Annotated in this window: 52 protein-coding genes and 1 pseudogene (1 of these 53 cut by a window edge); 30 read left to right on the top strand and 23 right to left on the bottom strand. The window is 71.8% G+C overall.

What is annotated here, in order from left to right; translation table 11 throughout:
• Positions 1-58, top strand: partial view of a cold-shock protein gene (locus tag BIU90_RS12765; protein ID WP_071301012.1) — the final stretch only. The gene continues 161 nt to the left of window position 1, outside the view; the window shows 58 of its 219 coding nt (coding positions 162-219); its start codon lies beyond the left edge, outside the window; it ends in the stop codon at positions 56-58.
• 395 nt (positions 59-453) lie between these two features.
• Here BIU90_RS12765 and BIU90_RS12760 read toward each other — a convergent pair whose 3' ends face one another.
• Together BIU90_RS12760 and BIU90_RS12755 are read right to left on the bottom strand one after the other, a co-directional pair.
• Positions 454-726, bottom strand: a complete 273-nt coding sequence (locus BIU90_RS12760; protein WP_071300592.1) for a hypothetical protein — start codon at positions 724-726, stop codon at positions 454-456.
• Positions 727-851: 125 nt separating this feature from the next.
• Entirely contained in the window at positions 852-1,574 is a 723-nt protein-coding gene (locus BIU90_RS12755) for a hypothetical protein (RefSeq protein WP_071300591.1), read from the bottom strand.
• A 179-nt stretch (positions 1,575-1,753) separates the two neighbouring features.
• On the opposite strand from BIU90_RS12755, the gene BIU90_RS19040 reads away from it, so the two are divergent.
• Together BIU90_RS19040 and BIU90_RS19035 are read left to right on the top strand one after the other, a co-directional pair.
• Positions 1,754-2,920, top strand: coding sequence for an MFS transporter (locus BIU90_RS19040; RefSeq protein ID WP_254787046.1), 1,167 nt, complete (start codon positions 1,754-1,756; stop codon positions 2,918-2,920).
• A pseudogene (locus tag BIU90_RS19035) lies at positions 2,901-2,972 on the top strand (hypothetical protein); the annotation flags it as partial. The gene BIU90_RS19040 and the pseudogene BIU90_RS19035, both read left to right, overlap by 20 nt.
• Positions 2,973-3,191: 219 nt before the next feature.
• On the opposite strand, the gene BIU90_RS12745 reads toward BIU90_RS19035, so the two are convergent.
• Both BIU90_RS12745 and BIU90_RS12740 read right to left on the bottom strand, forming a co-directional pair.
• Entirely contained in the window at positions 3,192-3,803 is a 612-nt protein-coding gene (locus BIU90_RS12745; RefSeq protein WP_139195267.1) for a hypothetical protein, read from the bottom strand.
• A 69-nt stretch (positions 3,804-3,872) separates the two neighbouring features.
• Positions 3,873-4,442 (bottom strand): GrpB family protein, encoded by a 570-nt coding sequence (locus tag BIU90_RS12740; RefSeq protein WP_071300588.1) that lies wholly within the window; start codon positions 4,440-4,442, stop codon positions 3,873-3,875.
• A 74-nt stretch (positions 4,443-4,516) separates the two neighbouring features.
• Here BIU90_RS12740 and BIU90_RS12735 point away from each other — a divergent pair, with 74 nt between their 5' ends.
• Positions 4,517-4,702 carry a zinc transporter permease gene (locus tag BIU90_RS12735; RefSeq protein WP_071300587.1) on the top strand — a complete coding sequence of 62 codons (186 nt, stop codon included), beginning with the start codon at positions 4,517-4,519 and terminating at the stop codon, positions 4,700-4,702.
• Between the two features lie 116 nt (positions 4,703-4,818).
• On the opposite strand, the gene BIU90_RS12730 is transcribed toward BIU90_RS12735, so the two are convergent.
• Positions 4,819-5,556 carry a sulfite exporter TauE/SafE family protein gene (locus BIU90_RS12730; RefSeq protein WP_071300586.1) on the bottom strand — a complete coding sequence of 246 codons (738 nt, stop codon included), beginning with the start codon at positions 5,554-5,556 and terminating at the stop codon, positions 4,819-4,821.
• 98 nt (positions 5,557-5,654) lie between these two features.
• Here BIU90_RS12730 and BIU90_RS12725 point away from each other — a divergent pair, with 98 nt between their 5' ends.
• The 3 genes from BIU90_RS12725 to BIU90_RS12715 all read left to right on the top strand — a co-directional run bounded on the left by BIU90_RS12725 (position 5,655) and on the right by BIU90_RS12715 (position 9,278).
• Positions 5,655-7,367, top strand: coding sequence for an ABC-F family ATP-binding cassette domain-containing protein (locus BIU90_RS12725; protein WP_071300585.1), 1,713 nt, complete (start codon positions 5,655-5,657; stop codon positions 7,365-7,367).
• 150 nt (positions 7,368-7,517) lie between these two features.
• A complete protein-coding gene (locus BIU90_RS12720; protein ID WP_071300584.1) occupies positions 7,518-8,285 on the top strand; it encodes an SDR family NAD(P)-dependent oxidoreductase in 768 nt (255 codons plus the stop codon).
• Between the two features lie 81 nt (positions 8,286-8,366).
• Complete coding sequence (locus tag BIU90_RS12715; RefSeq protein WP_071300583.1) at positions 8,367-9,278, top strand: L,D-transpeptidase; 912 nt, start codon at positions 8,367-8,369, stop codon at positions 9,276-9,278.
• On the opposite strand, the gene BIU90_RS12710 is transcribed toward BIU90_RS12715, so the two are convergent.
• Both BIU90_RS12710 and BIU90_RS12705 read right to left on the bottom strand, forming a co-directional pair.
• Positions 9,271-9,804 (bottom strand): gluconokinase, encoded by a 534-nt coding sequence (locus tag BIU90_RS12710; protein WP_217640925.1) that lies wholly within the window; start codon positions 9,802-9,804, stop codon positions 9,271-9,273. The two genes, BIU90_RS12715 and BIU90_RS12710, sit on opposite strands and share 8 nt — an antisense overlap.
• A gap of 11 nt (positions 9,805-9,815) precedes the next feature.
• Complete coding sequence (locus BIU90_RS12705) at positions 9,816-11,372, bottom strand: GntP family permease (RefSeq protein WP_254787045.1); 1,557 nt, start codon at positions 11,370-11,372, stop codon at positions 9,816-9,818.
• Between the two features lie 193 nt (positions 11,373-11,565).
• On the opposite strand from BIU90_RS12705, the gene BIU90_RS12700 reads away from it, so the two are divergent.
• Complete coding sequence (locus tag BIU90_RS12700) at positions 11,566-12,321, top strand: FadR/GntR family transcriptional regulator (RefSeq protein WP_071301010.1); 756 nt, start codon at positions 11,566-11,568, stop codon at positions 12,319-12,321.
• 6 nt (positions 12,322-12,327) lie between these two features.
• Here BIU90_RS12700 and BIU90_RS12695 read toward each other — a convergent pair whose 3' ends face one another.
• The 5 genes from BIU90_RS12695 to BIU90_RS12675 form a co-directional block, all read right to left on the bottom strand.
• The gene (locus BIU90_RS12695; RefSeq protein ID WP_071300581.1) at positions 12,328-12,939 is read right to left on the bottom strand and encodes a GNAT family N-acetyltransferase; all 612 of its coding nucleotides are present in this window, start codon (positions 12,937-12,939) and stop codon (positions 12,328-12,330) included.
• A 23-nt stretch (positions 12,940-12,962) separates the two neighbouring features.
• Complete coding sequence (locus BIU90_RS12690) at positions 12,963-13,649, bottom strand: uracil-DNA glycosylase (protein ID WP_071300580.1); 687 nt, start codon at positions 13,647-13,649, stop codon at positions 12,963-12,965.
• 7 nt (positions 13,650-13,656) lie between these two features.
• Entirely contained in the window at positions 13,657-14,370 is a 714-nt protein-coding gene (locus BIU90_RS12685; RefSeq protein ID WP_071300579.1) for a Type 1 glutamine amidotransferase-like domain-containing protein, read from the bottom strand.
• A complete protein-coding gene (locus BIU90_RS12680) occupies positions 14,367-14,897 on the bottom strand; it encodes a phosphoribosyltransferase (RefSeq protein WP_175470212.1) in 531 nt (176 codons plus the stop codon). The genes BIU90_RS12685 and BIU90_RS12680 overlap by 4 nt, the downstream gene beginning before the upstream one ends.
• A 109-nt stretch (positions 14,898-15,006) precedes the next feature.
• On the bottom strand, positions 15,007-15,780 hold the full coding sequence (locus tag BIU90_RS12675; RefSeq protein WP_071300578.1) for an SDR family oxidoreductase: 774 nt from the start codon (positions 15,778-15,780) through the stop codon (positions 15,007-15,009).
• A gap of 93 nt (positions 15,781-15,873) precedes the next feature.
• Here BIU90_RS12675 and BIU90_RS12670 point away from each other — a divergent pair, with 93 nt between their 5' ends.
• The 7 genes from BIU90_RS12670 to BIU90_RS12640 all read left to right on the top strand — a co-directional run bounded on the left by BIU90_RS12670 (position 15,874) and on the right by BIU90_RS12640 (position 24,402).
• On the top strand, positions 15,874-16,965 hold the full coding sequence (locus BIU90_RS12670) for an acyltransferase family protein (RefSeq protein ID WP_071301008.1): 1,092 nt from the start codon (positions 15,874-15,876) through the stop codon (positions 16,963-16,965).
• A 167-nt stretch (positions 16,966-17,132) separates the two neighbouring features.
• On the top strand, positions 17,133-18,461 hold the full coding sequence (locus BIU90_RS12665) for a bifunctional o-acetylhomoserine/o-acetylserine sulfhydrylase (protein ID WP_071300577.1): 1,329 nt from the start codon (positions 17,133-17,135) through the stop codon (positions 18,459-18,461).
• Between the two features lie 523 nt (positions 18,462-18,984).
• The gene (locus tag BIU90_RS12660; RefSeq protein WP_071300576.1) at positions 18,985-20,184 is read left to right on the top strand and encodes a homoserine O-acetyltransferase; all 1,200 of its coding nucleotides are present in this window, start codon (positions 18,985-18,987) and stop codon (positions 20,182-20,184) included.
• A 255-nt stretch (positions 20,185-20,439) separates the two neighbouring features.
• Entirely contained in the window at positions 20,440-21,597 is a 1,158-nt protein-coding gene (locus BIU90_RS12655; RefSeq protein WP_071300575.1) for a sensor histidine kinase, read from the top strand.
• Positions 21,594-22,916, top strand: coding sequence for a hypothetical protein (locus BIU90_RS12650; protein WP_083403942.1), 1,323 nt, complete (start codon positions 21,594-21,596; stop codon positions 22,914-22,916). Before BIU90_RS12655 ends, BIU90_RS12650 begins: the two co-directional genes overlap by 4 nt.
• 101 nt (positions 22,917-23,017) lie before the next feature.
• Positions 23,018-23,689: a response regulator transcription factor gene (locus BIU90_RS12645; RefSeq protein ID WP_071300574.1), complete on the top strand. Its 672-nt coding sequence runs from the start codon at positions 23,018-23,020 to the stop codon at positions 23,687-23,689.
• Positions 23,690-23,802: 113 nt separating this feature from the next.
• Positions 23,803-24,402 (top strand): hypothetical protein, encoded by a 600-nt coding sequence (locus tag BIU90_RS12640; RefSeq protein WP_217640924.1) that lies wholly within the window; start codon positions 23,803-23,805, stop codon positions 24,400-24,402.
• On the opposite strand, the gene BIU90_RS12635 is transcribed toward BIU90_RS12640, so the two are convergent.
• The 6 genes from BIU90_RS12635 to BIU90_RS12610 all read right to left on the bottom strand — a co-directional run bounded on the left by BIU90_RS12635 (position 24,377) and on the right by BIU90_RS12610 (position 29,825).
• A complete protein-coding gene (locus tag BIU90_RS12635) occupies positions 24,377-25,642 on the bottom strand; it encodes an MFS transporter (RefSeq protein WP_071300572.1) in 1,266 nt (421 codons plus the stop codon). The genes BIU90_RS12640 and BIU90_RS12635 overlap by 26 nt on opposite strands.
• 150 nt (positions 25,643-25,792) lie before the next feature.
• Positions 25,793-25,996 carry a hypothetical protein gene (locus BIU90_RS12630; protein ID WP_139195264.1) on the bottom strand — a complete coding sequence of 68 codons (204 nt, stop codon included), beginning with the start codon at positions 25,994-25,996 and terminating at the stop codon, positions 25,793-25,795.
• Positions 25,997-26,100: 104 nt separating this feature from the next.
• Positions 26,101-26,415, bottom strand: coding sequence for a thiamine-binding protein (locus tag BIU90_RS12625; protein ID WP_071300570.1), 315 nt, complete (start codon positions 26,413-26,415; stop codon positions 26,101-26,103).
• Positions 26,412-27,722, bottom strand: a complete 1,311-nt coding sequence (locus BIU90_RS12620; protein WP_175470211.1) for a glycosyltransferase 87 family protein — start codon at positions 27,720-27,722, stop codon at positions 26,412-26,414. Before BIU90_RS12620 ends, BIU90_RS12625 begins: the two co-directional genes overlap by 4 nt.
• An 86-nt stretch (positions 27,723-27,808) precedes the next feature.
• Positions 27,809-28,681, bottom strand: coding sequence for a glycoside hydrolase family 16 protein (locus tag BIU90_RS12615; RefSeq protein ID WP_071300568.1), 873 nt, complete (start codon positions 28,679-28,681; stop codon positions 27,809-27,811).
• Between the two features lie 298 nt (positions 28,682-28,979).
• Positions 28,980-29,825, bottom strand: a complete 846-nt coding sequence (locus tag BIU90_RS12610; protein WP_071300567.1) for an ADP/ATP-dependent (S)-NAD(P)H-hydrate dehydratase — start codon at positions 29,823-29,825, stop codon at positions 28,980-28,982.
• 24 nt (positions 29,826-29,849) lie between these two features.
• On the opposite strand from BIU90_RS12610, the gene BIU90_RS12605 reads away from it, so the two are divergent.
• The 4 genes from BIU90_RS12605 (at position 29,850) to BIU90_RS12590 (ending at position 34,200) form a co-directional block, all read left to right on the top strand.
• Positions 29,850-30,491, top strand: a complete 642-nt coding sequence (locus BIU90_RS12605) for an HAD family phosphatase (RefSeq protein WP_071301006.1) — start codon at positions 29,850-29,852, stop codon at positions 30,489-30,491.
• Positions 30,488-31,570 (top strand): NADH:flavin oxidoreductase/NADH oxidase, encoded by a 1,083-nt coding sequence (locus BIU90_RS12600; RefSeq protein ID WP_071300566.1) that lies wholly within the window; start codon positions 30,488-30,490, stop codon positions 31,568-31,570. Before BIU90_RS12605 ends, BIU90_RS12600 begins: the two co-directional genes overlap by 4 nt.
• Before the next feature lie 184 nt (positions 31,571-31,754).
• A complete protein-coding gene (locus BIU90_RS12595; RefSeq protein WP_139195295.1) occupies positions 31,755-33,104 on the top strand; it encodes a hemolysin family protein in 1,350 nt (449 codons plus the stop codon).
• Positions 33,105-33,159: 55 nt separating this feature from the next.
• Complete coding sequence (locus BIU90_RS12590) at positions 33,160-34,200, top strand: hemolysin family protein (RefSeq protein WP_071300565.1); 1,041 nt, start codon at positions 33,160-33,162, stop codon at positions 34,198-34,200.
• Between the two features lie 137 nt (positions 34,201-34,337).
• Here BIU90_RS12590 and BIU90_RS12585 read toward each other — a convergent pair whose 3' ends face one another.
• Positions 34,338-35,777: a GuaB1 family IMP dehydrogenase-related protein gene (locus tag BIU90_RS12585; RefSeq protein ID WP_071301004.1), complete on the bottom strand. Its 1,440-nt coding sequence runs from the start codon at positions 35,775-35,777 to the stop codon at positions 34,338-34,340.
• Positions 35,778-35,921: 144 nt separating this feature from the next.
• On the opposite strand from BIU90_RS12585, the gene BIU90_RS12580 reads away from it, so the two are divergent.
• On the top strand, positions 35,922-39,695 hold the full coding sequence (locus BIU90_RS12580; RefSeq protein ID WP_175470210.1) for a multifunctional oxoglutarate decarboxylase/oxoglutarate dehydrogenase thiamine pyrophosphate-binding subunit/dihydrolipoyllysine-residue succinyltransferase subunit: 3,774 nt from the start codon (positions 35,922-35,924) through the stop codon (positions 39,693-39,695).
• Positions 39,696-39,820: 125 nt separating this feature from the next.
• Here the strand turns inward: BIU90_RS12580 and BIU90_RS12575 are convergent, their stop codons facing one another.
• Genes BIU90_RS12575 through BIU90_RS12565 form a run of 3 tightly spaced genes read right to left on the bottom strand, consistent with a single transcriptional unit; the run spans position 39,821 to position 41,370 of the window.
• Positions 39,821-40,261 (bottom strand): GNAT family N-acetyltransferase, encoded by a 441-nt coding sequence (locus BIU90_RS12575; protein WP_071300563.1) that lies wholly within the window; start codon positions 40,259-40,261, stop codon positions 39,821-39,823.
• Between the two features lie 39 nt (positions 40,262-40,300).
• Positions 40,301-40,543: an alpha-ketoglutarate decarboxylase gene (locus tag BIU90_RS12570; RefSeq protein WP_071300562.1), complete on the bottom strand. Its 243-nt coding sequence runs from the start codon at positions 40,541-40,543 to the stop codon at positions 40,301-40,303.
• Positions 40,540-41,370 (bottom strand): sigma-70 family RNA polymerase sigma factor, encoded by an 831-nt coding sequence (locus BIU90_RS12565; RefSeq protein WP_083403940.1) that lies wholly within the window; start codon positions 41,368-41,370, stop codon positions 40,540-40,542. The genes BIU90_RS12570 and BIU90_RS12565 overlap by 4 nt, the downstream gene beginning before the upstream one ends.
• A gap of 120 nt (positions 41,371-41,490) precedes the next feature.
• On the opposite strand from BIU90_RS12565, the gene aroA reads away from it, so the two are divergent.
• From aroA to BIU90_RS12525, 8 genes are all read left to right on the top strand, one after another.
• Complete coding sequence (aroA, locus tag BIU90_RS12560; RefSeq protein ID WP_071300561.1) at positions 41,491-42,852, top strand: 3-phosphoshikimate 1-carboxyvinyltransferase; 1,362 nt, start codon at positions 41,491-41,493, stop codon at positions 42,850-42,852.
• 4 nt (positions 42,853-42,856) lie between these two features.
• A complete protein-coding gene (gene rsgA, locus BIU90_RS12555) occupies positions 42,857-43,915 on the top strand; it encodes a ribosome small subunit-dependent GTPase A (RefSeq protein WP_071300560.1) in 1,059 nt (352 codons plus the stop codon).
• A 291-nt stretch (positions 43,916-44,206) separates the two neighbouring features.
• On the top strand, positions 44,207-45,370 hold the full coding sequence (locus BIU90_RS12550; RefSeq protein ID WP_083403939.1) for a hypothetical protein: 1,164 nt from the start codon (positions 44,207-44,209) through the stop codon (positions 45,368-45,370).
• A 15-nt stretch (positions 45,371-45,385) separates the two neighbouring features.
• Complete coding sequence (locus BIU90_RS12545; protein ID WP_071300559.1) at positions 45,386-46,168, top strand: inositol monophosphatase family protein; 783 nt, start codon at positions 45,386-45,388, stop codon at positions 46,166-46,168.
• 527 nt (positions 46,169-46,695) lie between these two features.
• The gene (locus BIU90_RS12540; RefSeq protein WP_071300558.1) at positions 46,696-49,404 is read left to right on the top strand and encodes a LuxR family transcriptional regulator; all 2,709 of its coding nucleotides are present in this window, start codon (positions 46,696-46,698) and stop codon (positions 49,402-49,404) included.
• 381 nt (positions 49,405-49,785) lie between these two features.
• The gene (gene glmS, locus BIU90_RS12535) at positions 49,786-51,567 is read left to right on the top strand and encodes a glutamine--fructose-6-phosphate transaminase (isomerizing) (protein WP_071301001.1); all 1,782 of its coding nucleotides are present in this window, start codon (positions 49,786-49,788) and stop codon (positions 51,565-51,567) included.
• A 134-nt stretch (positions 51,568-51,701) separates the two neighbouring features.
• Positions 51,702-52,427: a M50 family metallopeptidase gene (locus BIU90_RS12530; RefSeq protein WP_071300557.1), complete on the top strand. Its 726-nt coding sequence runs from the start codon at positions 51,702-51,704 to the stop codon at positions 52,425-52,427.
• A gap of 128 nt (positions 52,428-52,555) precedes the next feature.
• The gene (locus BIU90_RS12525; protein ID WP_071300556.1) at positions 52,556-53,098 is read left to right on the top strand and encodes an NUDIX hydrolase; all 543 of its coding nucleotides are present in this window, start codon (positions 52,556-52,558) and stop codon (positions 53,096-53,098) included.
• 50 nt (positions 53,099-53,148) lie between these two features.
• Here BIU90_RS12525 and BIU90_RS12520 read toward each other — a convergent pair whose 3' ends face one another.
• Positions 53,149-53,715, bottom strand: coding sequence for a uridine kinase (locus BIU90_RS12520; protein ID WP_071300555.1), 567 nt, complete (start codon positions 53,713-53,715; stop codon positions 53,149-53,151).
• A 101-nt stretch (positions 53,716-53,816) separates the two neighbouring features.
• Between BIU90_RS12520 and BIU90_RS12515 the strand changes: the two genes are divergently transcribed.
• On the top strand, positions 53,817-55,199 hold the full coding sequence (locus BIU90_RS12515) for an O-acetylhomoserine aminocarboxypropyltransferase/cysteine synthase family protein (RefSeq protein WP_071300554.1): 1,383 nt from the start codon (positions 53,817-53,819) through the stop codon (positions 55,197-55,199).
• Positions 55,200-55,201: 2 nt separating this feature from the next.
• The gene (locus BIU90_RS12510) at positions 55,202-56,509 is read left to right on the top strand and encodes an LLM class flavin-dependent oxidoreductase (protein ID WP_071300553.1); all 1,308 of its coding nucleotides are present in this window, start codon (positions 55,202-55,204) and stop codon (positions 56,507-56,509) included.
• Positions 56,510-56,536: the final 27 nt, after the last annotated feature.

Here is a 56,536-nt window from a genome sequence, read left to right as displayed (position 1 = left end):
GTATCCGCGGGGGCAGGATGGCTACTTCTTCCGTGCCCACAATGTCGTGATGATCTGACCTCTGACTGATCCGCCAACGGACCGTGGACCTCCCGAGCCGGCTCAGTGCCCCGTGAGCTGACGATCGACGCGGCCGCGAAGAACGCGAAGACCACCACGACGACGATGGAGAAGCCGCGAGTCGGCTCGGGCGCTTCCCCTCTTCTTCGCCTGTCGATGCCACGTGAGATGCGGAGCGTGAAGGAGACGATCGCCCCGAGGAGGGCAACTCCTGCGGCGACTGTCAGTGCGGTCGTCACGTCATCTCCGATGCAGCTCAAGGCGGGTGAGGCGAAGCCTGCCAGCCTGAGAGTGGATCGGTGCGTCACCCGTGAGACGTCTCATGAGCCGATCGGTCCGCGAGGCGGACCCGCAAGGACTGTGGGCGGTCCGGGGTCCCCGGAACCGCCGACATCACTGACCCAGCTGGAAGCCGACCGCTGGACTCAAGATGCCATCGATGAGTGCGACGGCCAAGGACGCGACGCTGAGGACAGCTCCGATGACGAGCACGATTCGATCAGCACGTCCACCGAACCACGCTGAGACGAGAAGGAGGCCAAGGAACACGAGCCCGAGCCCCGGGAGCAGGAGGTTGCTCGCCAGCTGCGCGAGGAGCACGACCCCGAGGAGCAGCGCATGCTTCCCTGTGGATTGGTCGCCGTTACCGGGGAGCCCCAGTTCCATCAAAACCGGACGCCTTCGTCAGCAGATAGGGTGCCTCTCTTCGCGATGGTTGCGTGCATGCTGCCACCGTAGCGCGGTATGTATCGACCGATTCCGTACTGGATCCCTGAACGGGACACCATCAGTCAGCAGTGCTGCACCCAGATGTTCGGCTCCACGTAGATCCCCTCGTCCGCGCCGCGGTCGACGCGTAACGTCGACAGGCCTCCCGGGATCACGTACTCCCCCGACGCCGGCAGGACCATCCCGGTCCACTCCTCCCACTGGGCGACGGTGCCGGTCATCACCTGCGACCGCGGGGCGACGTCAAGGACGCGCGCGCCCATCCGCACGCGCGTGCGCAGCCACGGGTCCAGCGGCATCCCGTCCTCCCGGGTCCAAGCGGCGTAGACGTCAATCGGCGTCAGCGGGTAGCGCGGCTTCATCGTCGGGCGCAGTGGCACGATCACGTGCTCGTAACCGCTCGAGACGCTGAGGTCGCGGAACGCGGTGAGCAGCGTCCCGGCGAGCCCGGCGCCGGTGCGGTCGGGATGCACCTGCGCGGCGCAGACGACGAGCGTCGTAGCCTCGTCCTCCTCCTCGAGCGCGCGGCGGAGGGAGTCGCCGTACCCGGCAGGCAGACCCTCGCGAGTACCGTCCCAACGAATCGGCACCGCCCAGCCCGCAGCGACCGGCACGTCCTCGTCAAGGACCACCAGCTCGAATCGGGTGAACCGCTCGCGGACCTGGGGCAGGTGGTCCTCCGCGAGGCGGTCGGCAGAGATGAACACCGGCCACCCCGAGCTGAACAACGCTTCCATCTGCGCGCCGTCGCGCAGTCGAGCGTTGAGTACTTCTACCGACGTCATGGTCCCAGTCTGCGCGGAGGACGGCCGCCAGGCGATCGGCTGTCGAGACCTCGACACGAGCGGCCCGGTGTGCCTACGATCGGCGCTGTCGGCACGTTCGTCGGCAGATGGGGAGTGTGTCTCCCGGGTGGGTGGGCTCCGTTCATGGAGCCCACATGACTGTCGTCTACCGACGTCTCTTGGCCGATCGGCCCTTCGTTGCCGGCATCGGATCGGTTGCCCTCTCGGCTGTGGCGCTCGGGATGATCCCCCTGTCGCTGATCCTCGCCTCTGGCGGGTCCTTCGTTGATGGGGCCTTCGCCGCGGGTGCGTTCGGCCTGGCAAATGCGGTGGGCGTCCCGGTCCAGGGGGCGCTGATGGCGCGCATCGCTGCGCGTTGGGTCGTGGGCGTCAGCGCATGTGTGAGCTGCGGCTTCATGCTCGCGGTCGCTGCAGCGCCGGGTTCGGCGGCGCAGCCGGTCCTCCTGGCTGGGGCTGGGGTGTCGTTCCCGGCCCTGGCTGCAGCACTTCGCGCGTCGATCCCGCGCTCGTTCTCGGAATCGGGGGAACGTGCCGGCGCCTCCGCGTTGCTCTCGGTCGCGTTCCAAGCGGGACTCGCGGTCGGGCCGGTGGCGGCGAGCCTGCTTGCGACGTCGGTCGGTGGACGTCTGAGTTCCGTGGTCGTCGCGGCGGTGATCGTGACTGCGGGGTTCCTGCTGGCGTTCTCGGTGGGGGATGCCGCGCCCTCGCGTCGTTCCGGCTCACCTCTCGGCATGGCCGGCGTGGCGTCGTTCGGTCGGGTCCTCGCGATCGGCGGGCTGGTGAGCATGGCGACGGGATCGTTGACCGTCATCGTTCCGGCGGTCGCGCAGGCGGTCGGGAGCCGAGGACTGGCAGGACCGGTGCTGGCGGCGCTGGCGCTCGGTGAAGCGGTCGGTGCGCTGCTCTTCGGCGCCCGCCCGTGGCCGGGCAGTCGGCGGTCGCACCTGGTCACCGCTCTGGCACTGACCGCCAGTGGGTACGCGGCACTGGCGCTCGTTGCTGACCAGCTCGTGCTCGTTGCGGGCTTGGTGTTCATCGCCGGGGCGCTGTCGAGCCCGGTGGCGATCCTCCTGTCCGCCTCGCTCGACGACGTCGTGCAGCCAGGAATGCTCGCCAGCGCCTACGGCCTGGTCGTCGTGGCTGCTGTCGGAGGCGCTGCGCTGGGAACGAGCGTGGCAGGCCTGATCGTCGGCGGCCCGACTGGCATCGCCGGCGCAGCGGTCATGTCATCCACGGCCGTCGCATCCGCAGTGGCCTGGCGATTCCCCACATTTAACGTCCAACGACGTCGCACTGAGGGATCGATTGCAGGGACGCAGCGCTGACTCCAGCGCGGCGAAGCGTGGCAATTCAGACGACCTAGCGAAGATCCGCGAGTGGGCCAACGCCGAAGGGCACGAGGTCTCGAGCCGCGGACGCATCAGCCAGGCCATCGCGACGCGTACGACGCCGCGAACTGACGCTGCCCAACTGCGACGACAGCCGACGGCTCCTGGGACACCGACCGTGGCCGTTCGCGCTGACCGTGGGCTCCCGTGTCAGTTCAACGCGATGGACCTCACTGCCCCGCTGGACGCGGACAGCCCACACGGGGCGTCACCAGCCGTGCAGCTTGGTGATCTCCAGCTTCGTCGGCCACAGTTCACGGCGCGTGTCCGGAAGCCCCACCGCGTTTCGTTCGAACAGGCCGTGCTCGTCGCCGTAGATGCTCATCGCGATGAGGGTGCAGATCGACACCAGCTGGAAGCGCGGATCCCATACGTCGTCTTCCTCGACCTTGCGGACGCCGTCTCGTCCTCGCACCAGCGGCGGCTCTTCGGTGCTCTTCACCGCGATCACGCCATGGCTGCAGACGGTGATCCAGTCAGGATCCCAGAGGAAGTCGACAACTCCCTTCAGCTCCTGGTCCCACCGGCCGAGGGACTGCTCGATGGAGTCGATCGCCGCGCCTGGGAACTGTCCGTCCCCGACGCCGCCGTTGGGCCACTGCCAGAGCCGAACGATCTCCTCCGGCACGACCACACCGCGTTCGGCCCACGGGTCGAGGATCTCCGCTCTGCTCAGTCCTGGCCGGAGACGCTCGTCGGGGTCGAAGCCCGCGGCACGCTGCTGGGCCCCGTATTGGACGAGGAGTTCGTCGAGCAGCTCAGGGCTCGCCCCACGAACCATCAGACCGCGATCCGTCTGGACGAAGTCATCGAGTTCCATGCCGGTCACTCCTTGGACTGGTTGCACCACGTTCTCGTGTGCGCGGTCGGGGTTGGAAGGACACGCCGGTCAGCCCTGCGCTCCCCTGGCTGCGATCGCCCGGTTGGCCTCGGCGATCGCAGCCCGGTCCTCGCGGGACAGTCCGGCACGCAGCAACACCCGATCGAGGACCGCGCTCTTCAGCGCCAGGTACGCGTCGATGTCCGCGGCCGAGGCTGCCGCGCGTCGCTTCACCGCGCCGTACTCGTCGCGCAGGGCAGCGTCTGCGCGCAGCACGTCACGGACGCCCACGTGGTTCCGGAGCGTGAGCGAGCCCGCGGTCACGACGTAGGTGTTGCTCGGACGGAACCGCTCTGGGGTGAGGAACGCCACGCGCTCGGGCACCCCTGACGCGGCGGAGCGCTGGAACCCGATCCGCTCGAGGGCGCGGACCGCGGCCTCCACGGCATCCGCCTCGATGACGACGTCCACGTCGATGACCGGCTTCGCCGCGAGCCCCGGCACGGCGGTGCTGCCGACGTGCTCGATCGCGGTGACCGGCACCGCAGCGCGATCGAGCGCGGCAGCGTAGGCGTCCCGCAGCTCGACGAACCGTGCCGGCCAGCCGGGCTGGTACTCGACCACCTCGGCGCGCCCCATGCCGATCGACGGTACCGGACACGGAGCCTGATCGGTCGTAGGCTTGGTGAGAACCAATCTCAGGAAGGGACACCATGACCGACTCGAACGACACCCCCACCCCGGACCAGGAACACCGCGTGGCCGAACACGACGTGCAGGAGCACGACCACGACGCAGCCGGGGACGAGCACGAGACCGTGCAGCACGGCGACCACGTCGACCACGTGCACGACGGGCACAAGCACGCACGCCACGGCGACCACTACGACGAGCACTAGACACCGGCGCCGCGACGAGCACCAGACACCGGCGCCGCGACGAGCACCAGACACCGGCGCCGCGACGCGTGCTCAGCACGCCGACCGCGCCCCGGGTCCGCCCCGGGGCGCGGTCCTCACGCCGCGATGAGCAGGTACCCGGCCAGGACGAACCCGCACACCGCGATGCCGATCCGCAGCGGCGTCTGCGGCACACGACGCGCGACCGAGGGCCCGATCAGTCCACCGACCACGGCCCCCACGCCGAGCGGCCACGCGAATGCCCAGACCACGGCCCCGGACACCGCGAAGAGCACGGCGGGCACGACGTCAGCGGCCAGCAGCAGCACGTTCTTGAGCGCGTTGGCACGGTGCAGCACCGGCTCCCCGTCGAGCAGCATCACCGCGATCATCAGCACGCCGGCCCCGGCGCCGAAGTACCCGTTGTAGAGCGACACGGCCGACACGCTCGCGGCAGCCGACGCCCGTCCCATCCGCGCTGCCCCACGGCGGCGGTCGATCCACGGCTGCACGAGCAGCAGCACCGAGCCGGTCGCGACCAGGAACGGCACGACGTCGTCGAACACGTGTGCCGGGGTGACGAGCAGCAGCAGGGCGCCCGCGGTCGAGACCCCCACCGTCAGCGGCGCCCATCGGCGCAGGGTCGGACCGTGCCCGACCAGGTCGCGCCGTCCACGCAGCGCGGAGCTCGCGCCGCTGCCGAGGAGCGCAACCGAGTTCGTCACGTTCGCGGCGAGCGGCGGCACTCCGACGGCGAGCAGCGCGGGGTAGGCCACGAGCGACGTGATGCCACCGGCGGTGCCGATGACCCCGGCGAGGGCGCCCGCCGCCAGCAGGAACAGGGCCGTCAGCACAGAGGCGATCCTGTCACGCCGCTGCGTCGAGCACACGAGCACGAGCGTCGGGAGACGAGCGGGCCGATCGCACCTGTCGCAGATGGGACGATGGACCCATGACCGCCACGCTCGTCGCCAAGGGCCTCGCCGGCGGCCACGCCGCACGCACGCTGTTCGACTCCCTCGACCTGACCGTCGCGCCCGGGGACGTGATCGGCGTCGTCGGGGTGAACGGCGCCGGCAAGTCCACGCTGCTGCGCCTGCTCGCCGGGGTCGACGAGCCGCTGGCGGGCACGGTGTCGCTCGCGCCGGCGGATGCCTTCGTGGGGTGGCTGCCGCAGGAGCACGAGCGCGTCGCGGGCGAGACCGTCGCCGGGTACCTGGCGCGCCGGACGGGCTGTGCCGACGCGACCGCCGAGATGGACACCGCCGCGGCCGCACTGGGCGACCCCGATGCCGGCGACGACGCTGCGGACCGCTACTCGACCGCGCTCGACCGATGGCTGGCCTCGGGTGCGGCCGACCTCGACGAGCGTGCGCCCGCGGTGCTCGCCGACCTGGGCCTGACCCTCGGGTCCGGCGCCGAGACGACCGGCACCGAGACGACCGGCACCGACACGACCGGCGCGGACGCCTCGGTCACCGCCGAGTCCCTGATGACCTCGCTCTCCGGCGGGCAGGCGGCACGCGTGGGCCTGGCGGCGCTCTTGCTGTCCCGCTTCGACATCGTCCTGCTCGACGAGCCCACGAACGACCTCGACCTGGACGGCCTGGCACGGCTCGAGACCTTCGTGCACGGGCTGCGTGGCGGTGCCGTGCTCGTCAGCCACGACCGGGAGTTCCTGGCACGGTCGGTCACCGCCGTCCTCGAGCTCGACCTGGCGCAGTCGTCGAACCGCTTGTTCGGCGGCGGCTACGAGGCGTACCTCGAGGAACGCGCGATCGCCCGGCAGCACAAGCGCGACGCGTACGACGAGTACGCGTCGACCAAGGCCGACCTGGTGTCGCGGGCACGGACCCAGCGCGATTGGTCGAGCCAGGGCGTGCGCAACGCGATGAAGAAGGCGCCCGACAACGACAAGATCCGCCGCAAGGCCGCGTCCGAGTCGAGCGAGAAGCAGGCGCAGAAGGTGCGGCAGATGGAGTCGCGCATCGCCCGGTTGGACGAGGTCGAGGAGCCCCGCAAGGAGTGGCAGCTCGAGTTCACCATCGGGCAGGCGCCGCGGTCCTCCGCCGTGGTCGCCACACTGTCCGACGCCACGTTCACACAGGGCGCCTTCACGCTCGGTCCGGTGTCCCTGCAGGTCGACGGCGGGGACCGGATCGGCATCACCGGCCCGAACGGCGCGGGCAAGTCGACGTTGCTGCGCGCCCTGCTCGGCACGCAGGCGCCGACCACCGGCACGGCAAGCCAGGGCTCGAGCGTCGCGGTCGGCGAGATCGACCAGGCCCGCGGCCGGTTCATCGGCACCGAGCCCCTCGCCGCGGTGTTCGAAGGTCTGGTCCCCGAGATGGCGACCGCCGAGGTCCGCACCCTGCTCGCGAAGTTCGGGCTCAAGGCGGACCACGTCGGCCGTCCCGCCGGCGAGCTCTCCCCCGGCGAACGCACCCGCGCCGGCCTGGCGTTGCTGCAGGCGCGCGGGGTCAACGTACTGGTCCTCGACGAGCCGACGAACCACCTCGACCTGGCCGCGATCGAGCAGCTCGAACAGGCGCTCGACTCGTACGACGGCACCCTGCTGCTCGTCACCCACGACCGCCGGATGCTCGAGACGGTCCGTCTGGACCGCCAGTGGCTGGTGCAGGCGGGGCGCGTCACCGAACGCTAGGACCACCGGACAGGAGGCCCGGGGCGGGCCCGCCCCGTGCCTCCCGTCCGGTCCTGCCTGCGTGAGGCCTCAGCGGACCGCGCCGATCCGGCGGCGGCCGTCAGGCGCGGCGGAGCAGCGTGGGAGCCTCCGACACACACAGGAGGCACCATGCTGCTCGAGGGCAAGACCATCGTCGTCACCGGCGGGAACAGCGGGATCGGGGAGCAGATCTGCCTCGCCGCCGCCGCGGAGGGCGCGAACATCGTCATCGACTACGTCGCCCACCCCGAGGCCACCGACGCGCTGATCGACCGCATCGAACAGGCCGGCGGGCACGCGGTCGGCGTGGACGCGGACATCACGAGCTCGGACGACCTGCACCGCATGGTGCAGAAGGCCGTGGACGCGTTCGGGTCGCTCGACGTCCTGGTGAACAACGCCGGCATCGAGGACCGCAAGTCCCTGCTCGAGGAGACCGAGGAGGGCTACGAGAAGGTCATGGCCGTCAACATGAAGAGCGCGTTCTTCGGCACCCAGGCGGCCGCCAAGCAGTTCATCGCGCAGGGGCACGGCGGGCTGGTGCTCAACATCTCGAGCGTGCACGAGGACTGGCCGATGCCGGGCAACCTGGCCTACTGCGTGTCGAAGGGCGGCATGCGGATGCTCGCACGCAGCGGCGGGGTCGAACTCGGGCCGCACGGGGTCCGCATCGTGAACATCGCCCCTGGTGCCGTCGACACGCCGATCAACACCGCGACGACGTCCGACCCCGAGAAGCTCAAGCAGCTCGATGCCGCGATCCCGCTCGGACGGCCGGCGAAGCCGCACGAGATCGCCGAGGTCGTCGTGTTCCTGGCCTCGGGCAAGGCGGCTTACATGACGAGCACCACCGTCACGATCGACGGCGGGATCTCCCAGGGCAGCGTCGGTCTCTGACGCCGTCCGCGCCGACGGATCGACACCGGACGGCGCGTCGAGCGTCTCGATCTGGTGGACTGGACGCGGAGAGGGGGCGACATGCGACGCACCACCTGGATCGTGGCCGGGGCAGCCGGACTCGTCGTGGCCGGCGTCGTCGGGGCGGTCGTCGCCGGGACCGCTGCGGGCCCGTCATCGACCGAGGCGGCCCCGACACGCTCGGCCAGCGCGCGACCGACGTCGACGCCGACCCCGAGCCTGGCAGCGGTGCCGCCCGCGCCGTCCGCCGATGCCCTCGCCGCGCTGCCGTTGGCCTACCACGACGGCGTCGTCCCGCAGCTGCTCGACGGCACGACGGTCCAGCCCGCGACGACGTGGGAGATCGCCACGCCGACCGCCCCGCTCGTGGCGCTCTACGCCAGCCCCGACGCCGCTGCGCCACCGGTCGCGACGCTGGCGAGCACCGTCTCGACCATCGACACGCCGGCGGCGACCGCGGTGTGGGGTCGCTCGGCCGGTGCCGACGGCGGGATGCTGCTCGTGTCGACGCCCGCGCGGAACCGCACGCCCGGCGACGGCGGCGATCCGACGGCACCGAGCGCCACGTTCGCCTGGGCCCGGGCGGCCGACTTCACGATCGCCCCGGCTGACCGGATGATCCGGGTCGACGTCGCCGCCGGCACGGTCTCCGTCGTCGGGCGCGACGGCTCGGTGTCCGCGACCGAGACGGCCCGGCTCGGCACGCCGGAGGACCCCACCCCCACTGCGACGGCGACGTACGTCGAGGCAGCCTACGTCGACACCCGGGTCGCGTACACGCAGGGCAACCCGATCATCCTGACGGGAGCGCACTCGTCGCGGATCCCGTCCTACGGCGGGAACGCGGCGCTCACCGCGCTGCACTACTACCCGGACCCGAACGGGAGCTCGCACGGCTGCGTCCGGATCTCCGCCGCGATGACGCAGACCCTGGCGACACTGCCGGTCGGGACCCCGATCCAGTTCACCTGACCGGGCGCAGCCCCAGCCGTTCGAGGACCTCGTCGGTCTCCTGCTCCGGCGTGCGGTCGGCGTCGACGGTGATGGACGCCTCGTCGGGCTGCGGCAGCTCGAGGGTCGTGAGCTGGGACGCCAGGAGCGACGTCGGCATGAAGTGTCCGGACCGGGCAGACATGCGCTCCTCGAGCAGCGCGGTGTCCCCGGCGACGTGCACGAAGACGACGCCCGGAGCACGCAGCACGTCGCGGTAGGACCGCTTCAGCGCCGAGCACGTCACGACACCGTTCGTGCCGTGCTGCAGGTGCTCGCGGATCCAGGTGGCGACGACGTCGAGCCACGGCCAGCGGTCGCCGTCGTCGAGCGGGGTGCCCGCCTGCATCTTGGCGACGTTGGCGGGCGGGTGCATCCCGTCGCCCTCGGCGAAGTCCCACCCCAGGCGTTCGGCGGTCATCGCGGCGACGGTGGACTTGCCCGAACCGGACACCCCCATCACGACGAGGACACGGGCGTCGAGGTCGCGTTCGTCAGGCCCGCTCATCGGTGCCGTGCTCATCGGATGAACACCCCCGCGAGCAGGACCCCGAGCAACCCGATAACCGAGATCAGGCACTCCAGCACCGTCCACGTCTTGAACGTCTGCCCGACGGTGGTGTTGAGGTAGCCCTTCACCAGCCAGAACCCGGCGTCGTTGACGTGCGACAGGAAGACCGACCCGGCACCGATCGCGAGCACGAGCAGCGACACCACCGGCGAGGACAGGTCCTGCGCGATCGGGGCCATGATGCCCGCGGCGGTGACCGTGGCGACCGTCGCGGACCCGGTGGCCACGCGCACGAGCGCCGAGACGACCCAGGCGACGAGCAGCACCGAGACGCCGGAGTCCTTCACGGCGTCGGCGATCACCCCGCCGATGCCGGTGTCGATGAGCACCTGCTTGAAGCCACCGCCGGCGCCGACGATGAGCAGCACGCCGGCCACCGGCGGCAGCGCGCTCTCGAGCGACTTGGCGACGGCCGATCGGTCCATGCCGCCGCCGATCGCGAAGAACACGATCGCGTACAGCGCGGCGATGCCGATCGCGATCATCGGCGTCCCGAGGAAGTCGAGCAGGCCGACCCAGGTGCCGGAGGCGTCGGGCACCGTGGCCTCGCGGATGGCCTGGGCGAGCATGAGCACCACGGGCAGCAGGATGCCGACCAGCGCGACCGTGAAGGACGGGCTGCGGGGTTCGCTGATGACGCGGGTGAAGTCGCTCTTGCCGTTGGGCAGGGACGCGGTGTCCTGCGTGGCGGGGCCGCGCCGGGCCTCCCGTCCGGCGTGCGCGGGGTCTGCCGGGCCGTCGTCGGCGGCCCGTCCGCGCGAGCCGAACAGGTCCGGTGCGGGGATGTCGACCCAGCGGGCCGCGAAGCGGGCGAAGACCGGGCCGGCCAGGATGATGACCGGGATCGCCAGCACGATGCCGAAGGCGAGCGTGGTGCCGAGGTTCGCGCCGACCGTGGCGATCGCGACGAGTGGTCCGGGGTGCGGCGGGACGAACGCGTGCATCGTGGACAGGCCGACCAGTGCGGGGACCGCGATCTTCATGATCGGGACGCTGCTGCGCTTGGCCACCAGCACGATGATCGGGATGAGCAGGACCAGGCCGACCTCGAAGAACATCGGCAGGCCGATCAGGGCGCCGATGAGCGCCATCGTCCAGGGCAGTGCAGCCGGGGACGACCGGCGGACCAGGGTGTCCACCACCCGGTCGGCCGCGCCGGAGTCGACGAGCATCTTGCCGAACATCGACCCGAGGCCGACCAGGATGCCGACGCTCGTCATTGTGGCGCCGAAGCCGTCCCCGAAGCTCGTCACCGCCTTCTCGGGTGCCAGACCCGCGCCGATGCCGACCCCGAGCGCACCGATCGTCAGCGCGATGAACGGGTGGATCTTCAGCCACGTGATCAGCACGATGATGACGACGACGCCGCTCAGCGCGGCGACCACCAGCTGTGGGACGGGACCGGCGGCCTTGACCGTCTCGGTCCCGGCGGCGAGGAGGGTGCCTCCGGCGTGCGGGATGCCGCTGGCGTTCGGGATGCCTCCGGCATCAGGGAGGTGAGGCATCGGTGCCCCTTCCTGGGACCGCTGCTCCGCGGTCCCCTCACGATCGTGCGCGGCGTCCGGACGACTCCGCAATAATCTGATTAATCAGACTACACGGCGGTGCGCCACCGGGTGCACCACGTGTCACGGCAGTCTGCCGCTGGAACGACTGACGCGTCACGCCGACGCCCGCCGGATGCTGCACGGAGGAACGATGCCCACGCCGACGACGCCCGTCCCGCCCGCTGCTCCCGACCGCGCGGCGCAGTCCGGGCTCCGAGGACTGCACGCGCACGTGCTGGACGTGCTCGGCGAGCGGATCGTCTCCGGCGCGGTGCCGCCCGGAGCCGTGCTGCGACCCGACGACGTCGCGGCGGAGTTCGGCGTGTCCCGGTCGGTCGTCCGCGAGGTGCTCCGCGTCCTGCAGTCCCTCGGGCTCGTCGAACCACGGCAGCGCGTCGGGACCCAGGTCCTGCCGACGACCTCGTGGGAGCTGCTCGCACCCGCGGTGATCCGATGGCGGGGCGGTGCTGGCACGTACTTCGCGCAGCAGCGGGAACTGCTGGAGCTCCGACTCGGCATCGAACCCGTCGCGGCCGGACTGGCCGCCGGCCGGGGCGGCGCCGCGACCACGCCCGTGCTCGACGCGGCGCTCGAGATGGTCGACGCCGCCCGACGCGGTGACGGACGCGCCTACCTGGAAGCCGACGTCCGCTTCCACCGGGCCGTGCTCGTCGGCTCCGGCAACGCCGTCTTCGCGCACTTCGCGGGCACCGTGGAGGCACTCCTGCGGACCCGGACGAGCGAGTCCCGCGACACGATCACCCGGTGGACGGACGCGGCAGCGGCCCGGCACGAGGCGGTCGGGCGGGCGCTGGCGGACGGGGACGCCGGGGCGGCGTCAGCGGCGGCGACGGCCCTGCTCGTGGTGACGCGCGACGAGTTCATCGCCGAGGCGCCCGAGGCCTGACGAGCCTCAGGCCCGCTGGGCGCCGCGTCGGGACCGGGATCCCTTGAGCCGCAGGCGCATCGTGACCGTGCCGAGCCACCGGTCGTACTTGTAGCCGACCTTGCCCATCCGGCCGATCTCCTCGAAGCCGAGCCGCTCGTGCAACCGGATCGAGGCGTCGGCGGACCGGTCGGCGATCACCGCGACGACCTCGCGCACCCCGGCGGCCCGGCACTCGTCGAGCAGCGCCTCCATCAGCGCGCGCCCGAGCCCCTTGCCGCCGGAGGCCGGCCCGAGGTAGATCGAGTTCTCCACCACGTGGTTCGACCGGTCGCGCGGGTTCCACGGGTCGACGAGCGCGTAGCCGAGCAGCTGCCCGGAGGGGTTCACCGCGACCAGGAACGGCAGCTTGCGGCGGCGGATCTCCTCGAAGCGCTTCTTCCACGCCGCGAAGGACAACACGGCGCCGTCGAAGGTCACCGAGGAGTTCCGGACGTAGTGCGCGTGCACCTCGCGGATGTCGGGCAGGTCCGCGGGTTCGGCGGGGCGGATCGTCCAGGTGAAGGCGGCCTCGACGGGCGCCGGGGGCCGCAGGTGGCGCGGCAAGATCCGTCGCTGGCGGTATTCCTCCTCGAGCACAGCACGAGCCTACGGGAGGCGCGTCAGGGCTGCGCGGGCAGGGTCCAGTCGACGGGGTCGGCACCCTGGGCGACGAGCAGCTCGTTCACCCGCGAGAACGGCCGGCTGCCGAAGAACCCGCGGGACGCACTGAGCGGGCTCGGGTGCGCCGAGGCGACGATCGGCGTGTCCCCGAGCAGGGGTTCCACGGAGCGGGCCTGCGCACCCCAGAGCACTGCGACCAGCGGCCGACCCCGGGCGACCAGGGCACGGACCGCCTGCTCGGTGACGCGCTCCCACCCCTTGCCACGGTGGCTGCCGGCGTCCCCCGGTGCGACGGTGAGGACCCGGTTCATCAGGAGCACTCCCTGCGACGCCCACGGACGCAGGTCTCCGTGCTCCGGTGGCGTGATGCCGAGGTCGTCGTGCAGCTCGCGGTAGACGTTCGCCAGGCTGCGCGGCACCGGGCGCACGTCGGGGTCGACCGCGAAGGACAGCCCGATCGGGTGCCCCGGCGTCGGGTACGGGTCCTGGCCGACGACCAGCACCTTCACCGCGTCGAACGGGTCCTCGAACGCCCGGAGGACCGCCGACCCGGCCGGCAGGTACGGGCGACCAGCCGCGGTCTCGTCACGCAGCCACTGGCCCATCCGGTGGACGTCGTCCTCGACCGGGGCGAGTGCGCGGGCCCATCCGGGATCGATGAGCTCGGCGAGGGGTGCCGGCTGCATCGTGGGGCTACGCGCCCATCGTGGCGACGGAGACCGACTCGTCGCCGGCGACCACGCGCCACACGCTGCCGGAGCCGCGGACCTCGAGGGCGCCCTCGCCGACGACCAGGGTGGTGTCCTCGTCGATCGCCAGGCCAGCGGGGACGAACTCGGCCTCGGCGCTGGCCACCAGTCGGGCGAGCGTGCCGGACTGCACCGCGTGCACGTCGATCGTCAGGTCGACCAGACCGAGTCCCTCGCGGAGCTCCACCTCGTCGAGCCCTTCGGACGCGTCCTCGGGGCAGACCTCGACACCGCCGACGCGCCAGCCGCCGACCAGGGCACGGTCCGCGGCGATCATCGCGCCGGCCGAGTAACCGAGGTAGGGCAGACCGTCGGAGACGAGCAACCGGATCTGGTCGACGAGCGGGGCGACCGCGTCGAGGTAGTCCGGGGTGCGTCCGCCACCGATGACGATCGCGTCGACGTCGCTGAGGACGGTCGTGGTGAACGGCTGCCCGGGCGCGACCTCGGTCACGAGCACGTCGGCCGCGTCGGCGAGCACCGCGGCGATGTCCGGCGTCGAAGCGGGCGAGGTGCCGTCCGCCCCGCTGACCGAGAGCACGCCGATCCGGGGCGCGTTGCGACCGACGGCAGCGGCGCGGGCCGTGGCCTCGGCGAGGAACCCGACAGCGGCGTCCGACGCGGCGAAGGCTCCGCCGCCGACCAGGTGGATGCTCACGACTCGGCCGTCACCGGTGCGAGGGCGCTCCACGGGAAGGTGATCCAGCCGTCGACGCGACGCCAGACGTGGTCCGGCTCGAGCACCGTGCCGGGCTTGGAGTACAGGCAGGCGCTCCGGACGTCGGCACCGGCCTGGGTGATGATGTCGACCACGAGCGCCAGGGTGCGCCCGGAGTCGGAGACGTCGTCGACGACGAGCACGCGCTTGCCGGCGAGGCTCGGGGCGTCCAGTGCGGGGGCGAGCACGACGGGTTCTTCGAGGCGCTGCTCGACGTCGGTGTAGAACTCGACGTTGATCGAGCCGCACTCCTTGGTGCCGAGGGCGTAGGCGACGGCCCCGGCGACGATCAGGCCACCGCGGGCGACGGCCACCACGACCTCGGGCTCGAAGCCGGCCGACAGGACGTCCTTCGCCAGCAGACGTGCCGCGTCACCGAACTCCAGCCACCCGAGCACCTCGGGTCCGCTGGTCACGGTGACGACAGCTGGCGACGGGGACTCGGCGGGTTCGCTGCTGATCGGCATCCGACCACGGTACCGGCACGCACGCCACCGCCGCGACCTGCAGTTGCCGCCCGGGCGCGTGCGCGCTCCGTGGACGCGCCCGGGTACACGCCCCGCGGACGCCCCCGCGTCAGGCCTGCGGGGTCAACGGCCCGCGGGCGAGCTTGTGCTGGGCCGACTGCGCCACCGGTCGGATGGTCACCAGGTCGAGGTTGACGTGGGCGGGCAGTTCGACGCTGTGCACGATCGCCTCGGCCACGTCCTCGGCACCGAGCGGGTCTTCGACGCCGTCGTAGACCGCTGCCGCCTTCGCGCTGTCGCCCCCGAACCGGTTCAGCGCGAACTCCTCGGTCTTGACCAGCCCCGGCGCGACCTCGACGACGCGGATCGGCTCGCCGTTCAGCTCGAGCCGGAGGGCACCGACGAGCGCGTGCTGCGCGGCCTTCGCGGCGTTGTACCCGCCGCCGTTCTCGTAGGACACGAACCCGGCCGTGCTGGTCACCGTCACGATGTCGGCGCTCCCCGACGTCCGCGCACCGTCGCGCAGCACCGGCAGCAGCGCCGCGGTGACCCGCTTGGTGCCGAGGACGTTCACCTCGAACATCGTGCGCCAGTCCTCGACGTCGGACTCCTCGACCGTGGCGGACCCGAGCGCGCCGCCGGCGTTGTTCACCAGCGCGTGCAGGCCCCCGGTCGCTGCGACGTGCGCGGCGAGCGCTGCGACGTCGTCGGCGTCGGTGACGTCCACCACCAGGGTGTCGGCGCCGGTCTCCGCGGCGAGCGCCTCGAGCCGGTCCGCGCGGCGGGCGACGGCCAGGACGTCCCATCCCCGTGCGCGGAACGTGCGGACGGTGGCCGCCCCGATCCCCGAGCTCGCTCCGGTGACGACGACGCGACGTGCCATGTGGTTCCTCCAACGCTCACGGGGCCGCACGGCAGCGCGGCTGTGGACCACGCTACCGAACCGGTCCGGTGCCGATCCGGTACCGTGACCGCGATGACGACGGACGCTGCGCCCCCGGTGCCCTCGACGCCGCACACCCGGCTCGAGCCGGGACGGACCCCCGTGCGGATCCCGATGTGGGACACCGCGCGGTTCCTCGCCGTGACGCTCGTGGTCATCGGGCACGCGATCCAGCGGCAGACGGCGGCGAGCGAGCACGCGCTGGCGCTGTACACGTTCATCTACGCGTTCCACATGCCCGCGTTCGGCGTCATCAGCGGGTACTTCTCGTCGGCGGACACCCCGACGGCGAAGCGGATGCGCCGGACGATCACGGACATCGTCGTGCCGTACATCATCATGCAGACGATCTGGACCGTGGTGCAGGCGATCGTCGAGGGCGGGAAGTCCTTCAACCCGACCCAGCCCACGTGGACACTGTGGTTCCTGCTGGCCCTCGGGATCTTCAAGCTGATCCTGCCGTACCTGGCGCAACTGCGGTGGCCGCTGTTCTGGGCCGTGGTGTTCAGCATCGGCGTCGGCTACTTCGACAACGTCGACTCGACGCTCTCGCTGTCGCGGGCGATCAGCCTGCTGCCGTTCTTCCTGCTCGGGTGGCAGGTCAAGCAGTGGGGGCTGTTCGACCGGTGGTACGAGGCCTCGCGGCAGACCGTCGTGCGGGTGCGGGTCGCTGCCGGTGCGGTGTTCGTGGCGTGGGCGGTGTCGTGCGCGCTGTGGATCCCGCAGTTCAAGCAGTTCGACCTGCACCACTGGTTCTTCTACGACGACTCGTACTCCGGCCTCGGCGAGGACGCCTGGTGGGCCGGTGCGGTCCGCTTCGGCCTGATGCTCCTGGCGACCCTGTTGACGGCGTCGTTCCTGCTGCTGGTTCCCCGCCGGAACGTGTGGATCACGCAGTTCGGCGCGGCGACGATGTACGTCTACCTGCTCCACACCTTCGTGCTCTACCCGATCCGGGAGTCCGGCGTGCTGGCCGGCCCGCACTCGGCGTGGCCGTTCGTGCTGCTCATGGTCGGCATCGCCTGCGCGGTCAGCCTGTTCCTGGCGCAGCCCTTCGTCCGTCGCGGCATGCGCTGGCTGCTCGAACCGAACGTACGGTGGCTGTTCCGGCGCGACCCCGCCTGACCTCGCGCCGTACGAGCGGACGGGAGGCCCGGCTCGGCCCCGCCACGCGCGTTACGTCAGGAGACGGGTGCGCTGGTGCGCGCCCGGCCACGTCCGTAGCGTGAGCCGCGACGCGCACGCGATCCGAGCCTCCCGGCCGGGACGAAGCTGACGGAACAGGAGCCGACATGACCGACAACGCCGCCGAGTGGCGCTTCGAGACCACGCAGATCCACGCCGGCGCCCAGCCGGACCCGACCACGGGCGCCCGTGCGACGCCGATCTACAAGACGACCTCCTACGTCTTCGCGAACTCCGACGAGGCCCGCGACCTGTTCGCCCTGGCGAAGCCGGGCAACATCTACTCGCGCATCATGAACCCGACGAACGACGTCCTCGAACAGCGCATCGCGGCGCTCGAGGGCGGCTCGGGCGCGCTGCTCGTGGCCAGCGGCCAGGCGGCGGAGACGTACGCGGTGCTCAACATCGCGCAGGCGGGCGACCACATCGTGTCCTCGTCGTCGATCTACGGCGGCACGTACAACCTGTTCAAGTACACGCTCGCCCGACTCGGCATCGAGACCACCTTCGTCGAGGACCAGGACGACCCCGAGGAGTGGCGCCGCGCCGTCCGCCCGAACACGAAGCTGTTCTTCGCCGAGACGATCGGCAACCCGAAGATCAACGTGCTCGACATCGCGGCCGTCGCGGACATCGCGCACACGGCCGGGGTCCCGCTCATCGTCGACAACACCATCGCGACGCCGTACCTGATCCGACCGTTCGAGCACGGCGCCGACATCGTGGTGCACTCGGCGACGAAGTTCCTCGGCGGCCACGGCACGGTCATCGGCGGCGTGATCGTCGACGGTGGCACCTTCCCGTGGTCCGAGCACCCGGAGAAGTTCCCCGAGTTCAACTCCCCCGACCCCTCGTACCACGGCGCCGTCTTCGCCGATGCCGTCGGCAACGCGCTGGCGTACATCATCAAGGCGCGGGTGCAGCTGCTGCGTGACCTCGGTGCGTCGAGCTCGCCGGACACCGCGTTCGCCCTGCTGCAGGGCATCGAGACGCTCTCGCTCCGGATGGAACGCCACGTGGCGAACGCCCAGGAGATCGCGGAGTGGCTCGACCAGCACCCGGACGTCGCCACGGTGGCGTACGCGGGGCTGCCGACCTCGCCCTGGTACGGCGCCGCCGGGCGGTACGCGCCGAAGGGCGTCGGCGCGGTGCTGTCCTTCGAGCTCAAGGGCGGGGTGGACGCGGGCCGGGCGCTCGTGGACAACCTGTCGCTGTTCTCGCACCTGGCCAACATCGGGGACGTGCGCTCGCTCGTGATCCACCCGGCGTCGACCACGCACTCGCAGCTCACGCCCGAGCAGCAGCTGACCACCGGGGTCACGCCGGGTCTGGTGCGCCTGTCGGTGGGGATCGAGAACGTCGAGGACCTCAAGGCCGACCTCGAGGCCGGGCTGGCCGCGGCGCGCGCCGTGTCGCAGGCGGGATTGCGCGCGTAGCACCCGGCTGGCCGGCGAGCGGGGCTGCGTGGCCGGGCGGGGCTGCGTGGTGCGCGCCCGCCTGCCTGCCGACGGGGACCGGCGTGCCGAGGCCGAGCTGGGCCTCCCATCCGGCTCCCACACACCGCGACCCGCACGACATGACCGACGTCGTACGACAGCGGCCTTGTCGTTCCGCGTCGGACACGCCCGCGGCCTGCCGCTCCGGCGACACGATCGACGTCGTACGACAGCGGCGATGTCGTACCCGACGGCCACGCGACGGACGGCACCGGCTTGCCGGAGCCGAGCCGGGCCTCCCGTCCGGCTCCCACACACCGCGACCCGCACGACATGACCGACGTCGTACGACAGCGGCCTTGTCGTTCCGCGTCAGACACGCCCGCAGCCTGCCGCCCCCGCGACACGATCGACGTCGTACGACAGCGGTCGTGTCGTTCCGCGTCGGACGCACGCACAACCCGCGGCAGGCCCACGTAACACGGCGGCGGCGGGGCCGCTCGTCCAGGAGAATGGACGGACCATGGACTGGCAGACGACCCCCGAGGACTCCGTGCCGTCCACCCTGGTGCCCGGCGCCGCCCTCGGCACGCTCGGCAAACCGCCCGTCACCGGAGCCTGGCGCCCAGGCGACCACCCCGGGGCCCGCCACTTCGTCACCCTCGGCGAGCAGCAGGTCCGCGGCGGAGTGCTGCCGAGCGTGCGCGTCGCCTACGAGACCTGGGGTGAGCTCAACCCCGCGCGCGACAACGCAGTCCTGGTCTTCCACGCGCTGACGGGCGACTCCCACGTGGCGGGCGAAGCCGGCCCGGGCCACCGCACGGCTGGGTGGTGGGGCGACGTCGTGGGCCCCGGCAAGGCGATCGACACCGACCGGTGGTTCGTCGTCGCGCCGAACATGCTCGGCGGGTGCCAGGGGTCGACCGGGCCCTCGTCGGTGTCGCCGGACGGCGTCGAGTGGGGGTCCCGGTTCCCGTTCCTGACCGTGCGCGACCAGGTGGCCGCGCAGCTCCGCCTCGCTGACGTGCTCGGGATCGACCGGTTCGCAGCCGTCGTGGGCGGGTCGATGGGCGGGATGCACGCCCTCGAGTTCGCGGCTTCGGCGCCGGCACGCGTCGAACGGCTCGCGGTGCTGGCCAGCACGGCGCAGACGACCGCCGACCAGATCGCGGCCAACTCGCTGCAGCGTGCCGCGATCCAGATGGACCCGGGCTTCGCAGGCGGCGACTACTACGAGGCCGAAGCCGGCGGCGGGCCGTCGCGCGGTCTGTCGCTCGCGCGACGGATGGCGATGATGACCTACCGCGCGTCCGACGAGCTCAACGGACGGTTCGACCGGTCGTGGCAGTCCGACGTGTCACCCCTCGGGGACGACGGGCGGTTCTCGGTGGAGAGCTACCTCGACTTCCACGGCAACAAGTTCACGCGCCGGTTCGACGCCTCGACGTACGTCATGCTGACGCACGCGATGGACTCGCACGACCTCGGTGCCGGGCGGGGTGGGGTCGCGGCCGCCCTCGGACGGATCACGGCGACGACGCTGGTCGTGGGGATCTCGAGCGACCGGCTGTTCCCGGTGGAGGACCAGCACCGGATCGCGGCCGGCATCCCGGGCGCGATCGACGGGGACCGCGCGGCGGTGATCGCGAGTGAGTACGGGCACGACGGCTTCCTCATCGAGCACGCGGCGGTCGGCGCGCACCTGCACCGACTGCTCGACTGACGCGCGCGCCCGGCCCGCGCACGCACCGTTTCCCTGTCGCCTGCGATAACAACTTCGTTGCCAAACCCAACGACCTGGCGTGCCGAACACCCCCCAGCGGGTGTCCCCCGTGGAATGATGGTTCCAGTACCCGGTCCCGATCGACGCTCGCGTTTCCCAACCGCTCGCGAGCTGGTCACCGCCGGGCACGACAGCACCGCGTGGCGACGACGGCACGTGGACCCCGACCGACACCCAGGACGCAGCAGGACACCGATGGAACTCCTCGCACAGGAACGTGACCGGCTCCTCCGGTCGACGACCCGTGTCGTCGGCGTCATCTGCACCCTCGTCAGCCTGGTCAGCGTCGTCTGCTCGCTCGCGGTCCCGACCGGGCCCCTGGTCGCCGGGCTGGGCTGCATCGCGGTGATGATCGCCGCCCTCTGCGTCTTCGGGTGGAACGGTGCCGTCTGGTGGACCGCAGCGACCCAGGTCTCCGGCCTCGCCGCGATGTGGATCCTGATCTCCTCCGCTGCCCCCGATGCCCGGGGTGTCGTCGCGAGCGGCCTGGTGCCCCTCGCCGCCGGGGGCCTGTCGTCGATGCTCATGGCGCAGCGCGGACACCTCGTCGGCCTCGGCCTGACGGTCCTCGGCGGCGTCGCGTCGTTGGCGATCATGGTCCACGCCACCGGCTCCGTGTTCAGCATCTCGGTCGGCGGCACGGCGCTCGGCTGGGTGCTCACCGCCGTCGTCGCGTACTGGATCTCGCGCAGCATCCCCCGCGTCGCCCGCCGCATCTACAGCATCGGCACCGCCCACCGCGCCGAACGCCAGGCGAGCGAGACCGAGGCCCAGCGCCGCCAGGGTGCACGGCTGCTCCACGACACCGTCCTCGCGACGCTGACACTGCTGGCACACTCCGGCGTGGGCGTCTCGGAGCAGGCGATGCGGGAACAGGCCGCCGAGGACGCCCGCCTGCTCCGCCACCTCCGCCTCGGAGCGACGCCCCAGCCGCAGCAGTCCGGCGACTACTCCCTGACGCGCACCGAGGAGTCGCCGCTCGGCCAGACCCTCGAGTCCGTCAAGCAGCGCTTCGGCCGCATGGGCCTCGAGGTCAGCTGGCACGGCACCGGCCAGGTCCTGCTGCCGTCCCACGTCCTCGACGCGTTCCTGCTGGCCCTCGCCGAGTGCCTCGAGAACGTCCGTCGCCACGCCGGCGTCGCCGAGGCGCACGTCACGATCGTCCACGACAACGACATGGTGCGCGCGATGGTCACCGACTCCGGCGTCGGGTTCGAGATCGGCGCCATCGACGAGGAACGCCTCGGCTTCAAGGAGAGCGTCGTCAACCGCCTGCGCGAGGTCGGCGGCGACGCCCGCCTGTTCTCCGCGCCGGGCTCCGGCACCACGGTCGTCCTGGAGGCACCCCGATGAGCCGCGTCCCCGAGGACACCATCAGCCGCGGCCTGCCCGGCGAGGCACCCCAGCCCGCTCCGCGGACCCGCCGGGAGGCCCGGGAACGCTACCGGGGCACGGAACGTCGACAGGCGCGCGGCCTCCCCTCCACCTCCACCGGTGCACGTTCGCTGCGGCAGGCAGCGAAGCCCGGTGCGTCGCTCGGCGCCGGGCACCTCGGCCTCGGCGCCGCCATCCTCACCGCGGTCGAGGCCGTCGCGGGCATCGCCTTCTTCCTGACCCGCTGGAACGACTTCTCGATGCCGTGGCTGCCCGCCGCCGCGTGGATCCTCTTCGTCATCGCCGCCGTCGGGGTCGCGCTCAGCGTCATGACCTACGGCGAACGCCTGACCGGTGTCGCCTTCGTGCTCATCTGCGTCGTGCTCGCCTGCGTCGTCACGCTCGACTTCATCGGCATCTGGCCCGAGCACGACCTGGCGCACACCGCCAGTGCCTCGGTCGCGGCCGGCTTCGCGCTGCTGCCCGTCGCCACGCTCCGGCCGACGCGCGAGGTCGCCGCCGCCATCACCGTGCTCGGCGTCGCCTTCGTCGGGATGTCGATCGCGTCGACACCGATCACGACGGACACCATCCCCGGTCTGTTCTCGCTGCTGGCCCTGGTCGTCGTCCCGCCGTCCGTGGCGATCTTCGTCACCCACCGCTTCCGGCAGCTCGTCCAGCGCGAACTCGACCGGGTGCTCGTGCAGTCGAACGTCACCGCGCCGCAGTTCGCGGTCGGGATGCTGGCCTCGGACGAGCTCGCCCGCCTCGACCTGGCCGCCGAGAAGCTGCTCGACGCCGTCGCGAACGGCACGGACCCGCTGCCCCTGTCCGACGCGTCCTCCTCGGTCGCCGCGTCGCTCGCCACCGAACTCCGCCTGCACCTCATCGAGGGCCGTCGTGAGACCTGGCTGTACCACGCGATCACCGAGTCCGACCACCTGGGCCGTGCCGTCAGCGTCGCCGACCCCGGTTCGCTCGCCGGACACCTCTCCCCCGCGCAGCGCGACGGCCTGCTGCAGGCGCTGTGGCAGATGGTCGGCGACGGTCGCGGCCTCCAGCCCGGCGTGCCCGTGGTCTCCGTCACGCTCGGCCCCGTCGGCAGCGACGGCCACCCGGTGACCGACGACACGATGGACGTCCCGATCGTGATCGAGTCGCGCGGGGTGCCCCGCCGTCGCCTCGGTCCGGCCGCGTGGAGCGGTCTCGCCCGGATCGGTCCCTACACCGACACGATGCGGGACGGCGCCGTGCACATCCACGCGCACTGCGTCGTGAACCGGCACCCCCAGATGTGACGTGTCCCGGCGCGCTTGCCGGACACCCCTGACAGCCTGCGCCTCCCGAGTGCGCCCGCCACCTAGGCTCGGCCACGCAGACCACGAGAAAGGACGCCAGCATGGCGACTCCCGAGCAACCGATCCGACTGGCCCTGGTCGACGACCACAAGATGCTCCTCGGCGCGCTCACCGAGTGGATCCGTGGCGCCGCCGACGACATCACGCTCGTCGCGGCCGTGACGACCTGGCCCGAGCTCCTGACGAGCCCGGCGTTCCCGGTCGACGTCGTGCTGCTGGACCTGGACCTCAAGGACTCGATCCCGGTCTCGCTGAAGATCTCCACGCTGAAGACGGCCGGCGTCAAGACCGTCGTCATGAGCACCTACTCCGAGCCGAACGTCGTCCGCGAGGCCCTCGGCTCCGGAGCGCTGGGGTACCTGGTCAAGAGCGAGGACGCCGAGATGATCGTCGAGGCGATCCGCTCCGCCCAGCGCGGCGAGCAGTACGTCTCCGCCGAGCTCGACCTCGCCATCAACAGCGGCGACGTGGGCGGGGTGCCGAAGCTCAGCGCGCAGGAGCGCCGGGTGATGGCGCTCTACGGCGGCGGCGAGCCCGTCAAGAGCGTGGCGTACCAGCTCGGCATCTCCGAGGAGACCGCCAAGAGCTACCTCAAGCGCATCCGCGAGAAGTACCGCGTCGCCGGGTTCGACGTCGGCACGAAGGTCGCCCTGCGCAAGCGCGCCATCACCGACGGCATCATCTTCGAGGACGGCAGCCCGCACGGCCTCTGAGCCCTCGGGACGAGCCAAGCACACCGCCTCGTACCGCCCCGCAGCCCGCGGTGTGGGGCGGTGCCGCGTTCTGGGGGCCGCTCCCGCGTCCCGACCCGCCCTACGATCGTGTGGTGTCCGACCCGATCGCCGCCGACCTTGGTCGCCGTCGACCACGCCACCGCCGGAATGCGCTGCCTGACGCTGGCCCCGAGCGCGACCGACGTCATCCTGTGCTGACGGTCCTGGCCCTCCTGGTGTACGCACTCGTGCTCGTCGGGATCGTCTCCTGTGTCGCGACGGCGATCTCGGCACGGTCGGCGCTGGCCGAGCCGGTGCACTGGGGCACCTTCCGACTGACGCAGCTGTCCTGCTACCAGACCCGGTACGGCGAGCGCTGCGACCCGATCGGCACGTGGACGGCCGACGACCGTGGGTTGGTGCTGCACGACGTCCTGCTCGACGACGGTGGCCTCGACCGGCAGGACGTGCCGACCGGACCGCAGCGTGCCGGCTACCGTGACTGGGACGCGGACGAGACCGGCGTGCCGGACAGCGTCTACGACCCGTCGACGGTGGACGACGCGTGGACCGGTTGGGCGGTGTGCGCGCCGATCCTGCTGGCCTTGGGCGTGATGCTGGCGGCGAAGTGGGGCGACCTCGACCGACTGTGGCAGTACCGCCAGCGCCGCCGCGCGCAGGCGTCCGTCAGACCGTCGGCACCGGGGCCGTGATCGGACCGGTCGACGGCTGGCGGCTCCGCACGGCGGCGCGCTGGGTCGACCGACGCTCGACGCCGTAGCTGACCGCGGTCATCAGCACGCCGAGCAGCGCCAGGACGATGCCGAGCCACCCCGGTGCGCGGAACCCGAAGCCGGCGGCGATGACCGCTCCGCCCAGCGCGGCTCCGAGGGAGTTGCCGATGTTGAACGCGGAGTGGTTCAGGGCCGCGGCGATCGTCCGGGCGTCCCCGGCCATGTCCATCAGGCGGGACTGCACGGCCGGCGGGATCGCGGACGAAGTCGCGCCGAGCAGGAAGGCGCCGACGAACACGCCGACGGTCCACTGCGCGGTGAGCACCAGGAACACGAGCGCTCCGATCAGCGCGAACATGCCGATGTAGATGGTGCGCTTGACGCTGTGGTCGGCCAGGTGCCCGCCGAGCACCCCGCCGACGACCATGCCGAGGCCGACCACGACGAGCACGAGCGGGACGGCCCCCTCGGGCAGCCCGGTCACGTTCGTGACGAGCGGCGAGATGTACGAGTAGACGGCGAAGAACCCGCCGAAGCCGACGGCACCGAGCCCCATCACGAGCCAGACCTGCGGCACGCGGAACGCCCGGAGCTCACGGCCGATGGACGCGGACTCGTCGCGGGCGGAGCGCGGGACGAACGCGGCGACGGCCAGGAACGTGGCGACGAACAGCACGGCCACGACGCCGTAGGCAACACGCCACCCGGCGTTCTGCCCGATCCACGTGATCGCGGGGACCCCGACGACGTTGGCGATCGACAGGCCGAGCATCACCATCGCGATGCCCCGCCCGCGCTTGCCGGCACCCATGATGTCGCCGGCGACGATGGAGGCGATCCCGAAGTACGCGCCGTGCGGCAGCCCGGCCACGAAGCGCGCGAGGAACACGAGCCCGAACGAGGGCAGGACGGCGCTGGCGACCGTGGCGACGACGAAGCCGATCAGCAGCACCAGGAGCAGGCCCTTGCGGGGGAACCGTGCACTCATCGCGGCGATGGTCGGTGCGCCCACGACGACCCCGAGGGCGTAGGCGCTGACGAGCCAGCCGGCGTGGGCGATCCCGGCGTCCGGGTCGGCGGCGTACTGCGCCGGGAGCAGTGCCTGCGCGATGTTCGGCAGCAGGCCCATCGCGACGAACTCGGTCGACCCGATGGCGAACCCACCGAGCGCGAGGGCGGAGATGGCGAGCGCGCGACGCGCCGGCGAGAGCTGGGGCATGGACCTGGTCTCCGGACGTGGACGGGTGAGGTGCCTCGTCAGTGTAGACCGCTCCAACACCCCGACGGAAGCGCCGGACGAATCGATTCGACCGTGGGGCCCGCACCAGCCGCCGCACAACCAGCAGCGCGACGGTGCAGCCGCGACGGCTCAGGCGGCGCGACGCTCCGTGGCAGCAGGCCGTGCAGCGGCGGACGCAGCCGCCGGCACCCGGACGTCGTCACGGTGCACCCACCCGGCGCCGCACTCGGTGCAGGTCGCCCACGCGGTGTCCGACGCGTCGTCGCGGTCGACGACGACCGTCTGGCTGTCGCAGTCGTCACACCAACCGTCGTGCAGTCCGTCGTGCAGCATGCCTGACTCCTCGTCCACCGACGGCACCGGGTGTGTCCGCCTGCAGCAATGAGACACCTCGCCACCGACATCCCGAGCGACGCCGACGGCGTGTCGACCAGGACTCAGGAAGCTCGCTCGATCGCGGCCTCGAGCCGCTCGACCTTGCCGTCCAGTTCCCCGGTGCGACCCGGTCGGATGTCGGCCTTGAGCACGAGCGAGACGCGGGTGCCGAACGCTCCGGCGGCCTCGGTGGCGCGCTTGACGACGTCCATCACCTCGTCCCACTCCCCCTCGACCTCGGTGAACATCGACGAGGTCCGGTTCGGCAGACCGGACTCGCGGACGACCCGCACCGCGGCGGCGACGGCGTCGTGCACGGAGCCGTCGGGCTGGTCGGCGGGACCACCGGACGGAGCGACGGAGAAGGCGACGATCATGCGTCCATCCTGCCCCGCGGCGGCTCCGCCCGACCAGGGTCTGCACCGGTGCGACCGAGGGCTGCGCCGGAGCGACCCGACGACGACGCATCCCCGGCCCGCCGCGCGGCGAGGCCGAGGCGCACGAGGACGACGAGCGCCCACACCAGCAAGGCGACCTCGAGCGCGTTCCGCAGCGTCAGCACCATCAGGATCCACGGCTGCACGGTGAGCACCTGGTCGTAGTACGCGGGGTAGATCACCTGCGTCAGCAGCGCCATCGGTACGGCGGCCACGGCGACCGGCAGGAAGCGTCGAGCGCTCGTGCGACCCGCGACCAGCCCCCACACGACCGGCACCGCGAACCACCCGACGTACTGCGGCGACCCGACCTTGTTCGTCGCGATGAGCGCCGCCACGAGCACCAGGGCCAGCACCGGGGCCACCTCCACCCGGCGAGCGCCCCGCCCGACCCCCCAGGCAGCCAGGGCGAGACCACCGAGCACCACGGCTGCCATCAGCGGGGTGGAGACGGCCGCGGCGAGGTGCGTGCCCGAGCCGGACACCTCGAAGGTCAGGATCTCCCGGTCGTAGTACACCGCCGCCCCGGGGACGTGTGCGGCCGCGGCCCACATGAACGGCGTCGCGAGGGGCGACTCGATCTGCAGCGCCCGCCCCGACTGCTGCCCGATGAAGGAGAGCAGGTGGGCCGCGCCGCCGAACAGCACGTCGACGAGCACCACCAGCGCGGTGACGACGACTGCGCCGGCGAGCACGCCGCGGCGGCGGCCGCGCCGCAGGACCAGGAGCACGCCGACCAGGGCGGCCGGCCAGACCTTGACCCACGCGGCGACCGTGAACACCGCGGACGCGACCGCTGGCCGGGCGGCGACGAACGCCACCCCGACCAGGGCAACCGCGGTCGCGACGGTGTCGATCCGTCCGAGGCCGATCGGCCCGAGGGCCAGCAGGAAGCCGAGCCACCACCACACGACACGGACGCCGAACGCGCGGAACCGCCACAGGAACGCGCAGGCGACGGCGTCGAGCACGACCATCAGGCCGAGCCAACCGGCACCGATGTGCGCGGTACCGACGACGGCGGCGAGCGCCATGGGCACGATCGCCAGGATCGGGTAGACCCAGTCCGTGTCGGTGCCGACCCAGACGTGCTGGGTGAGGCCGGTCTCGATCCAGCGTCGGTAGGTGATCTCCACGTCGCCGATCGGCAGGTTGGGGACGACGAACGACAGCCACCACAGGAACGCGTGGACGGCCGCGAACGCGGCCACGAAGCCGAGGAGGCCGAACCGACGGGACCGCTGCACCGGACGAGCGTACCGGCCGACCATGGGACGGACTGGAGGCACGGTGCCAGCTGGCGCCGTGCCTCCCGTCCGTCGACGTGGCCGCGTCAGGGCTGCGGCTGGCCCTCGGAGGCCGACCAGATGCGCACCCAGTCGATCTCGAGGTTCCCGGGTGCTCCGCCGTTGCCGATCTGGAACATGTAGCGGTGCGCGGTGGTCGGGACGAACTCGGTGTCCGCGAAGACGAGCTTGCCGTCGACGTAGTACTTGACCGAGTCGCCGGGCACCCAGACCGTCGTGTAGGTGTGCCACCTGCGCCACGTGGCGGTCGTGTGCAGGCCGTTCTGCTGGCGTTCGTGCCCGGGGACCATCGCGTGGCTGAACGCGCCGACGGTGCCCTGGAAGGTGCCCTCGGGGAAGTCGAGCTCCCCCTCGGACCAGACGTTCGAGGTCGGCCAGAGCATGAAGGCAGCGCCGTTGTCGTCGCCGCCCGTCGCCCGTGCCCGCACGCTGAAGGTCCCGCCGACGTGCATCCACGCTCCCTGCGGCGTGCCGAAGGTCCCGGCGGCGCCACGCGCACCGTCCATCGCGACGTCCATGATGCCGTCATGGGCGCTGATGACCTCGCCCGACCAGTACTTGTCGCTCATGCCGTCCGGGTAGGGCTGCCAGGCGTCGGCGTAGGTGGCCGCGAACTGCCCGCCCGCGGCGGCGTCGGTGTCGAAGTCCTCGGAGAACGACGGCGGTGTGGTCGCGGCGGGGAGTGTCGGGACCGGTGACGGTGCGGCGGCCGTCGGCGACGGCGACGGGCGGACGCCGATGGCCGGACGGGCGTCCGCGGTCGAGACGGACCCGAGGGTGACGCCGGCGGCGACGACCGCCACGAAGACGAGCAGGAACCGCGAGACGCGCAGGGGTCGTCGCGGTGCCCGAGGGGTGGGGTGACCGTCGCCGTCGACGGTGTGGTGTGCATCCTGCATGATGAGTGGTTCGCTTCCCGAGGGCGGACCCTGACCCGTGGTGCGAGCCGTTGTCGTCCCTCGGGACCTGTCTAACCGTCCGGGCGGACTCCCACGACGGACCGCCACCCCGGTGGCGGGATCGATGCGGGCTCCCGCGACGGATGCGTGTTCCCGCTCCCGGTGACCGGAGCGTGACCTGCGGGCCGTGCGGGTTCCCGCCACGCAGGTGCGTCGCCGGTCAGGCCGGTGCGTCGCGTCAGGCGGGTGCCTCGCCGGTCAGGCCGGTGCGTCACCGGTCGGGCGGGTGCATCCCCGGTCAGGCGAGTGCGTCGCCGGTCGTCACGAGGTCGCGGACCACGCCGGGCAGTTCGGCGATCAGCGCCGCCATCGGGAAGGGGCCCCCGTCCGAAGCCCGCCGGGCCGCGGTCCCGTGCACGACCGCGGCGGTCGCGGCCAGGTGTGCCAGGTCCTCGGGCGTCAGCGGCCCCTGTGCCGCCCGGGTGGCGACGAGCGCACCGAGCACCCCGCCGAGGACGTCGCCCGCACCGGCGGCGGCGAGCCACGGTGTGGCGGCGGACGCGACCAGGTCGACCGACCCGTCGGGAGTGACGACGTGGGTGTCCGCGCCCTTGAGCAGCACGACGCTGCCGGTCTGCTCGGCCGCGCGCAGGGCGGACCCCCGGGGGTCGTGCTCGACGGTCTCGCGGTCCGTGTCCAGGAGCGCGGCGAGCTCTCCCGCGTGCGGCGTCAGGACGGCGAGCGGCCCCAGGTCGACGAGCGGGATCGCACCGGCGTCCACGACGACCGGGACCCCGTCGTCCGACGCGTGCCGGAAGGCCTCGGCGGTCGCGGGGTCCAGCTCGCCGAGCGAACCGGCCGAGATCCCGGAGCCGACCAGCCACGCCTGCACCCGCCCGGTCCCGACGACGACCTCGGGACGGCGCATCAGCACGAAGTCGCCTGCCCGGTCGGGGCCGGCGTACCGGACCATGCCGACCCCGGTGTGGACGGCGGCATCGACACCGAGCACCGCGGCTCCGGGGTACGCCGCCGAGCCCGTCGCGACGCCGAGGACACCGCGGCGGTACTTCGTCGACTCCCCCACCGGGGCGGTCGTCCACGCGGCGGCGTCGGACACGGAGAAGGGCACGGAGGCGTTCATCGTCCCCACGTTACGGTGGAGCGCATGAGCCTGTTCCTGCCTGGTCGTGTCGTCGTGTTCGACTACGGCGAGGTGATCAGCCGGACGCCCGTCGCCGCACGGACCGCGCTGCTCGAGGCGACCGGCCTGACCGCGGACGAACTCTTCCCCGTGTACCAGGAGCTCCGGCACGACCTGGACCGCGGCGACCTCTCGGTGCTGGAGTACTGGCGTGCGATCGCCGCACGCACGGGACGCAGCTGGACGGTGAGCGAGGTCCACCGGCTGTGGGCCCTGGACTACACCGGCTGGTTCGAGGTCGACCCGGACGTGCTCGACCTGGTCGAGGAACTGCACGACGCCGGCACCCGTCTGGCGCTGCTGTCGAACGCAGGCTTCGACTTCGGCGACCCGTACCGCCGGTCGCCGATGGGCTCGCTCTTCGAGACCGTCGTGGTCAGCGCCGAGGAGCACGTCCTGAAGCCCGACGCTTCGATCTACCGCGACACCTGCGACCGGCTGGGAATCACCCCGTCACAGATGGTGTTCGTGGACAACAGGGCCGAGAACGTCGCCGGCGCGGAAGCGATCGGCGCCGTCGGCCACCACCACGTCTCCCCGACCGGACTCCGGGCCTTCCTGGAACGCCTGGCCGAGGACGCACCCCGCGAAGGAGCCACCGCGTGACGCACGCCCTGTTCGACCCGATCACCATCCGCGACCTGACCGTGCGGAACCGCATCTGGGTCTCCCCGATGTGCCAGTACTCGGCCGAGCAGCAGGACGGCGTCCCCACCCCGTGGCACCTGGTCCACCTCGGCGGGTTCGCCAAGGGCGGCGCCGGGGCCGTCGTGGTCGAGGCCACCGGTGTCGTGCCGGAGGGCCGGATCAGCCCGCAGGACCTCGGGCTGTGGAACGACGAGCAGCGTGACGCGTTCCGCCCGATCGTCGACTTCATCCACTCCCAGGGTGCCGCGGCCGGGGTGCAGCTGGCCCACGCCGGTCGCAAGGCCTCCACCTACCGCCCCTGGTCCGAGCAGCACGGCTCGGTGCCCGCGTCCGAGGGCGGCTGGACCACGGTCGCCCCGTCGGCGGTGGCGTTCGACGGGTACGCCGAGCCCCGGGAGCTGACGACCGAGGACATCCGCCTGGTCGCCCTCGGGTTCGCCGCCGCAGCCCGCCGCGCCGTCGACGCCGGCTTCGACCTGGTCGAGGTCCACGCTGCCCACGGCTACCTGCTGCACCAGTTCCTCTCGCCGCTCAGCAACCACCGCACGGACGACTTCGGCGGCTCGCTCGAGCACCGCGCCCAGGCCCTGCTCGACGTCGTCGACGCCGTGCGCGCCGAGGTCGGCGACGGCTTCCCGATCGTCGTCCGGTTCTCGGCGACGGACTGGACCGACGGCGGACTGACGCTCGACGAGGTCACACAGGTGGCCCGGTGGGCCAAGGAGCACGGCGCCGACCTGGCCGACGTCTCGACCGGCGGCAACGTCGCGAGCGCGCCGATCCCGGTCGGACCCGGCTACCAGGTGCCCTTCGCTGCCGCGCTCAGGCGTGACGCGGGCATCGGCACGATCGCCGTGGGCATGATCTCCGAGGCGTTCCAGGCCGAGCAGGTCGTCGCGACGGGCCAGGCCGACGTGGTGATGGTCGGCCGCGAGTTCCTCCGCGACCCCGGGTTCCCGCTCCGGGCCGCCCGCGAACTCGGCGTGACGCTCGACTACGAGCCGCAGCAGTACCACCGAGCATCCGTCACGAAGTAGGGCGGACTCCCGGGATCGCGGGGAAGCGCTGCTGTACGATCGTGCACACTGTGGACGATCCTCCGAATCCTTCTTCGCCTCACTCATCCGCCGCTCACTCGGTGAGCTGCTCTGACTCCCTGCGCCCCCGTGGCGTCCGCCTCGCTGATCGGGGGTGGACCCGGTGAGTCCCGTCGACGTCGTCATGCTCGTCGGTGGCATCCTGCTGACGCTCGGCACCGGTGTGTTCGTCGCGTCCGAGTTCGCGCTCGTGAACCTCGACCGTGCCGAGGTCGAGGCCCGTCGGGACCGCGGCGAGACCGGCCTGGCGCCCGTCATCGGCGCGCTCAAGGTCACCTCGACGCACCTGTCGAGCGCGCAGCTCGGCATCACGCTGACCACGCTGCTCACCGGGTACCTGCTCGAGCCGTCGATCGCGAAGCTGCTCGAGGCCCCGTTCCTGGCGCTGGCGCTGCCCGAGGCCGTCGTCGAGACGGTCGGCTCCATCGTGGCGCTCGTCATCGCGACGCTGCTGTCGATGATCCTCGGCGAGCTCGTGCCGAAGAACTTCGCGCTCGCGCTGCCGCTGCAGACCGCCAAGCTCGTCGTGCCGCTGCAGATCGCGTTCACGACGGTGTTCAAGCCCGCCGTCGCAGCGCTCAACGGCACGGCCAACGCGGTGCTCCGCAGCATCGGCATCGAGCCGCAGGAAGAACTGAGCGGCGCCCGCAGCGCCGAGGAACTCACCTCGTTGCTCCGCCGTTCGGCGTCCGAGGGCTCGCTCGAACAGGACACGGCGACGCTCCTGCAGCGCACCCTGTCGTTCTCCGAGCTCGACGCCAGCGACGTGATGACTCCCCGACCGCGCCTGTCGACGATCCGCGTGTCCGAGTCGGCCGAGGACGTCATCGCCCTCGCCCGCCGCACCGGGTTCAGCCGCTTCCCCGTCATCGAGGAGGACGCGGACGACGTGGTCGGCATCGTGCACGTCAAGCAGGCCGTCGCCGTCCCGCGCGAGAAGCGTCCCGAGGTGCCGGTCGGCGCGCTCATGACCGACGCCGAGCGGGTGCCGGAGACCATGCCCGGCGACACCCTGCTCACCGAGGTCCGCGGCCGCGGCTACCAGATGGTCATCGTCGTCGACGAGTACGGCGGCACCGCCGGGGTCGTCACGCTCGAGGACCTGATCGAGGAGATCGTCGGCGAGGTCTCCGACGAGCACGACCGCGCCCGGATCGACGTCGTGCGCTCCCGCAACTGGCTGACCTTCCCCGGACTCCTGCGCCCCGACGAGCTCGAGGACCGCGCCGGGGTCAAGGTCCCCGAGGACGGCCCGTACGAGACCGTCGGCGGGTTCATCATGGCCACGCTCGGCCGCCTGCCGGTCGTCGGCGACGAGGTCCCGCTCGAGGACGGCGTGTTCCGCGTCGAGCGCCTGGACGGCCGTCGCGTGGACCGGATCCGCTGGACCCCGACCCCCGTCGACACCCCGCCCGACGGCGTGACGCTGCCGACGACGGCCGCGAAGAACAAGTACAAGGAGGCGACCCGATGAGTTCCGACTGGCCCCGGTTGGGTCTGCCGTCTTCTGGCTCTCAGGGAGGTCTCCGATGAGTTCCGACTGGTGGGGCATCTTCTGGCTCTTCGTGCTGCTCGCCGGCAACGCCTTCTTCGTCGCCGCCGAGTTCGCCGTCATCTCTGCGCGCCGCTCGCAGATCGAGCCCCGCGCCGAGCAGGGCTCCCGTGCCGCACAGATGACCCTGTGGGCGATGGAGCACGCCACCCGGATGCTCGCGACCACGCAGCTCGGCATCACCGTGTGCTCGCTGCTCATCCTCAACGTCTCCGAGCCGGCGATCCACCACCTCCTCGAGGTCCCGCTGCACGCCACGGGGTGGAACGTCGAGGTCATCGGCATCGTGGCCTTCGTGTTCACGCTGCTGCTCGTGTCCTTCCTGCACGTGGTGTTCGGCGAGATGGTCCCGAAGAACATCTCGTTCTCGATGCCCGACCGTGCGGCACTGCTGCTCGTCCCGACGCTCTGGTACATCGGCCACGGCCTGCACTGGGTCGTCGTCGGCCTGAACGAGGTCGCCAACGGCGTGCTGCGGCTGTTCAAGGTCGAGCCGAAGGACGAGGCCGTCAGCGCCTACACCGTCGAAGAGGTGCAGACGATCGTCGAGCAGTCCCGTCGTGAGGGCACCCTCGCGGACGACGGCGGCACGCTCCGCATGGCGTTCGAGTTCACCGAGAAGAAGGTCAGGGACGTCGCCGTGCCGATGTCCGAGCTGGTCACCCTGCCCGACGTCGCCACGCCCGGGGACGTCGAGCGTGCGGTCGCCCAGCGCGGGTTCTCGCGGTACGTGCTGGTCGGCGACCAGGGCGACCCCACCGGCTACGTGCACGTCAAGGACGTCATCGACCTGCGTCCGGACGAGTACGACGACCCGGTTCCACCCAAGCGCATCCGCCAGCTCATCTCGCTGTACACCGAGATGGACCTGGAGGACGCGCTGGCCACCATGCGAGCGGCCGGACGCCACGTCGCGCGCGCGTTCGACGCCGAGGGCCGGACCACGGGGGTGCTGTTCCTCGAGGACATCCTCGAAGAACTGGTGGGCACCGTCCAGGACGCGACCCGCCGCCGGTAGACGCCGCCGCTCCGCATCGCGAAAGCGACAGATCACCGCCAGCCAACGGCGGCGAACTGTCGCTTTCGCGGTGGGGATGGACCAGCAGACGGACGGGAGGCGCGTGGCAACCCCGCCACGCGCCTCCCGTCCGGCGGCTACCAGCTGACCGGCAGCGGCTTGCCCTCTTCGTACCCGGCGGCGGACTGGATGCCCACCAGCGCGCGCTCCGAGAACTCGGCGAGGGTCGTGGCCCCGGCGTACGTGGCGGAGCTCCGGACGCCGGTCGTGATCATGTCGAGCAGGTCCTCGACGCTGGGGCGCTCCGGGTCGAGGTAGATCGTCGAGGACGAGATCCCCTCGGCGAACAGCGCCTTGCGGGCCCGCTCGTACGGGTCGAGCCGCTCGAAGCGCTCGCGCACGGCCTTGGCGGAGGCCATGCCCCAGCTCTCCTTGTACGCGGCGCCCTTCGCGTCGCGTCGCAGGACACCCGGCGCCTCGAGCGTGCCGGCGAACCACGAGCCGATCATCACTGCGCTGGCGCCCGCGGCCAGTGCCAGGGCGACGTCGCGGGGGTAGCGCACGCCGCCGTCCGCCCAGACGTGGGCGCCGAGGGACCGGGCCGCGGCGGCGGTCTCGAGCACGGCGGAGAACTGCGGCCGCCCGACGGCGGTCATCATGCGGGTGGTGCACATCGCGCCGGGGCCGACCCCGACCTTGATGATCGACGCGCCGGCCTCGACCAGGTGGGCCACGGCGTCGGCGGTGACCACGTTGCCCGCGACGAGCGGGATGTCGAGCTGCAGCGCGGCCACGGTGCGGAGTGCGCGGAGCATGCCCTCCTGGTGGCCGTGGGCGGTGTCGAGGACGAGCACGTCGACGCCGGCGGCGGCGAGGGCCTTCGCCTTGGCCGCGACGTCGCCGTTGATGCCGATCGCGGCGGCGACGCGCAGGCGACCCGAGGCGTCGACGGCTGGCGTGTAGATGTCCGAGCGGATGGCGCTCGTCGGGCTGGTCGTGCCGACGACGCGACCGTGCCGGGTCACCGGGGCGAAGTCGACGTCGGCGGCGGTGAGCACGTCGTAGACGTGGCGCGGGGTGCCGGCGTCCTCGGCGTCGATCGCGGTCGAGGCGCCGTGCAGCAGGTCGCGGAGCGTGGCGTCGGGGCCGGCGGTGCCCAGCCGGCTGGCCGGGACGCAGCCGAGGTACTCCCCCGCGGCGTCGCGGACGACCACCCCGCGGCCGGCGACCGGCAGGAGCTGCCCGAGGGTCTCGGCGACCGTGGTGTCAGCGCCCATCTCGAGCGCGGTGTCGAATTCGACGGGCTGGTCCTTGACCCAGCGGATCGCGGCGTCGAGGTCCTGCAGGTGCATGTCCTGCGGCAGCACGCCCAGCCCGCCTCGTCGTGCCAGGGTCGCGGCGAGCCGCGGGCCGGTCACGGAGTTCATGTTCGCGCTGACGATCGGGATCGTCACGCCGGAACCGTCGTTCGCGGCGAGGTCCACGTCGAAGCGGCTCGTCACGCCCGAGCGGCTGGGGACGAGGAAGACGTCGGAGTAGGTCAGGTCGTGGGTCGGCCGCGTCTCGTAGAACCTCATGCCGCCCACCGTACTGCGCAGCGACATGCCCCGCTCCTGACGGCGAGCGGTCATGTGGGAACGGCTACGCTTGACGACGTGCGGGGCAGGGTTGCGCCGCACGACACACACGAGCATCAATCGACGGAGAGTGGGCGATCGGCTGTGTCGAGCCATCTGACCGGAACTGACGAGACCGCGGGCGAATTCGGCGCGAACGAGTGGCTGGTGGACGAGCTCTACGAGCAGTTCATCGCCGACAAGCACTCCGTGGACGAGTCCTGGTGGCCGGTCCTCGAGAGCTACCACAAGGCCTCTGGGGCCAGCGCCCCTGCGGCTGCCGCGCCCGCTCCGGCTTCGGCTGCCGCCCCGGCTCCGGCGCAGTCGTCGGCTGCCGCTCCGTCTGCGGCTGCCACGCCCGCTCCGGCCCAGTCGTCAGCTCCGGCGCCCGGCGACGGCAAGGGGGCGCCGATCCAGGCACGCACCACGTCCAAGCAGCCCTCACCGCAGCCCATCCCCGCCGAGGCGAACGACGCCACCGACGAGCACGAGGAGACCCACGAAGACGTGGCGACCCCGCTCCGCGGCATGGCGAAGACCCTCGCGTCGAACATGGACGCCTCGCTCACGGTCCCCACCGCCACGAGCGTGCGCACCATCCCCGCCAAGCTGATGATCGACAACCGCATCGTCATCAACAACCACCTGCGCCGGGCCCGTGGCGGCAAGATCTCCTTCACCCACCTCATCGGCTGGGCGATGGTGCAGGCGCTCAAGGAGTTCCCGAGCCAGAACGTCTTCTACGAGGAGCGCGACGGCAAGCCCTTCGTGGTCGAGCCCGCGCACGTCGGTCTCGGGATCGCGATCGACGTCCCGAAGAAGGACGGCACCCGGTCGCTCCTGGTGCCGAGCATCAAGCGCGCCGAGACCCTGACCTTCGGCCAGTTCCTCTCCGCCTACGAGGACCTGGTCAAGCGGGCCCGCGACAACAAGCTCACCCCGGCCGACTTCCAGGGCACGACGATCTCGCTGACCAACCCCGGCGGCATCGGCACCGTGCACTCGGTCCCCCGCCTGACGAAGGGCCAGGGCGCGATCATCGGCGCCGGCGCGCTCGAGTACCCGGCCCAGTTCCAGGGGTCCGCGGCCAAGACCCTCGTCGAGCTCGGCATCGGCAAGACGATCACGCTGACCAGCACATACGACCACCGCGTCATCCAGGGTGCCGGGTCGGGCGAGTACCTGAAGAAGGTGCACGAGCGGCTCATCGGCGAACACGGGTTCTACGAGGGCATCTTCTCGGCGCTCCGGATCCCGTACAAGCCGATCCAGTGGGCGAACGACATCAACGTCGACCTGGCGCACCGGGTCAACAAGACCGCGCGCGTCCAGGAGCTCATCAACAGCTACCGCGTCCGCGGTCACCTGATGGCCGACATCGACCCGCTCGAGTACCGCCAGCGCACGCACCCCGACCTCGAGATCGAGAGCCACGGGCTGACCTTCTGGGACCTCGACCGCGAGTTCGTCACGGGCGGTCTGGCCGGCACCACGAACGCACCGCTCCGCGACGTGCTCGGTGTCCTCCGCGACGCATACTGCCGCACGGTCGGCATCGAGTACATGCACATCCAGGACCCGGAGCAGCGCCGCTGGTTCCAGTCCCACATCGAGGTGCCGTACTCGAAGCCGTCGAAGGACGAGCAGCTCCGGGTGCTCGGCAAGCTCAACGAGGCCGAGGCCTTCGAGACCTTCCTGCAGACCAAGTACGTCGGCCAGAAGCGCTTCTCGCTCGAGGGAGGCGAGTCGACGATCGCGTTCCTCGACACGCTGATCCAGCACGCGGCCGTCGCTGGGCTCGACGAGGTGGCGATCGGCATGGCGCACCGCGGTCGCCTCAACGTGCTGACGAACATCGCCGGCAAGACGTACGGCCAGATCTTCCGCGAGTTCGAGGGCACCACGCTCCCCGGGGCCGTGCAGGGTCAGGGCTCCGGCGACGTCAAGTACCACGTCGGCACCGAGGGCGTCTTCCGTGCCTCGGACGGCACCACGATCCCGATCACCATCGCGGCGAACCCGTCGCACCTCGAAGCCGTCGACGGCGTGCTCGAGGGCATCGTCCGCGCCAAGCAGGACCGTGGCCCCGCCGGGGTCTTCGGCGTGCTCCCGGTCCTGGTGCACGGCGACGCGGCGATGGCCGGCCAGGGCGTCGTCGTCGAGACCCTGCAGATGTCGCAACTGCGGGGCTACCGCACCGGCGGCACCGTGCACCTGGTCATCAACAACCAGGTCGGGTTCACCACCCCGCCGGACTCGGCCCGGACCTCGGTGTACTCCACCGACGTCGCCAAGACGATCCAGGCGCCGATCCTGCACGTCAACGGCGACGACCCGGAAGCCGTCGCACGCGTCGCCGACCTGGCCTTCGCCTACCGCGAGGAGTTCCACCGCGACGTCGTCATCGACCTGGTCTGCTACCGCCGTCGTGGGCACAACGAGGGCGACGACCCCTCGATGACCCAGCCGCTGATGTACAACCTGATCGAGGCCAAGCGCTCCGTCCGCACGCTGTTCACCGAGGCCCTGGTCGGTCGTGGCGACATCACGCAAGAGGAGTACGACGAGGCGCACCGCGACTTCCAGGACCGCCTCGAGCGCGCCTTCGCCGAGACCCACGAGGCGCAGACCGGCACGATCCCCGTGATCGAGGTCGACGACGACGGCGCCGTGCAGGGTCTCGAACGGCCGAGCGCGCAGCTTGACGACGCCGAGCACGACGTGCACGAGACCGCCATCTCGCAGGAGCTCGTCGAGCGCATCGGCGATGCGCACGGCAACCCGCCCGCCGGGTTCCAGGTGCACCCGAAGCTGCAGGCGCTGCTGACCAAGCGCACCGACATGACCCGCAAGGGCGGCGTCGACTGGGCGATGGCCGAGCTCATGGCCATCGGGTCGCTGCTGACCGAGGGCAAGCCGGTCCGTCTCGCCGGGCAGGACGCCCGCCGTGGCACGTTCGTCCAGCGGCAGGCGGTGTTCCACGACCGGGAGAACGGCCAGGAGTGGCTGCCGCTGTCGAACCTGACCGAGGACCAGGCCCGCTTCTACATCTACGACACGCTGCTCAGCGAGTACGCGGCGATGGCGTTCGAGTACGGGTACTCGGTTGAACGCCCCGACGCGCTCGTCCTGTGGGAGGCGCAGTTCGGCGACTTCGCCAACGGCGCCCAGACGGTCATCGACGAGTTCATCTCATCGGCCGAGCAGAAGTGGGGGCAGCGCTCCGGCCTGGTCCTGCTGCTGCCGCACGGCTACGAGGGTCAGGGCCCGGACCACTCCTCCGCGCGTATCGAGCGGTACCTGCAGCTGTGCGCCGAGGACAACATGGTGGTGGCACGACCGTCGACCCCCGCGTCGTACTTCCACCTGCTGCGTCGTCAGGCGTGGGAGCGTCCGCAGAAGCCCCTCGTGGTGTTCAGCCCGAAGGCCATGCTCCGGCTGCGCCAGGCGACGAGCCCGGTCGACGCGTTCACGAGCGGCACGTTCGAGCCGGTGATCGACGACGACCGCATCACCGACCGGAACGCCGTGCGCCGCGTCGTGCTGCACTCCGGCAAGGTGCACCACGACCTGCGCACCGAGGCGGACAAGCACGAGCGCACCGACGTCGCCCTGGTGCGGCTCGAGCAGCTCGCGCCGCTCCCCCTCGACCGCATCCTGCAGGTGCTGGCCTCGTACCCGAACGCCGACGTCGTCTGGGCACAGGAAGAGCCGGAGAACCAGGGTGCCTGGCCGTTCGTGTGCATGAACCTGTCGCCGCACCTGGACGGACGACCGCTCTCGGTCGCGTCCCGCCCGGCCAGCGCTGCGCCGGCGACCGGTTCCTCGAAGCGGTCCGCCGCCGAGGCCACCGAGGTCATCACGACGGCGCTCGGCTAGGCCGACCACACCCGAGGCGCACGTCGCACCCCGTCACGCACATCGCACCCCGTGGAAACGGGGTGCGATGTTCGTTGCGGGGTGCGATGCGACCCGCGACCGCGACGGGCGATCTCGCGCCGCGCTCAGGCGATGCGGGTGTACCGCACACCGGCCTCGTGGTACCCGCGCTTCTGGTAGAACCGGTGCGCGCTGTCCGTCGCGGCGGCACTGACCGCCGACAGGTGCCGCGCGCCCTGCTCCGCGGCCCAGGCCTCGAACGTGCCGAGCAACGCCGAACCCGTGCCCGAGCGCCGTGCCGACGGGTCGACCACGAGCAGCAGCAGCTGCGCGGTCGGCTCGTCGGAGGCGTACGCCCACGTCACCTGGGCCCCGGCCACCGCCACGGCACGACCGTCCTCACCGCGGACCAACCACGTGTGGTGCCCGGCGGCGGGCGTCAGGCGTTCGAGGCGGGAGCGCATCGCGTCGTCGTCGGCGGTGTGGCCGAGCGAGCGGACGAGGGCGGCGACGTCGGCGACGTCCGGGTCGGACCAGGAGGTGATCGACTCGACGGAGAGGGTCATGCTCGCGACCCTACCCGGCGCGCCGAGCGTGTTTCGACGTCAGTGCGTCGACTGCTCCGCGCGGATCCGCGTCAGGATCTCCATCCGGAGCTGGTCCGGGGCGGTCTCCTTGCAGGCACGCTTGACGGTCTCCATCAGGACCACGCCGACGCGGTGCTCGGACTGGCAGTCCACGCAGTCGGCCATGTGCTCACGGATGTCCGCCGCGTCCTCGTGCCGGAGTTCGTCGTGCAGGAACTCCTCGAGTTCCGCCTTCGCCTTGGAGCAGTCGCAGCCGCTCATCGCTCACCCTTCCGTCCCGAGCGACCCGTGGTCGCTGCCTGCTCTGACGCCGGAGCGCCCCGGCCCCGCCCGCGCATCGTCGCCGTCGACGCTGCGTCCGGGACGACACCGGTCTCACGTGCGTGGTCCGCCAACAGCCCCCGCAGGAGCCGACGGCCACGGTGGAGACGGCTCATGACCGTGCCCACGGGGGTCTTCATGATGTCCGCGATCTCCTGGTAGGAGAACCCCTCGACATCGGCGAAGTAGACGGCCATCCGGAAGTCCTCGGGGATGGCCTGCAGCGCGTCCTTCACCGCGGAGGACGGCAGGTGGTCGATGGCGTCCGCCTCGGCCGAGCGTGCGGAGACCGACTGCGTGACGCTCTCCGCACCGCCGAGCTGCCAGTCCTCGAGCTCGTCGATGGTGCCCTGGTAGGGGTTCCGCTGGTTCTTGCGGTACGTGTTGATGAACGTGTTCGTCAGGATCCGGTAGAGCCACGCCTTGAGGTTCGTGCCCTGCCGGAACTGCCGGAACGCCGCGAACGCCTTGACGAAGGTCTCCTGCACCAGGTCCGAGGCGTCGGCCGGGTTGCGGGTCATCCGCATGGCGGCGCCGTAGAGCTGGTCCATGAACGGCAGCGCCTGGTCCTCGAAGAGCCCGCGCAACTCGGCGTCGGACACGGTCTTCGCGTCCACGACGTCGGCCTGAGCGTCCACGACGTCGGCCTGAGCGTCCACGACGTCGGGCTGAGCGTCCTCGACGTCGTCGGCCTGCGGCTCGTCGAGCGCGACGGTGTCCTCGTCGACCGGGTCGTGCGGTGCTGCCTGCGGCTCGTCGGTGGTCATCGCGGGCCAGTCTAGGGCGAGTGTGGTCACCACAGGAGGCATCGTGCGCCGGTGCGTCCGCGCTGGTGCGAGTGCTGTCGCCAAGGGTCCTCCCGATCGTTTCAGTAGTCTTGTGAACCGATGGCAGACACGACGCATTCCCAGCAGCCCGACGCCTGGATCGCCCCCGTCGCGGCGGGTCCCCTGCACGGCGACGTCGCCCTGCCCGGGTCGAAGTCGCTGACGAACCGCGAGCTCGTCCTCGCGGCGCTCGCGGACGGTCCGTCCACCGTCCACCTGCCGCTGCACTCGCGCGACTCGACGCTGATGATCGAGGCGCTCCGTGCCCTCGGCGTCGGCATCGACGAGGTCACCCCCGCCGACGGCACCGCCCCGAACCCGTACGGCCCCGACCTCCGGGTCACGCCGGCGTCGATGCACGGCGACGTCCGCATCGACTGCGGGCTCGCGGGCACCGTGATGCGCTTCCTGCCGCCACTCGCCGCGCTCGCGACCGGCCCCGTGGTCGTCGACGGGGACGAGGCCGCCCGCCGCCGTCCGATGCGCCCCGTGATCGACGCCCTCGTCGCACTCGGCGTCGAGGTCACCGACGACGGCGACGGCGCACTGCCCTTCGCGTTCACCGGGAGCGGCTCCGTGCGGGGTGGCGCCCTGACGATCGACGCGTCGGCATCGTCGCAGTTCGTCTCCGGCCTGCTGCTCTCCGCGCCGCGGTTCGACGAGGGCCTGCACCTCACCCACGCGGGCGAGCGCCTGCCGAGCCTCCCGCACATCGACATGACGGTCGCCGCGCTGCGTGCCCGCGGCGTGCGGGTCGACCAGCCCGAGGTCGGCCAGTGGATCGTGCACCCGGGCCCGATCGCTGCTCGTGACGTCACGATCGAGCCGGACCTGTCCAACGCAGCCCCCTTCGCGATCGCCGCGATCGTGGCCGGCGGCACCGTCCGGATCCGCACCTGGCCGACGGAGACCACGCAGGTCGGGGCCGACCTCGAGACGCTCCTGCCCCTGTGGGGCGCGACCGTGCGCCGTGACGGTGACGACCTGGTGTTCGACGGCGGCGTCGGTATCCGGGGCGGGGCCTCCTGTCCGGGTCTGGACCTGGACCTGACGCGCGGTGGCGAACTGGCACCGGCGCTGGTCGCGCTGGCGGCACTGGCCGACGGGCCGACCACGATCACCGGCATCGGCCACCTGCGGGGCCACGAGACGGACCGGCTCGCCGCACTGGCGGCGGACGTCACCGGGACAGGAGGCACGGTGCAGGTCCTCGACGACGGCCTGCGGATCGTGCCGGCGCCGCTCCACGGCGGTGGCTGGGCCGCGTACGAGGACCACCGGATGGCGACCGCCGGCGCGGTCGTCGGGCTCGTGACGCCGGGCATCGCGGTGGACGACATCGGTTCGACGGCCAAGACGCTGCCGCAGTTCCCGGAGCTGTGGGCGGCGCTCGTGGCGACCGCGTCGTCGTCGGGGGTGTGACCCGATGAGCTGGTGGGACGACGTCGACGGTGACGGGGACGAGGACGAGCCGTACGGCCAGTACGACGAGTCGAGCGTGCGGGTCCGGCCGAACCCGAAGGGCAACCGGCCGCGGACGAAGGTCCGGCCGACCTACGACGACGCCCCGACCGGCTGGGTGACGAACGTCGACCGCGGGCGCTTCGGTGTGCTCGTCGGGGACGACCTCATCACGGCGACGAAGGCCCGTGAGCTCGGGAAGAAGTCCGTCGTGACGGGCGACACCGTGTTCCTGACGGGAGACGTCTCGGGCGCTGAGGGCTCCCTCGCCCGCATCGTCCGGGTGCAGGACCGCACCACGCTGCTGCGCCGGAGTGCCGACGACAGCGACGACGTCGAGCGGGTGATCGTCGCGAACGCCACGCAGATGCTCATCGTGGTCGCGGCAGCCGACCCCGAACCCCGGACCCGGCTCATCGACCGGTACCTGGTCGCGGCCTTCGACGCTGGCCTCGACCCTGTGCTCTGCATCACGAAGACCGACCTCGCCGACCCGACCGACTTCCTGGCGCACTTCGCCTGCCTGGACCTGCGGATCGTGACCAGCCGCTCGGACGCCTTCCCGCTCGACGCCCTGCACGAGGTCCTCGACGGGCAGGTCACCGTCACGGTGGGGCACTCGGGCGTGGGGAAGTCCACGCTCGTGAACGCGCTGACCGGGTCGACGCGGGCCGTCGGCGTCGTGAACTCGGTGACCGGACGGGGGCGGCACACGTCGTCGTCCTCGATCGCGCTGCAGGTCACCGGCGGCGGCTGGATCATCGACACGCCGGGGGTCCGGTCGTTCGGGCTCGGACACGTCGACCCCGCGAACGTGTTCCGGGCGTTCGCGTCACACGCGATCCCCGTCCCGGCGTCCGTGTCCGGGGTCCCGGACACGGGCATCCCGCTCGACCAGGCGCACGACTGGGAGATCGTCGACCGCGTGCAGGCCGGGGAGCTCGGGCCGACGGGCATCGAGCGGCTCGACTCCTTCCGCGCGCTGTTGACCGGCATGGGCGGGGCCGACCCGGGTTCGGAGTAGCGCCGCGGGGCAGCGCGGGGATCGACCGGCGCTCATCGCACGCAGGCAGCCCGAGCCCACGTGCGCCACGTGCGCCACCTGCGCCACCTGCGCCACGGCGAAGTTCCACAACTTGCCGCTCAGATACGTGGTGGTTCCGCGGAGCACGCGTCGGAACTGTCGAGGTTCCAGAATTTGGGCATGTCGAACCTAGCGGGGCAGCTGGGCAGCGGGTCAGCTGGGCAGCGGGGCAGCACGGTGCGGGGCGCCCGGCATCGACGGGGTCGTACCGAAGTGGTACTGTTGTCCCTCGTGTCTGAAGTTGCAAAGTACAACTTTGCGCCGACCCGCGTCGACGCTCCCGTCTCCCCTGCCCGCGTCGACGACGCCGCGTCCCTGCACCGGGGGCATGCCGCTCCCCGGCCACCCCACCGCACCCCGAGCGCGCTCCGCCCCGCCGGCCTCGGCCGCACGCTGCGCTCCTTCGCGACGCACATCCTCGTGCCCCTGTTCCTGGCCGCCGGGATGGGCCTTGCCTACCTGGGCGCCTTCCACGCCCCCGCGCCGAAGGACCTGCCCGTCGGCATCGTCGGCCAGGGCGCGACCACGCAGGTGTTCGCGCAGACGGTGACCGACCAGTCGGACGGCGCCCTCGTGGCCCACGTGGTCGCCGACGCAGCGAGTGCCGAACGACAGGTGCGGGACCGCGACCTCGCTGCCGTGTACGCCCCCACGGCGACGAGTGCCACGCTCTACGTCTCCTCCGCCGCCAGCGAGACGACCGCCACCGCAGCGCAGAAGGTCTTCCTGCCGATCGCCTACGAGCAGCACCTGCCCTTCACCGTGGTCGACGTCGTCCCCGCGGGCGAGCAGGACAGCACCGGCCAGGGTCTGTTCTTCCTGCTCGTCGCCCTGAGCGTCGGCGGCTACGCGTCGGCCATCGCGGTCGCCGCGTTCGCCGGACGCCTCGGCCCGGTGTGGACGGCGATCGTCGGCCTGGTGACCGCGGGCGTCGTCGCCGGGATCGGCACGGTGGTCGCCGGCCCCGTGTACGGCGTGCTCACGACCCACCAGTGGCAGGTGTTCCTGTTCGCGTGGATGTACGACGCCGTGATCGTCGCACTCGGCATCGGCCTGCACCCCCTGCTCGGACGCTGGACCACCCCCGTGCTGACGATGCTGTTCGTGATGCTCAACTTCACGTCGAGCGGCGGGATCTTCCAGCCGGCGTTCCAGCCCGGGTTCTTCGCAGGCCTCAACACGTTCTGGAGCGGCGCCGCGTGGCTGCAGGCGGCGCAGGACCTGCAGTACTTCCCCGGCGCCTCCCTCGGTCGGAGCTCGCTCGTGCTGACGCTCTGGCTCGTCGGTGCGGTCCTGCTCGGCGTCCTGGTCCACGGGCTCGTCGCCCGTCGCACCCGGATCGCCCGCGAGCGCGAGGTGAGCCGGCTCGAGGAGGACGAGGTCGTGGCGGCCTGACGCTACGCTCGTCGCGTGGACCTCAGCGCCGACCTGGACCTCGCCCGCTCCCTCGCCGACACCGCCGACGCGATCAGCCTCGAGCGCTTCCGTGCCGCCGACCTGCACGTGTCGAAGAAGGCGGACAGCACGCACGTCACGGACGCCGACCAGGCCGTCGAACGTGCCCTGCGCGAGCGCATCGCCGCCGAGCGACCCGACGACGCCTTCCTGGGCGAGGAGACCACCGCGGACAGCGGTGCCGAGGCCACGAGCGAGGGCCACCGGCAGTGGGTGGTCGACCCGATCGACGGGACCGCCAACTACCTGCGCGGCGTCCCGGTCTGGGCGACGCTGATCGCCCTCGCCGTCGACGGCCGTCCGGTGCTCGGCGTCGTGAGCGCACCGGCCCTCGGCAAGCGCTGGTGGGCCGCCGAGGGCCTCGGCGCGCACTCGCTCGAGGGCGAGCTGCACGTGTCCGGTGTCGCCGCCCTCGGCGACGCGAGCCTCAGCTACAACAGCCTCCAGCAGTGGGACGACGACGACCGGCTCGACGCCCTGGTCACCCTGTCCCGGTCGGTGTGGCGCACCCGGGCCTACGGCGACATGTGGTCGTACATGATGGTCGCGGAAGGGGTCCTCGACGTCGCGGGCGAACCCGACCTGAAGCCGTGGGACATGGCCGCGCTGGTCCCCATCGTCGAGCAGGCCGGCGGCCGCTTCACCTCGCTCGACGGCGATCCGGGGCCGTGGCACGGCAGCGCCCTGGCGACGAACGGCCTGGTGCACGACGCGGTCGTCGAGGTCATCGGCCGCTGAACCGACACGGACCGCCGGGTCCTGTCCGGTTCACGCGTGTTCGCCGTCCGTCAGGCGGCGACCGCAGATGGGAGCGGTCCAACGCCTGTACCCCTCCCGCGTACCTCACTCCCGCGGCGTCGAGCGGTTGACGACCCCCGCGCGGGGGTGGGCACCCCCCGTACTGGGGTGACCATCCGTCACATGTGATTGCGTGCGGTGGCTGAATGCCCCTCGTCCTGGGTTATCGTCGATCGCAGACGGCAGGTCAGGTGACGTCTCGGGATCCCTAGTCCCGGATCGGAACCAGACCCGTCGAGCTCGTCAATGAACCCAACCCGAAGGGTGATACGACGATGACATCATCGTTCCCGAGCGGAACCGAGTGCACCCTCACTCGACCGCATTCCAACCACGATCAGCCCGGCGCCACCCTGATGGCCGCCACACGTCCGAGCGCCACGGTCACCCGCCGTGCAGCACTCGAGTCCGCCTCCGTGCGCCCCGCCACCCCGTTCGCCCCCGGACGCGGAGGCCGGTGAGTCCGCATGGAACTCACCGGTCGACGTTCTGAGGTCGACCGGATCGCGACCCTCGCCGTACTCCCTCGGGAGTCCGCGATGGTCGTCGTCGGCGACCCTGGCTCCGGACGCTCCAGCGTCCTCGACGCGGTCTCGCACCGCGTCTCCATCCCCGTCGTCCGACTCGGCGTCAACGGTGCAGAAGCACGTTGGCCGATGTCGGGTGTCACCTCCCTGTTCACCGCTCTCGACGACCCCCGGGCCTCGGCGCACATCGCGCGGCTCGTCCGGAACGTCGACGAGGGCCTCGCCGCAGCGCACGACTTCCTGGACGCCGTGCACGCGCTGACGCTCCCGCCGACGCTCGTGCTCATCGACGACCTGGACCGCATGGACGCCGAGAGCCAGGAGCTCATCGCGTTCCTGGCGGGTCGGCTCGCCGGCACCGCGCTGCGTCTCGTGGCGACGGTCCGCCGTGTGCCCCTCGACGGACCGCTGGCGTCCCTCCCGATCCTCCGGCTCACGCCGCTGGCGTCGGACGAGGCGCTCGTGCTCGCTCGTGACATGGCGCCCGAAGAGGCGAACGACGGCGTCCTCGCCGTCCTCGCCGAGGAGACGGGCGGCAACCCCGGTGCGCTGCGCGAGCAGATCGCCGGACTCCGTCGCGAACAGCTCGTGGGCACCGAGCCGCTCGTGCTGCCGCTGCGTCCCACCCCGACGACGACCGCTGCGGCGGAACTCGTCCTCGAAGCCGCTGCAGGACGGGATCTGGATGTCCTGACGCGACTGGCCCTCGTCCCGACGGCGCGCGTCGCCGCCTGGGACCGCGACGCGATCGACGACCTCGTCGGTGCCGGTCTGGCGACCGTGCGCGGACAGTCGATCGGCGTCAAGGACCCGCTCGTCCGGTCGTACCTGTACTGGAGCACGTCAGCGAAGGACCGCCGCGAGGCACACGCCGAGCTGGTCGTCGCTGCGGCAGCCCACGACGACCGGTCGGCCGCGTGGCACTCGAGCTTCGTCGACGACGTCCCCGACGCCGTCGCACTGCTCGAGGCCGGACGCTCCTACGCCCGCGAGGGCGACGCCCGCGCCGCGGTCACCCTCACCGAACGTGCCCTGCACGTCGGGACGGGTTCCGAGGAGGAGCACATCGCCCTGCTCGGCGTCACCGAGGTCCTGCTCGCGCACCGCCTGCTCGGCTACGCGCAGCGGTACCTGGCGGCGATCAAGCCGTTCACCGAGCTGCCGGACGAGGTCCGTCGACTCCGCCTGCAGTACTCGGTGCAGTACCTCAGCGGCGACGCGGTGCACGCCGACGAGCTGATGGTGCCCGTCGACACCGCGGACCCCGCCGAGGCGGACGCCTTCACCGGTCTGCTGGCGATGGTCGCGTCCTTCCGTGCCGAGGCGTGGGAGCTCGACCAGGCCCGCGACCTGCTGCAGCGCGCGGAGACCTTCGAGGACCACGCGTCGAAGCACACCGCCGACGTGCTCGGCACCGTGCGCGAGCTCGTGGCCGCGGTCGACGGCACCCTGCCGCCGGACGCGGAACTGCACGACGGCCTGGCCGCCCAGCAGCTCCTCGCCATGAGCGACCCGGCACTGCTCCTGCTCTCGCACGCGCTCAGCATCGCCGAGCGCTACCGCAGCGCCCGTCGGGTGTTCGCGCTGGTCCTGGCCCGCGCCAAGGACACCCAGCCGGTGTGGATCGAGGCCGCGCGCTACCTGTCCGCCGAGAACGAGGTGCGCTCCGGGAACTACCGTCAGGCGCTCCGCGCGATCGACGTGTGGGAGTCCGGCTCGGCCGTCACCGAACGGCTGCGTGAGCCCTCGCGGGCGATCGCGATCGCCTGGCGGCACTTCGCCGAGGGGCGCACCGCCGACGCGCTCGACGTGATCGACCACTGCCTGCGGCAGCGCTCGACCAACCGGCTCTGGGGAGCGACGGCGAAGCTGTACGCGCTCCGCGGTCGGGTCCTGCTGCTCGACGGGCGACTCGACGAGGCAGCGTCCTCGCTCGAGGCCGCCGACGCCATCGGCCGCAGCCTGCGGAACCCGGCGGTGCTCCGGCACCTCGGGGACCTGGTCGAGGCGTACGTCCGGCTCGACCGGGTCGACGACGCACGGAACATCACCGCGCGTCTGGCGGCCGACCACCACGCCCGTCCGTCCCGCTGGGGCGCACTGGTGCTGGCTCGGAGCCTGGCGCTCATCGCGGACGACACCACGCGGGACACCTCGCGGCGTCGGGCGCTGGAGCTGTTCCAGCCGGCCGACTCGCAGTTCGAACGGGCTCGCACGTTCGCGGCACTCGCCGCGATCGGCAACCCGGCGGACCGTGCCCGGCTCGGTGCAGCGGCAGCCGCCGCCTACGAGGCAGCGGGGCTCCGGCGTCCGCTCGTCACGCCGGCGCCGACGGTCGCGATGCCGGTCCTCGGGCAGCCGGGTGCCGCTGGGCCCTTCGCGGGCGGTGTGCGCTCCGGCGCGGTGCTGTCCGCGTCGACGCCCATGACGCCGGGGACGCCGCGCAGCGCGCCCGACGCCGCAGCCGTGCTCACGTCGCTGACGGCGGAGGAGCGTGCGGTCGTGCAGAAGGTGACCGAGGGGTACCGCAACCGCGAGATCGCCTCGTCGCTCTACATGTCCCAGCGGACGGTCGAGCTGCGGCTGACGCAGATCTACCGGAAGGTCGGCGCGCGCTCGCGCTCCCACCTGGTCGCGCTGCTCACGTGACCTGAGACGCACGAAGCGACGGACGGGAGGTCCGGTGCCAGCTGGCACCGGGCCTCCCGTTCGTCGTTGCGCGACTCCGCACGCCACCGCGCAGACTCGCACGCTCGACGCGGGGAACCGCAACAAGCGTCGCCCACCGTTGTCGGGCCGAGCCCGGTCCGGAGATGCTTCTGGTGCACCGACCGCCGCGCCTCCCGCGTGGAGGAGCGCCACGGTACCCCGATCGGTACCCGAACCACCGGGCCACGAACGCCGGCGTCCGTCCTCGCCTGATCCGAGGACGGGCGTCGGTCCCGCCCGGTGGTCCCGATCGCGTGGCGACCCGAGCGGCGGTCGGTGCCGACCCCGCTCCTCCCGAAGCCTCCCCCGAAGGGACACCCGATGTGCGGCATCATCGCGGCCCGCGTCTCCGACGACGCGACCCCCTACCTGCTCGACGGACTCGAACGACTCGAGTACCGCGGGTACGACTCCGCGGGCATCGCCGTGCGGACCGCCTCGGGCGGCACCGAGACCATCCGGTCCGTGTCGCGGGTCGGAGACCTCCGGACGCTCGTCGCCGCGCGGACCGGGGACGCACTGACCGGCACCGGCATCGGCCACACCCGCTGGGCCACCCACGGCGGGGTGTGCGAGCGGAACGCCCACCCGCACCACGACTGTTCCGGCCGGATCAGCGTCGTGCACAACGGCATCATCGAGAACGCCGGCCCGCTGCGCGAACTGCTCGAGGCACAGGGCCACCGGTTCATGTCCGACGTCGACTCCGAGGTCGTCACCCACCTGGTCGAGCGGGCCCTGGTCGTCGACCCGGACCTCATGCTCGCCGTGCAGATCGCCACCGCGCAGCTCGAGGGCTCGTGGGCGCTGGTCGTGCTCGACGCGCGGACGAACCGCATGGTCGTCGCCGCCGACCGCTCCCCCCTCGTCGTGGCGCGCGCGCCCCGCGGTGACTTCGTCGCGAGCGACATCGGCGCCATCGCCGAGTGGTGCGAGACCTTCGTGGCGCTCCGCGACGGCGACGTCGTCGAGCTCGGCGAGTCCTGGAACTGGTCGTCCAACGGCATGTCGGTGCCGGTGCCCTTCCCGACGCCGTCGCCCTTCGCCGCGGCCGCGCTCGACCTCGGCGACCACCCGGACTTCATGGCGAAGGAGATCGAGGAGCAGCCCGGCGTCGTCGCCGAGATCATCGAGCGCATCGCCGCCCGGGCAGCCGACGGCAGCATGTGGGTCGGCCTCGGGCTGCCCGGCTTCCACCGGCTCGCGATCGTGGCCTGTGGGACGTCGCTCAACGCCGGACAGGTCATCGCCACGGCACTGCGCGGCATCGGCGGGATCCCGACCGACATCGTCGTCGCCAGCGAGGCCGACCAGGCCGTCCTCAGCGAGGGCACCCTGGTGGTCGCCATCAGCCAGTCGGGCGAGACCGCGGACGTGCTCCGCGCGCTCGACCGCTTCGGGGACCGATTCCCGGTCCTCGCCCTGACGAACAACGTGCACTCGTCGCTCGCCCGGCGCGCCGACGCCGTGCTCGACTGTCAGGCCGGCCCCGAGATCGGTGTCGCCGCGACCAAGACGTTCACGGCCCAGGTCGTCGTCGGCGTGGCCGCGATGGTCTCCGCACTCGTCGCCTCCGGCCGGATCGACCTGGACCGCGCCCGGTCGCTCGTCGCAGACCTGCGGGAGCTCCCCGCACGGATCGAGACCGCCGGCCGGGTCGCCGCGGACCGGATCCCCCTGATCGTGTCGAGCGTCCGAGACGCCACCGGGTTCCTGTTCCTCGGCCGCGGCGTCGGACTCCCCTACGCCGCCGAGGGCGCCCTGAAGCTCAAGGAGCTGAGCTACCGGTGGGCCGAGTCCTACCCGGCGGGTGAACTCAAGCACGGGCCACTCGCCCTGGTCGACGAGGGCACCCCGGTCGTCGTGGTGGACCACGGCGAGCACCGCCTGCAGGCCGCGATCGCCGAGGTCCGTGCACGCGGCGGCTTCGTCATCACCATCGGCGGCCCGGGTTCGGACGTCCCCGCGCTCGGCACGACGGGCCCCTGGGGACCGCTCGAGGCCGTCGTGCCGCTCCAGATGCTCGCCCGCGAACTCGCACTGCAGCTCGGCTGCGACGTGGACAAGCCGAGGAACCTCGCGAAGTCGGTGACGGTCGAATAGCCGGGCACTCGCGCAACAACCGCCTGACGGTGTTCCTCATCGTCCTGACCGCGGTCGCCGTCGCCGTGACGCTCGTCGTCCTGCTCACGGCTGCCTCGGGACACTCCTAGCCACACCTGACAGAGTTGCGGCCGATGTCCTCCGTCCCGCTCGTGTCCTCCGCCTCGCTCGTCTTCGTCGCGATCCTGGTCGGCGCCGTGCTCCCGTTCGTCCCACTGGTCGGACGGGTGGCACGGATCGCCGCGACGATCGCGCACGAGGTCGGGCACGCCGTCGTCGTGGTGCCCTTCGGCGGGCAGATCCGCCGCATCGAGCTCCGCCCCGACGGCTCCGGCGAGGCCTGGGTCCAGCTCGGCGGGGTGCCAGTCGGGCTCCGTGGCCTCGTGCGCGTGCTGAACCTGTACGCCGGGTACAGCGCACCGCTCTGGGCCGGGACGCTCCTGCTGACCGGGGTGCTGCACGGCTCGCGCTGGCTGCCCGTCGCGGTCCTCGGTGTGGTCGGGATCGTCGCGCTCCTGTTCATCCGCAACTGGTTCGGACTGCTCGTCGTCGTCGGCTTCGATGCGTTGGCCCTCTGGGTGGCGCTCCGACCGTCCGAGCTGACCGTGCTCGTCGTCGCCGCCGTGGGGGCCCTGTTCGTCGTGGACGGTCTGCGGTCCGTCGTGCAGGTCGCACGGTGGCTGCTGACCGGTGCCCGCGTGCAGACCGACTTCCACATCGCGGCCGACGAGATGCGCGTGCCCGCCGCCGTGTGGTTCGTGCTGTTCGTCGCGGTGAACGGGCTCGCCGTGTGGCTGGCGCGGGTCCCCCTGCTCGACGTGTGGGACACGATCGCCGCCGGCGTGCGCGGCTTGTTCTGACGGGCGCCCCGCCCGGCTGACCTCGCGCGCGCCGACTCGGAACGACACCCCCGCTGTCGTACGACATCGACCATGTCGCCCCGGACCAGGACCGCGCCCGACGCCGACGCTCTGCCACGATGGAGCCCATGCGCTCGTCCGACGTCATCACCGCGCTCGCCTCCGCCCCCGCAGGAGCGCATCCGGACCACTTCATGGACTTCGTCCGGACGTCAGGCGACGCAGCACTGTGGCGTGAGGGCGGCCCGGAGCACCTCACCGCATCCTGCTTCGTGTTCTCACCCGACCTGACCCACGTGCTGCTCTGCCTGCACCGCAAGGGCGGCTTCTGGGTGCAGTTCGGCGGGCACCTCGAACCGGGCGATGACTTACTCGCTGCTGCCGCACGCCGTGAAGCCCGTGAGGAGTCCGGCATAGGAGCACTCGAGCTGATGTCGGACCGGGTCATCGACCTCGACCGGCACGAGCTGCACGGCGGGTTCTCGTGCGCGGCCCACTGGGACGTCGGCTTCGTCGCGATCGTCCCGGCCGGCGCCAGCACGACGGTCAGCGACGAGAGCGACGACGTCCGCTGGTTCCCCGTCGACGCCCTCCCCGAGTCGGTCCCCCACCGGTTCGGACACCGGCTCGCCGCCGTCCTGACCTCGACGTCTTCTCGTCTCGGGGTCTGACGGATCCGGTCGCCGATCCCCGAGGTGCCAGGACCGGATTCGTCATCCGCTCAGAAGACGACGTCCGCCCGCGCCCGCGGCGCCCACCGCTGGGCGAAGTCGCGGTCGTTCGGCACCCACACGTCGAGCCAGAGCCGATCGTGCCGCCGTCCGAGAGCAGCGTCGCGGGACATCCCGCGCGCCGCCGCCGTCTCCAGGTCGACGTCGCACCAGACGGTGAGGTCGAGGTCGTCGAGGACCTCCGGGTGGAACAGGCCGATGAGGTCGACGACGAGCACCTGGGCCGTCGGCACCGGCTCCGGGTCCCCGAGCGCCCGGGTGGACCAGTCGAAGCGCCGGAACAGGCCCGGGTTGCCGTCGCGGAACGGCCGGAGCACGGTGTCACGGAGCCGGATCCGCTCGACGCCGTCCCAGTCCGTCGACCGGTGGTGCGAACGGACCGGGTCCAGGAAGTCGTCGCCGCGCATCCTGACCGAGTCCGGCACCGCATCGACCAGCTGGCGTGCAAGGGTCGACTTCCCGGAGCCGCAGAACCCGGAGATCCCGACGACGACCGGTCGCCCGGTGGCAGCCGTCAGCGACTCGATGCGGGCGACCAGTGCATCGGAGTCCGTCATCCCGCCAGGGTACGCACCGCGCACACGTAACCCGACGCCGCAATGCGGTGTCCGCAGTGCGCGGAGTGCGAGAGTACCGACACATCGACAGGAGGCACCCCATGGCGGACGACGACCACGGCTTCGCGACCGAACAGGTCCACGGCGGGTTCGTGCCCGACGCGGCCCACGGCGCCCGGATCCCCGCGATCCACATGTCGTCCGGCTTCCTGTTCGACGACTTCGACCAGGCTCGGGGCCGCTTCGCCGGCACGGACGACGGCTACACGTACACCCGACTGGGCAACCCGACGAACGCCGACGTGGAGCGCCGGATCGCGCTGCTCGAACGTGGTGCCGAGGCGATCCTCGTGTCGAGCGGCCAGGCCGCGGCGACGGTCGCGTTCCTCGGACTGCTGCAGGCCGGCGACCACGTGGTGAGTGCCCGGAGCATCTACGAGGGCACGCGCGGCCTGCTGCTGCAGAACCTCGGGCGACTCGGCATCGAGGTCGACTTCGTCGCCGACGCCCGCGACCTCGACGCCTGGGCCGCAGCGGTCCGCCCGAACACCAAGCTGTTCTTCGCCGAGACGATCCCCAACCCGAAGAACGACGTCCTCGACATCAGGGGCGTGGCCGACACCGCGCACCGTGCGGGCGTGCCGCTCGTGGTGGACAACACCCTGGCGACGCCGTACCTGGTCCGCCCGGTCGAACACGGCGCGGACGTCGTGATCCACTCCGCGTCGAAGTTCCTGTCCGGACACGGCTCGGGGCTCGGCGGTGTCGTGGTCGACGGCGGCAGGTTCGACTGGTCGGCATCGCCCGAGCGCTGGACGCACCTGACGACTCCAGAGCACGCCCTCGGCGGACGCAGCTACGTCGAGGCGTACGGCACCCGCGCGTACGTCGTCTACGCGCGCGACGTCATCAGCTCACGCATCGGTCCGACCCCGTCGCCGTTCAACGCCTTCCTGCTGCGCCAGGGACTCGAGACGCTGAGCCTGCGCATCGAGCGCCACGTCGCGAACGCACTCACCGTCGCGACGTGGCTGGAGCAGCAGCCGGAGGTGACGAGCGTGGACCACGCGAGTCTGGCCTCCAGTCCGTTCCACGACCTGGCCGAGCGCTACCTGCCCCGCGGTGCCGGGTCCGTGTTCGCGTTCACGCTCGCCGGTGGCGAGCCGGCGGCACGCGCCTTCATCGACGCGGTCCAGCTCTTCAGCCGGATGACCCACCTGGGCGACGTCCGGTCGCTCATCCTGCACCCGGCCTCCACGACCCATGCCGGGCGCACGCCCGCGGAGCGCGCGGTGCAGGGCATCGACGACGGCCTGATCCGGGTGTCCATCGGGATCGAGGACGTCGCGGACCTGCTCCGTGACCTGGAGCGCGGCTTCGCCGCACTGCGACACGGTCTGGAGGCTCGGCGCGGCTCCGCCACGGAGCTCGCGTCGCTGGAACACGCCGCCCCGGGACGCCACGTGATCGCTGAGGAGCTCTGACGATGGCCGACCTGCAGCACTTCGGGTACTTCTTCTCGCGCGGGTTCGGCCCGCAGGCCTGGGGCCGGTCGGACTGGGACTGGGGCCACGACTGGACGAAGCCGGAGATGTACCAGCAGTCCGTGCGCGCCCTGGAGCAGGCGGGGATGGACCTGGTCATCGCCGAGGACGCGATCTCCCTCGGCAACCCGTCGACGCTCGACCTGCGGATCCGTCAGGCATACGGCGGCCCGAAGCACGATCCGCTGCTGCTGGCGCCCTACCTGTTCGCCGCCACCTCGCACATCGGCATCGCGCCGACCGTCAACGCCGGGATCACCCCGCCCTACCTGGCTGCCCGACAGTTCGCCACGCTCGCGCACCTGTCGTCGGAGCGACTCGGCATCAACGTGGTCACGGACGTGGGCAGCGCTCGACACGCGGGCCTGCAGCCGCTCCCCCACGACCAGGCGTACGACCGCGCCGAGGAGTGGATCACGCTGCTCCGACGCTTCTGGCGCTCGTGGGGCCCGGACGGGTACATCGGCGACCGCGCGGACTGGCGGTTCGCCGACGGGGACACCCTCGACGCCTTCCACCACGAGGGCGCGTACTTCACCGCCGACGGTCCGCTCAACGCGCTGCCGCTCGGCTCGGATCCGATCGTGGTCTCCCCCGGCGGTTCCGGGCGGGGACTCGGCTTCGCGGGGACGCACTCCGACGTGCAGCTCGCCCTCGCGCCACTGTCCGCCGCGGCCGTGCGGGACTACCGCGCCCGCGTCGTCACGGCCGCTGCCGACGCCGGTCGGTCCGCCGACGACCTGCGGATCCTGTTCGTGCTGAAGCCCGAGATCGTCACCTCGAGCGAGGAGGCCGACCGGATCGTGTCGGCGTCGCTGCACCCCTCCGACGAGGACCTGCGCACCGCGGCGATCGCGTGGTCGAGCGACTCGGAGACGGACCTGCTCGCGCTCGACCTCGACGCACCCGTGCCCGCCGGGACCTTCGGCGACCACGTCTCCGCCGGGACGATCCGCGGGCTGCTCGGCGACACTCCGGACGCTCCGCTCCGCGAGCTGCTCACCCGGAAGGCCCGTCGCGGCCGCATCGCGACGCGCGAGGGGTTCGTGGGGACCGCCGACGAGTTCGCCGACTTCATCGAGGAGCTCGGCGCCGACGCGGACAACGACGGGATCATCTTCTCCGGTGACCTGCATCCGGCCCAGGTGTCCCGGATGTTCGGCGACCTGGTGCCGGTGCTCCGGCAGCGCGGGCTGCTGCGGCGGGAGTACGGCGACGGCGGGATCCGCGGCAACCTGTTCGACTTCTGACGCCGCGCCGAGACGGACAGGAGGCCC

The organism is Curtobacterium sp. MCBA15_001 (assembly GCF_001864835.1).
Taxonomy (GTDB): Bacteria; Actinomycetota; Actinomycetes; order Actinomycetales; family Microbacteriaceae; genus Curtobacterium.
Note: the sequence above shows the minus strand (reverse complement) of the source record. Positions and strands in the feature narration are given on the sequence as shown.

Coding starts and splice junctions, on each gene's coding strand:
- BIU90_RS12760 (WP_071300592.1), bottom strand. CDS start 726: ATGGAACTGGGGCTCCCCGGTAACGGCGACCAATCCACAGGGAAGCAT.
- BIU90_RS12755 (WP_071300591.1), bottom strand. CDS start 1,574: ATGACGTCGGTAGAAGTACTCAACGCTCGACTGCGCGACGGCGCGCAG.
- BIU90_RS12745 (WP_139195267.1), bottom strand. CDS start 3,803: ATGGAACTCGATGACTTCGTCCAGACGGATCGCGGTCTGATGGTTCGT.
- BIU90_RS12740 (WP_071300588.1), bottom strand. CDS start 4,442: ATGGGGCGCGCCGAGGTGGTCGAGTACCAGCCCGGCTGGCCGGCACGG.
- BIU90_RS12735 (WP_071300587.1), top strand. CDS start 4,517: ATGACCGACTCGAACGACACCCCCACCCCGGACCAGGAACACCGCGTG.
- BIU90_RS12725 (WP_071300585.1), top strand. CDS start 5,655: ATGACCGCCACGCTCGTCGCCAAGGGCCTCGCCGGCGGCCACGCCGCA.
- BIU90_RS12720 (WP_071300584.1), top strand. CDS start 7,518: ATGCTGCTCGAGGGCAAGACCATCGTCGTCACCGGCGGGAACAGCGGG.
- BIU90_RS12715 (WP_071300583.1), top strand. CDS start 8,367: ATGCGACGCACCACCTGGATCGTGGCCGGGGCAGCCGGACTCGTCGTG.
- BIU90_RS12710 (WP_217640925.1), bottom strand. CDS start 9,804: ATGAGCGGGCCTGACGAACGCGACCTCGACGCCCGTGTCCTCGTCGTG.
- BIU90_RS12705 (WP_254787045.1), bottom strand. CDS start 11,372: ATGCCTCACCTCCCTGATGCCGGAGGCATCCCGAACGCCAGCGGCATC.
- BIU90_RS12700 (WP_071301010.1), top strand. CDS start 11,566: ATGCCCACGCCGACGACGCCCGTCCCGCCCGCTGCTCCCGACCGCGCG.
- BIU90_RS12690 (WP_071300580.1), bottom strand. CDS start 13,649: ATGCAGCCGGCACCCCTCGCCGAGCTCATCGATCCCGGATGGGCCCGC.
- BIU90_RS12680 (WP_175470212.1), bottom strand. CDS start 14,897: ATGCCGATCAGCAGCGAACCCGCCGAGTCCCCGTCGCCAGCTGTCGTC.
- BIU90_RS12675 (WP_071300578.1), bottom strand. CDS start 15,780: ATGGCACGTCGCGTCGTCGTCACCGGAGCGAGCTCGGGGATCGGGGCG.
- BIU90_RS12670 (WP_071301008.1), top strand. CDS start 15,874: ATGACGACGGACGCTGCGCCCCCGGTGCCCTCGACGCCGCACACCCGG.
- BIU90_RS12665 (WP_071300577.1), top strand. CDS start 17,133: ATGACCGACAACGCCGCCGAGTGGCGCTTCGAGACCACGCAGATCCAC.
- BIU90_RS12660 (WP_071300576.1), top strand. CDS start 18,985: ATGGACTGGCAGACGACCCCCGAGGACTCCGTGCCGTCCACCCTGGTG.
- BIU90_RS12655 (WP_071300575.1), top strand. CDS start 20,440: ATGGAACTCCTCGCACAGGAACGTGACCGGCTCCTCCGGTCGACGACC.
- BIU90_RS12650 (WP_083403942.1), top strand. CDS start 21,594: ATGAGCCGCGTCCCCGAGGACACCATCAGCCGCGGCCTGCCCGGCGAG.
- BIU90_RS12645 (WP_071300574.1), top strand. CDS start 23,018: ATGGCGACTCCCGAGCAACCGATCCGACTGGCCCTGGTCGACGACCAC.
- BIU90_RS12635 (WP_071300572.1), bottom strand. CDS start 25,642: ATGCCCCAGCTCTCGCCGGCGCGTCGCGCGCTCGCCATCTCCGCCCTC.
- BIU90_RS12630 (WP_139195264.1), bottom strand. CDS start 25,996: ATGCTGCACGACGGACTGCACGACGGTTGGTGTGACGACTGCGACAGC.
- BIU90_RS12625 (WP_071300570.1), bottom strand. CDS start 26,415: ATGATCGTCGCCTTCTCCGTCGCTCCGTCCGGTGGTCCCGCCGACCAG.
- BIU90_RS12615 (WP_071300568.1), bottom strand. CDS start 28,681: ATGCAGGATGCACACCACACCGTCGACGGCGACGGTCACCCCACCCCT.
- BIU90_RS12610 (WP_071300567.1), bottom strand. CDS start 29,825: ATGAACGCCTCCGTGCCCTTCTCCGTGTCCGACGCCGCCGCGTGGACG.
- BIU90_RS12605 (WP_071301006.1), top strand. CDS start 29,850: ATGAGCCTGTTCCTGCCTGGTCGTGTCGTCGTGTTCGACTACGGCGAG.
- BIU90_RS12595 (WP_139195295.1), top strand. CDS start 31,755: ATGCTCGTCGGTGGCATCCTGCTGACGCTCGGCACCGGTGTGTTCGTC.
- BIU90_RS12590 (WP_071300565.1), top strand. CDS start 33,160: ATGAGTTCCGACTGGTGGGGCATCTTCTGGCTCTTCGTGCTGCTCGCC.
- BIU90_RS12585 (WP_071301004.1), bottom strand. CDS start 35,777: ATGAGGTTCTACGAGACGCGGCCGACCCACGACCTGACCTACTCCGAC.
- BIU90_RS12575 (WP_071300563.1), bottom strand. CDS start 40,261: ATGACCCTCTCCGTCGAGTCGATCACCTCCTGGTCCGACCCGGACGTC.
- BIU90_RS12570 (WP_071300562.1), bottom strand. CDS start 40,543: ATGAGCGGCTGCGACTGCTCCAAGGCGAAGGCGGAACTCGAGGAGTTC.
- BIU90_RS12565 (WP_083403940.1), bottom strand. CDS start 41,370: ATGACCACCGACGAGCCGCAGGCAGCACCGCACGACCCGGTCGACGAG.
- aroA (WP_071300561.1), top strand. CDS start 41,491: ATGGCAGACACGACGCATTCCCAGCAGCCCGACGCCTGGATCGCCCCC.
- rsgA (WP_071300560.1), top strand. CDS start 42,857: ATGAGCTGGTGGGACGACGTCGACGGTGACGGGGACGAGGACGAGCCG.
- BIU90_RS12540 (WP_071300558.1), top strand. CDS start 46,696: ATGGAACTCACCGGTCGACGTTCTGAGGTCGACCGGATCGCGACCCTC.
- glmS (WP_071301001.1), top strand. CDS start 49,786: ATGTGCGGCATCATCGCGGCCCGCGTCTCCGACGACGCGACCCCCTAC.
- BIU90_RS12530 (WP_071300557.1), top strand. CDS start 51,702: ATGTCCTCCGTCCCGCTCGTGTCCTCCGCCTCGCTCGTCTTCGTCGCG.
- BIU90_RS12525 (WP_071300556.1), top strand. CDS start 52,556: ATGCGCTCGTCCGACGTCATCACCGCGCTCGCCTCCGCCCCCGCAGGA.
- BIU90_RS12520 (WP_071300555.1), bottom strand. CDS start 53,715: ATGACGGACTCCGATGCACTGGTCGCCCGCATCGAGTCGCTGACGGCT.
- BIU90_RS12515 (WP_071300554.1), top strand. CDS start 53,817: ATGGCGGACGACGACCACGGCTTCGCGACCGAACAGGTCCACGGCGGG.
- BIU90_RS12510 (WP_071300553.1), top strand. CDS start 55,202: ATGGCCGACCTGCAGCACTTCGGGTACTTCTTCTCGCGCGGGTTCGGC.